Below are 44188 nucleotides of genomic sequence, written 5' to 3'. Positions count from 1 at the left end.
GCCCGACCCCCCTGCTCACCCGCATCCCGCCGCCGGAGCCGATCCAGGACGCCGTACCGAATCCCCCACTCACCGAAGCCGAAGCCAAAGCCAAAGCCGAGGCCGAAACAACCACCCCCCTCATCGGCAGCGGCGCCGGCCACAGTCACGGCACCGACATCGGGAACACGTCCTCCGAAGCCCCGCACGAGGGCACCCCCGAACTCCCCTCCGAGGGCGCGACCCCCGGGCACGCCTTCGGCCCCCCGGCCGCCCGACCGGAGCAGCACCCACAGACGGAGCCGTCCCACACACCCGCACCGCACACCCGCAAACCGCCGAAGGCACCCGCATCGCGCGGCCGCAAAACCCTCCTGGCCGCCGTCGGCGTCGTCGTCGCCGGGGCGCTCACCGGCCTGCTCGTCCCGCTGCTCGGCGCCTCGTCCGGCGACGGGGACAAGGGCTCCCCGTCCTCCTCCTCGTCCCCGACCGTCGCGGGCACCGCACGCCCGCCGAGCCTCCCGGCGGGCTCCCGCACGGAGGCCGGCCTGTACGCCTGGGTGCCGCCCGACGGCTGGAACCGGGTCGTGCAGAGCGGCGCCGAGGTGCACTACACCTCGCCCGACCGCAAGCAGGAGGTCCTGGCCAATGCGTCCCCGGCCCGCGGCGACCTGATGGGGCAGTGGCGGAAGACGGAGAGGAGCGCCAGGAAGGGCCTGGACTACCGGCTGATCCGGCTGGAGGAGACCACGTTCCGCAACAGGCCCGCGGTCGTCTGGGAGTACACGGTCACCATCAAGGGCCTGCCCTGGCACGCCCGCCTGCTCGGCTTCGACGAGCGCGGCACGTCCTACGAGGTCACGACGTGGTACCGCCCGGAGGTGGAGGACCGGGCGGTACGCGTCTACAAGAACATCCGGGAGACCTTCACTCCGCTGTGACGGAGGCCCGCCCGCGGCGGTTGCGGCGCACCTTCTCCAGCACCAGCGAGAGGCCCACCACCACGGCGGCCACCAGCAGCGACAGCAGGACGGTCTCGCGGCCGTCGTGCTCGGTGTCGGTGAGCATGTAGCCGAGGACGAAGACGATCAGCGCGATCGTCGCGTACGTCAGGTACGGGTACAGCCACATCCGCACGACCAGCTTCTCCGGCGACTCCCGCTCGATGATCTTCCGCATCCGCAGCTGGGAGCAGCAGATGACGAGCCAGACGAACAGGGCGACCGCGCCGGAGGAGTTGACCAGGAAGAGGAAGACCGAGTCGGGGAACTCGTAGTTGAAGAACACCGCGACGAAGCCGAAGGCGACCGACGCGAGGATCGCGGTCATCGGCACTCCGCGGCGCGTGGTGCGGGCGAAGGCCTTGGGCGCGTCACCGCGCCGGCCCAGCGAGAAGGCCATGCGGGAGGCGGTGTAGAGACCGGAGTTCAGGCAGGACAGGACGGACGTCAGCACGATGAACTTCATGATCTCGCCGGCGTTCGCGATGCCGAGCGAGTCGAGGGCGGCGACGTACGAGCCGTCCTTCTGGATGGACTCGGAGTCCCAGGGCAGCAGCGTGACGACGACGAAGATCGAGCCGAGGTAGAAGACGCCGATGCGCCAGATGACGCTGTTGGTGGACTTGGTGACGGCGCGCTGGGGGTCCTCCGACTCGCCCGCGGCGAGGGTGGCGATCTCGCTGCCCATGAAGGAGAAGACGACGAGCAGGATGCCGGTGAGGATCGCGCCGGGCCCGTTCGGCAGGAAACCGCCGTGGTCGGTGAGGTTGCCCAGGCCCGCGGTGTCGCTGTCGACACCCGGCAGCACGCCGAAGACCGCGAGCCCGCCGATGACGATGAAGGCGCCGATCGCGACGACCTTGATGCCGGCGAACCAGAACTCGAACTCGCCGTACGAGCCGACGGAGCCGAGGTTCGTCGCGGTCAGCACCAGCATGACGATCAGGGCCCAGCCCCACTGCGGCACGGCCGGGACCCAGCTCTCCAGGATCACGGCGCCGGCGGTGGCCTCGATGGCCAGCACGACGACCCAGAAGAACCAGTACAGCCAGCCGATCGAGAAGCCCGCCCACCGGCCGAGCGCCCGGTCGGCGTGCGCGGAGAAGGAGCCGGAGGTCGGGTTGGCGGCGGACATTTCGCCGAGCATCCGCATCACGAGGACGACCATCGTCCCGACGAGGGCGTACGACACGAGGATGCCGGGGCCCGCGGTGGCGATGCCGGAGCTGGAGCCGACGAAGAGGCCGGCGCCGATGACGCCGCCGATCGCGATCATCGACAGGTGGCGGTTCTTGAGTCCGGCCTGGAGGCCGCCGTCGGGTTCTCCGGGGCCCTCGGGGCCGTGACCGGCCTCGGTGAGGGTCGGCTGCGAGGTCATGGGGATTCCTTTGCGCCGGGGACGGTGGGGGTGGGCTGCGACAAGCCGGTCCAGTGAATCCCAGGTGAATGGATTCTTGAACCTTTGAATCCAGATCGTTATTTGAGGTTTCTCTGAGGTTCCACAGTTTTACTCAATCTTTTCCCGTGTTTGCTTTTGAATGTCCCTGCGCGTGCCCCGGCGGGTCCGATACGAAACAGCCGTGTCACACTCGGACCATGCGCGTGTACCTCGGTTCCGACCATGCCGGTTTCGAACTCAAGAACCACCTCGTCGAGTGGCTCACGTCCGCGGGGCACGAGCCCGTCGACTGCGGGCCGCTCATCTACGACGCCCAGGACGACTACCCGCCGTTCTGCCTGCGTGCCGCGGAGCGTGCCGCGGCCGACCCCGAGGCGCTGGGCGTCGTGATCGGGGGGTCCGGGAACGGGGAGCAGATCGCCGCGAACAAGGTCGCGGGGGTACGGGCGGCCCTGGCGTGGAGCGTGGAGACCGCCGCGCTGGGACGGCAGCACAACGACGCGAACGTCGTGGCCGTCGGGGCGCGGATGCACTCCGAGGAGGAGGCGACGAAGTTCGTCGAGACCTTCCTGAACACGCCGTTCTCCGGCGACGAGCGGCACGTGCGCCGGATCGACATGCTGTCGTCGTACGAGACGACCCGGGAACTCCCCCCGATCCCCCCGCACCACCCGCAGGGCTGAGACCTTTCCTCGCCCCCCGAACCCGTAGATCCGCGCCGCCCCCAGCCCCGCCAGCACGTTCATCACCAGCGTCACGGCCACCGCGGCCAGCACCGGCCACAGCACCGTCGGCAGGTCGCCGGGGTCGATGGACAGGCCGAAGGCGAAGAAGAACATCGCCCCGAAGGCGTCCCGCAGCGGATGCACCAGCTTGAGGATGCGCGGGCCCGACGCCGTGCTGCCGAGCATCAGGCCGACCATGAACGCCCCGATCGCGTCCGCGACCCCGAACCACTCCGAGACCCCGGCCATGAACACGGCCGCACCGAGGAAGGAGATGACCAGCAGCTCGTCGTCCCGGGTGTCGAAGAGCCGCCCCACGATCCGCGTGCCGAACCGCGCGGCGAGCGCCAGCAGCAGCAGGAAGGCGAAGGCCTTGCCGCCGTCGAGCACCGCCGAGCCGAGCGAGTCGGCGCCGGACAGGATCGGCTGGAGGGCCGCCAGGTAGAGGGCGAGGAAGATGTCCTCGACGACGATGATGCCGAGGATGGGCTTGGTCTCGGGGTTGCCGAGCCGCCCCGTGTCGACGAGGACCTTCGTCACGATCGCCGACGAGGAGATGCCGAGCACCCCGGCGAGGACCAGCGCTTCGGAGGTGCCCCAGCCGAGGGCGAATCCGAAGCCCAGGCCGGCGCCGACGTTCAGGGCGAGGTAGGTCCCCCCGGCGAGTGCCATCCGGCGCCCGCCCGCCTTGAGGTCGTCCATATGGAATTCGAGGCCGAGGTAGAAGAGCAGCAGGACCAGGCCGAGCGCGGAGAGCATCTCCATCTCGTGCGGGTCCGAGACGAGGACGAAGCCGGGGGTGTGGGGGCCGAGGAGTATTCCGGCCAGGATGAAGAGGGGGATGGTGGGGAGCCCGATGCGGGCGCCCACGCGGGCGAGGACGGCGGCGGCCAGAAAGGCGCCGCCCATGGCGATCAGGAGCTCTGCGTGTCCGATGGGCCCGTTCCTTCTCGGTCGAGTGCGGCGGTTGGGTCAAGGGAGTGTCAAGAAACCGTCAGTAATTAGTTTACCAAACGACCTGGAGGGGTCGATGTGGTGCGCGAACGGACAGGCGGTACGGGCACACTCGACCCATGAACGACGACGAGAGCGGCCCGCGGCTGACCCTGACGCAGGTGGAGTCCCTGGCGCGCGAGGCGCACGCCGCACAGACCGACAAGGCCGGCCGTCCTTACGCGGAACACCTGCGGGCGGTGGCCGACGGGGTGCGGGACCGCGGCGGCGACGAGGAGCAGATCGCCGCCGCCTGGCTGCACGACGCGGTGGAGGACGACGCGCTCCCGGAGGACTGGCTGCGCGGGGCCGCGCTGTCACCCCGTACGAAGGCCATCGTGCTGGCCGTGACCAAGCGCCCGGGCGAGCCGGTGGAGGCGTACGCGCGGCGCATCCTGTCGACACCGGGGGCCCTCCTGGTCAAGGAGGCGGACCTGGCGCACAACGCGGACCCGGCCCGGCTGTCGGTCCTGGATCCCGCCACGGAAAAGCGACTGGCCCAGAAGTACGCGACGATGCGCGAACTCCTGGGCCTGGGAACCGAGTAGGGGCGGAGCGCCCGTCAGGACCTGGCCCGCTCCCGGGCCAGCTCGGTCGCGTCCCTCTTGAACGCCCACTCCATCTTCGGCTCCATCGCGAAGCGGAACATCCGCTGCACGGGCGGCGTGCACAGCACGGTGATGAGCGCCGCCGCGAAGACGGACACGAACACCTCGCCCGCCGGGTGGTGGAGCCAGGTGTACTCCTCGTACCAGCCCCAGAAGCGGGACCCCTTGGCCAGGAACCCGTGCAGCAGGTAGCCGTACAGCGTGCCCGCGCCGAGCACCGTGAACCACATCTTGCGGCGCGGCACCCAGGCGAAGAAGCAGGACGTGAGCACCATCGAGATGCCGAACAGCGCGAGCGTCGCGACGATGCCGACCCACCAGGGCGCCCCCAACTCCTGGGCGCTGTCACGGTGGTAGAACCAGGCCGAGTTCACCTGCGGCCCGGTCCAGTACGCGAGGGCGAGGGCGGCCGCGAGGACCGGCACCGACAGGATCCGCACCTCGCGGCGCCGCATCAGCTGGAAGTGCTCGGGCTTCATGAACAGGCCCACGACGAAGAACGGCAGGAACTGCAGGACGCGCTGGAGGTCGAGGTCGTCGCCGATGTCGGGGGAGACGGAGGCGAGGACGGCGATGGCGAGCGCCAGTACGACGGGCCGGCGCACGACCTTCCACAGCGGGACGGTCATCCGCCATACGAACAGGGCGACCAGGAACCACGTGAGGTACCAGGGGTCCAGCAGGCTGATCGGGTGGCCGGGGTCGTCGTCGGCCCACTTCTTGAAGAGGGAGTACGCCACCTCGAAGAGGACGTACGGCACGGCGACGCCGGTGATCAGCCGCCGCAGCCGGTCGGGGCGCATGTCGAAACTGCGGGAGAAGTAGCCGGAGATGATGATGAACGCCGGCATGTGGAAGGTGTAGACGACCATGTAGAGCGCCTCGGCGGCGCGGCTGTGGTCGGTCAGCGGTTCCCAGGCGTGGCCCATCGCGACGAACACGATCGCGAGGTACTTGGCGTTGTCGAAGAACGCGTCACGCTGCTTGGCGGGTGCGGCGCCCGCTCCGGCGCCTGCGGTGGCCGCCTGCGGTGGCCCCGGTGGTCGCGGGCTCGGCACTCCGGACGCCGGTGACTCAGCCGGCGGCAGGGGAGCCCTGTGTTGGCCGTACGGACGGAGCGAGTGCGTCACGGACCCTCCCACGGACTGGGGGAGTCGATCCGCGACCTCGCTGCACATGCGGGGGACGAGGCAGCGTAGGACATCTGAGGCACCCTAGCGTTGTCTGTGGGATTCGGTAAAACCCCTGGGGCGATACCTGCTCATGGTCCTGCGGGTACCCAGAATTCGGGGAAGTTGACATCACAAACACTATGGCGGCCACCACACTTGATCCGAGCGGTACGCCCAAGTATGTCCGGACTAAAGGCCGCATAACGCCCGCGGGCGACTCTGGTGAAATGTCCGATCGAGTCGGCTTTAGTGGGTCGTTGGTGACCCACTCGCGGGGGCCGCGGGTGTGTCCGTGCCGACAATTCGAATTACCTGCGAACAGGCCGTGCGGGCCGATGTGTGGACATGGAAACGATCATTCTTATTTCTCGTGCGCACGATGCTTCGAATTGCCGTACGGGGCGCAGGTGTTCGCTGCTGTGACCAACGGGTGCCCCACCTGCCGCATACGGCGGCCCTGTTGGTGGCACGATGGTCCTGGCGGGGGTGTGCGGGGCTGCACCTCCGGGCCGGGAGAGCGGACCGACCGTAGGGTGTGATCAGTTGTGGCCATTTCGCTGTCAGTGGTGCTGCTGTTGGCGATCGTCCTGGTGGTGTTGATCCGGGGAGGATCGATCAAACCGGGGCCGGCGATCGTCGCCGTGCTCTTCGGCTTCTTCCTTGCCTCCACGGGCATGGCGGACGACATCCAGCGCTTCCTGGACTCGATAGCGGAGACCATCAACTCGATCCAGTTCTGATCGGGCACGGCCCCGCGCTGCCCGCTCCCGCGGGCGCGCGGCGCGGGAGCGCACAGATGTTCGAAGACCCGGACACGGTCCGGACACGGGTAGGGCTCGGACACGAACAAGGGCCGGACGGAGAATCGTCTCCGGTCCGGCCCTGTGTCCTGTGGAGCGGGCGACGGGAATCGAACCCGCGTAGCTAGTTTGGAAGACTAGGGCTCTACCATTGAGCTACGCCCGCACGGTGCGCGCCGCAGGTCAGTGACGCGCGGCACTGGAGCATCGTAGCGGGTCGCACCCGCTCGTCGCACACCCGGTTCCGGCGGGCGCCCGCGCCACGGGAAATACGGGCGTCGCCCGGTCCGCGGGCATGTACCCTACGTGTCGCACCAGACGGGGTGTGGCGCAGCTTGGTAGCGCGTCCGCTTTGGGAGCGGAAGGCCGTGGGTTCAAATCCCGCCACCCCGACCACCGTGCCGGACCACCACGCCGGACACCGGGAAGATCACCTTTTGGGGCGTGTACCGCCTGCGGCTAGTATGCAAACTGCGCGCCCGTGTGTCTGCGTTTTCACGTCCCTCAAGGGCCGCCAGATCCGCTGGGGCTCCGCCGTACCGGTGGAGACCGTCAGCAGAACCCGAAGAAGTCAGCCCCCAAGGAGACCGAACCGTGAAGAGCGCCGTGGAGACCCTGAACCCGACCCGGGTTCGGCTCAGCATCGAGGTGCCCTTCGAGGAGCTCAAGGACAGCCTCGACGCGGCGTACAAGAAGATCAACCAGCAGGTCACGGTGAAGGGGTTCCGGAAGGGCAAGATTCCGGCGCGCGTCATCGACCAGCGGTTCGGCCGCGGTGCGGTGCTGGAGGAGGCCGTCAACGACGCGCTCCCGAAGTTCTACACCGACGCGGTCAACGAGGCCGAGCTGAACGTCCTCGGCCAGCCCGAGGTCGACATCACGGAGCTGAAGGACGGCGAGACGCTGAACTTCACCGCCGAGGTCGACGTCCGCCCGACCCTTGAGATCCCGGACTACTCCGGCATCGAGGTCGAGGTCGACGCCGTCGAGGTCACCGACGAGGACGTCGACAAGGCCGTCGAGGAGCTGCGCGAGCGCTTCGCGTCGACCGCCCCCGTCGAGCGTGCCGCCGAGGAGGGTGACGTCGTCACCCTCGACCTGGAGGCCAAGGTCGACGGAGAGGTGCTGGAGGACGGCGTCGCGAGCGGCGTCTCCTACACCATCGGCTCCGGTGAGCTGCTGGACGGCATCGACGACGCCGTGAAGGGCCTGGAGGCCGGTGGCGAGGCCACCTTCACCTCCGAGCTCAAGGGCGGCTCGGCGGCCGGCAAGGAGGCCGAGGTGACCGTCAAGGTCAGCCAGGTCGCCAAGCGCGAGCTGCCCGAGCTGGACGACGACTTCGCGCAGCTCGCGTCGGAGTTCGACACCCTCGAAGAGCTCCGCGCCGACAGCCGCAAGCGCCTGGAGAACATGAAGCAGTACGACCAGGCCACGCAGGCCCAGGAGCGTGTCCTGGAGAAGCTGCTGGAGCTCGTCGAGGTGCCCGTCCCCGAGAAGCTGCTCGAGGACGAGATCAACACCCGCAAGCACAACCTGGAGCACCACCAGCTCGGCCAGATGGGTCTCGACCTGGAGAAGTACCTCGAAATCCAGGGCAAGACGGCCGAGGAGTTCGACACCGAGACCAAGGAAGCCGCGGTCAAGGGCATCAAGACGCAGTTCGTCCTGGACGAGCTCGTCAACAAGGAGAAGCTGAACGTCAACCAGGAGGAGCTCACCGAGCACCTCATGCGGCGCGCGGCCTCCTCCAACATGTCCCCCGACCAGTTCGCCCAGGCGGTCGTCGAGGGCGGCCAGGTCCCGATGCTGGTCGGCGAGGTCGCCCGCGGCAAGGCCCTTGCCGTGGTCGTCGAGGCCGCCACCGTCAAGGACACGAACGGCGAGGTCGTCGACCTCGACGACGAGGACGAGGACGAGACCTCCACCGAGGCCTCTGCCGAGGGCTCGACGGAGGAGGCCCCGGAGGCCCCCGCCGCCGAGGAGAAGACCGAGGCCTGACCGCCTCGCGAGCAGTACGTACTGCGGGCCCCCGGGACACACGTCCTGGGGGCCCGCAGGGCCTTCCAGGGSCGGACCAGCGGAGCGCATGCGCTCACAGCGAACAGTTCCTTCTGCGGGATTCCCCGGAGGGACCCGCGCGTTAGGGTCCATGAGTACGAGGGCAGGGGAGTCCCCGGAGCCGTCCGACACGGCAGCACACGGGGTCCCACGCCCCCAGCAGAAGACGTGTAGACGGCCCGGCGCCGTCGTAAGACGAGCAGGTGGATACGTGACGAATCTGATGCCCACAGCCGCCGGCGACCCCATCGGTGGTGGCCTCGGCGACCAGGTCTACAACCGGCTGCTCGGCGAGCGGATCATCTTCCTCGGCCAGGCGGTCGACGACGACATCGCCAACAAGATCACCGCACAGTTGCTGCTCCTTGCCTCCGACCCGGACAAGGACATCTACCTCTACATCAACAGCCCCGGCGGCTCGATCACCGCCGGCATGGCGATCTACGACACCATGCAGTACATCAAGAACGACGTGGTGACGATCGCGATGGGCATGGCGGCCTCCATGGGCCAGTTCCTGCTGAGCGCCGGCACCCCCGGCAAGCGCTTCGCGCTGCCGAACGCCGAGATCCTGATCCACCAGCCCTCGGCCGGCCTCGCCGGCTCCGCGTCGGACATCAAGATCCACGCCGAGCGGCTGCTGCACACCAAGAAGCGGATGGCGGAGCTGACCGCCTTCCACACCGGTCAGACGGTCGAGCAGGTCACCCGTGACTCGGACCGCGACCGCTGGTTCGACCCGATCGAGGCCAAGGAGTACGGCCTCATCGACGACATCATGCCCACCGCTGCCGGAATGCCGGGCGGCGGCGGTACCGGGGCGGCCTAGGGCGGCCCAGCGCCACCCGGGTGTCGGCGGCAGCCGGCACCAGCCGCTCCGAGCCCCCAGCCGACCGCCTCAGCCCTTATCAGGCTCTTCAGGAGACACAGTGAACGACTTCCCCGGCAGCGGACTGCACGACCGCGCGCAGGCCGAGTACACGGGTCCTCGCGCGGAGTCCCGCTACGTCATCCCGCGCTTCGTCGAGCGCACCTCGCAGGGCGTGCGCGAGTACGACCCGTACGCGAAGCTGTTCGAGGAGCGCGTGATCTTCCTCGGCGTGCAGATCGACGACGCCTCCGCCAACGACGTCATGGCGCAGCTGCTGTGCCTGGAGTCGATGGACCCCGACCGTGACATCTCGGTCTACATCAACAGCCCCGGCGGCTCCTTCACGGCCCTCACGGCCATCTACGACACGATGCAGTTCGTGAAGCCGGACATCCAGACCGTCTGCATGGGCCAGGCCGCCTCGGCCGCCGCGATCCTCCTCGCGGCCGGGACGCCGGGCAAGCGCATGGCGCTCCCGAACGCCCGCGTGCTGATCCACCAGCCCTACAGCGAGACCGGCCGCGGCCAGGTCTCGGACCTTGAGATCGCCGCCAACGAGATCCTGCGGATGCGCGGTCAGCTGGAAGACATGCTGGCCAAGCACTCGACGACGCCGATCGAGAAGATCCGCGAGGACATCGAGCGCGACAAGATCCTCACGGCCGAGGACGCCCTCGCGTACGGTCTGGTCGACCAGATCATCTCGACCCGGAAGATGAACAACGCCGCGGTCGCGTGACGCATCGCTGTATCGTCTGCCGCTCCTTGGCGCGGTTCACGACAAAGTGAACCGCGCCAAGGGGGGCCCGAACGGGGGGCTCGGCAAGGTACCGTCGGACATAAGGCAGCACCAGGAGCCGCTGTACCCAGGCGACTCCCAGGCGAAGGGGAAGCACACCGTGGCACGCATCGGTGACGGCGGCGATCTGCTCAAGTGCTCGTTCTGTGGCAAGAGCCAGAAGCAGGTCAAGAAGCTCATCGCAGGCCCTGGTGTGTACATCTGCGACGAGTGCATCGATCTCTGCAACGAGATCATCGAGGAGGAACTCGCGGAGACGAGCGAGGTGCGCTGGGAGGAACTGCCCAAGCCCCGCGAGATCTACGAGTTCCTCGAGGGGTACGTCGTGGGCCAGGAGTCGGCCAAGAAGGCCCTCTCGGTCGCGGTGTACAACCACTACAAGCGGGTCCAGGCCGGCGAGAACAGCACGGGGCAGAACCGCGAGGACGCCATCGAGCTGGCGAAGTCCAACATCCTGCTGCTCGGCCCCACGGGCTCCGGCAAGACGCTGCTGGCGCAGACCCTGGCCCGCATGCTGAACGTCCCGTTCGCCATCGCCGACGCGACGGCGCTCACGGAGGCCGGGTACGTCGGCGAGGACGTCGAGAACATCCTGCTGAAGCTGATCCAGGCGGCGGACTACGACGTCAAGAAGGCCGAGACCGGCATCATCTACATCGACGAGATCGACAAGGTCGCCCGTAAGAGCGAGAACCCGTCGATCACGCGCGACGTGTCGGGCGAGGGCGTCCAGCAGGCCCTGCTCAAGATCCTGGAGGGCACCACGGCCTCCGTACCGCCGCAGGGCGGACGCAAGCACCCCCACCAGGAGTTCATCCAGATCGACACGACGAACGTGCTGTTCATCGTGGGCGGCGCCTTCGCGGGCCTGGAGAAGCTGGTCGAGTCCCGCGCGGGGGCCAAGGGCATCGGCTTCGGCGCGACGATCCGCTCCAAGAAGGAGCTGGAGGCGAAGGACCGCTTCGAGGACGTCATGCCCGAGGACCTGGTGAAGTTCGGCATGATCCCCGAGTTCATCGGCCGCCTCCCGGTCATCACCTCGGTCCACAACCTCGACCGCGAGGCCCTCCTCCAGATCCTGGTGGAGCCGCGCAACGCCCTGGTGAAGCAGTACCAGCGCCTGTTCGAACTGGACGGCGTGGAGCTGGACTTCGAGCGCGAGGCCCTGGAGGCCATCGCCGACCAGGCCATCCTCCGCCAGACCGGCGCGCGCGGCCTGCGCGCCATCATGGAGGAGGTCCTCCAGGCGGTGATGTACGAGGTCCCGTCCCGCAAGGACGTGGCCCGTGTCGTCATCACCTCGGAGGTCGTCCGCTCGAACGTCAACCCGACGCTGATCCCGCGCGACGCGCGGGGCCGCGGCCCGGGGGAGCAGAAGACCGCGTAGGCGGCGCATCCGGAAGCGAGTCACGGCGAAGGGCCCCGGTCGACCGACCAGGGCCCTTCGCCGTACGCGTGGTGTACGTGCCGCGTCCGTCAGATCTTGACGCGGACCTCCTTGCGGACCTTGGCGGTGGTCTCGGCGACCTCCGCCGGGTCCGAGCTCTTGCCCGCCGCGGCGTCGGAGAACTCGATGGGCATCACGAAGCCGAGCGTGCTGTGGTCGGCCCAGGCGCAGTACGTCACGTTCATCGCCTTCGGCTCGCCCGTGCCGCCACCGGAGTTGTCGATCTTCGCCTGCTGGCACTTCATGACGGCGCCGTCCAGCGAGCTGGGCTCGTACGCCTTCGGGCTGCCGACGAAGGTGACGTCCTCGCCCTTGGCCTCCTTCTCCATCATCCCGAAGAACCCGTCCACCGTCTTCTCCGGGTCCGCGATGTCGCCGTAGACACCGCCGAAGGAGAGCAGCTTCCCGGCCAGCGGGTTGTCCTTGTCGCCCGACTGGTAGGAGGCGCTGACGTCCTTGGGGTCCTTCACACCCCAGGACTCCGCGTCCTTCAGGTCGGACTTGGACATGCCGCCCGCGTCGCTGTCGCTCTTCTTGTACTCCGTGAGCAGCGTCGCCGGGGTCGTCAGCTTGTGGGGGCCGTCGTCCTCGACCGCCGCGGATCCGCTGCCGCCGCTGCCGAGGACGAAGTATGCGCCGACCGCGATCGCGGCCACGACCGCCACCGCGCCCACGATCAGGCCCGTCTTCTTCTTGCCCCCGCCGGGCGCCGGCGGCATCGGGGCGCCGTAGGGGGCGCCGGGCGGCTGCTGACCGTACGGCGGCTGCTGGCCGTAACCGGGCTGCTGCGGCGGGACTCCCGGAGGGGTCTGCTGGGGGTACCCGTAGCCGGGCTGCTGCCCGGGAGCCTGCTGCGGGTAACCGTAACCGGGCTGGGGAGCCTGCGGCTGCTGGCCGTAAGGACCCGGCTGGCCGTACGGCCCGGGCTGCTGGGGCTGCCCGCCGTACGGGCCCGGCTGGTTGTAGCTCATTCCTGGGTTCCCCTCCAGATGCTTATGTGTTCCGAACATCCTGGCCCACCGGGTGCGCGACCGGAGCGCCGGGGGCCGCACCGTTACCAAGTAATCGAGTTTCGGAGCGGGCCCGTGACACCTCTAAACTGGTTCCGTGACCGACAACGCTCAGCAGCAGCCATCAGCCAACGCCCCCGAACTGCCGACCCAGTACGCGCCGGCCGAGGTAGAGGGGAAGCTGTACGAGCGCTGGGTCGAGCGGGGTTACTTCGCCGCGGACGAGAACAGCGACAAGCCTCCGTACACCATCGTCATCCCGCCGCCGAACGTCACCGGCAGCCTCCACCTGGGGCACGCCTTCCAGCACACGCTGATGGACGCCCTGACCCGCCGCAAGCGCATGCAGGGGTACGAGGCGCTGTGGCTGCCCGGCATGGACCACGCCGGCATCGCCACGCAGAACAAGGTCGAACAGCAGCTCGCCGAGGAAGGCAAGTCGCGGCACGACCTGGGACGCGAGGCGTTCGTCGAGCGTGTGTGGCGGTGGAAGGAGGAGTACGGCGGCAAGATCCTCGGCCAGATGCGCCGGCTCGGGGACGGCGTCGACTGGGACCGCGAGCGGTTCACCATGGACGAGGGCCTGTCCAAGGCCGTCCAGACCATCTTCAAGAAGCTGTACGACGACGAGCTGATCTACCGCGCCGAGCGCATCATCAACTGGTGTCCGCGCTGTCTGACGGCCATCTCGGACATCGAGGTGAACTACCAGGAGGACGACGGCGAGCTCGTCTCCATCAAGTACGGCGAGGGCGAGGACACCCTCGTCGTCGCCACCACGCGCGCCGAGACGATGCTCGGTGACACCGCCGTCGCCGTCCACCCCGACGACGAGCGCTACCGGCACCTCGTCGGCAAGCGCATCAAGCTGCCGCTGACCGACCGCACCATCCCGGTCGTCGCGGACACCCACGTCGACCCCGAGTTCGGCACGGGTGCTGTCAAGGTCACCCCCGCCCACGACCCGAACGACTTCGCCATCGGCCAGCGCCACGGCCTGGAGTCGATCACGATCATGGACGAGCGGGCGGTCATCACCGTCCACGGCCCCTTCGAGGGACTCGACCGCTACGAGGCCCGTTCCGCCGTCGTCGGCGCCCTGCGCTCGCAGGGCCGGATCGTCGCCGAGAAGCGGCCGTACGTCCACAGCGTCGGGCACTGCTCGCGTTGCAGCACCACCATCGAGCCGCGGCAGTCCCTGCAGTGGTGGGTCAAGGTCGGTCCGCTCGCGCGGGCGGCCGGTGACGCGGTCCGCGACGGCCGGGTGAAGATCCACCCCGAGGACATGTCGAAGCGGTACTTCGACTGGGTCGACAACCTCAACGACTGGAACATCTCGCGCCAGCTGTGGTGGGGCCACCGCATCCCGATCTGGTACGGCCCGAACGGCGAGACGGTCTGCGTCGGCCCCGACGAGCAGCCGCCGGGCACCGAGGCCGAGGGGTGGCGCCAGGACACCGACGTCCTCGACACCTGGTTCTCGTCCGGCCTGTGGCCGTTCTCCACGCTCGGCTGGCCCGAACAGACCGCGAGCCTGCGGAAGTTCTACCCGACCGACGTCCTGCTCACCGGCCACGACATCATCTTCTTCTGGGTCGCCCGGATGATGATGTTCGGCCTGTACGCGATGGACGGCGAGGTCCCCTTCAGGACCATCGCGCTGACCGGCCTGGTCCGCGACGAGCGCGGCAAGAAGATGTCGAAGTCGTTCGGCAACGTCGTCGACCCGCTCGACTGGATGGACAAGTACGGCTCCGACGCCGTCCGCTTCACCCTGGCCAAGGGCGCCAACCCCGGTACCGACGTGCCGATCGGCGAGGACTGGGTCCAGGCGTCCCGCAACTTCGCCAACAAGCTGTGGAACGCGACGCGGTTCGCGCTGATGAACGGCGCGACGGTCGAGGGACCGCTGCCGGACGCGTCCGAGATGTCGGCGACGGACCGGTGGATCCTGTCCCGCCTCAACGAGACGGTCGCGGAGGCCGACGCGTACTACGAGGACTTCCAGTTCGCGAAGCTCTCCGACGCGCTGTACCACTTCGCGTGGGACGAGGTCTTCGACTGGTACGTCGAGCTGTCGAAGACGACGTTCATGGCGGGCGGCCCGGCCGCCGACGTCAGCAAGCGGGTCCTCGGCGAGGTCCTGGACGTCACGCTGCGGCTGCTGCACCCGATCGTGCCGTTCGTCACGGAGACGCTCTGGACGACCCTCACCGGGGGCGAGTCGGTCGTGATCGCCGACTGGCCCGCGGACAGCGGGTTCCGTGACGCCGGCGCCGAGCGGGAGATCGAGGCGCTGCAGCAGGTGATCACGGAGGTCCGCCGCTTCCGTGCCGACCAGGGGCTGCAGCCCGGGCAGCGGGTGCCGGCGCGGCTGTCCCTGGAGGGCACCGCGTTCGCCCCGCACGAGGCGGCCATCCGGCAGCTGCTGCGGCTGCAGCCGGAGGGTGACGCGTTCGAGGCGACGGCGACGCTGCCGGTGGCCGGGGCGTCGGTCGCGCTCGACCTGTCCGGCACGATCGACGTGGCCGCGGAGCGGAAGCGGCTCGCGAAGGATCTCGCGGCCGCGGAGAAGGAGAAGGCGCAGGCCGAGGCCAAGCTCGGGAACGAGGCGTTTCTCGCCAAGGCGCCGGATCAGGTCGTGGACAAGATCCGGGGGCGGCTGGCCAAGGCCGAGGAGGACATCGCGCGGCTTTCGGCTCAGCTGGAGGCTTTGCCGCAGGCGTAGGTGTTGGTGAGGGCCCCGGGACCTTTGATGGTTCCGGGGTCCTTTTGCATGCCTGCGTGGGTTTGTTCGTCGGGTGCGGGACGGTGGGGGCTGGTCGCGCAGTTCCCCGCGCCCCTGAGGGGCTGCGCCCCCCCAAGAGGGCTGCGCCCTCACACGGTGGCAGTCGGGTGGCTCCGTAGACTGGGGGTGTGAGTGAGCTTCCGCAGGACAGTCGTGGGTCCGATCCGTTCGACGAGATCGTCGAGGCCGAGACCGAGCGCGATCCCGATCTCGCCGTGATCGAGGCCGGCAGCCGTACCCTGCGCACACAGGGCGCGGCGCCGCAGTCCGACGTCCCCGGGCGCCCGGCCGACCCGGAGACCGACAAGGCGCTGCGCGAGGTCGAGACCGAGCTCGCCTCGCGGTGGGGCGAGACCAAGCTGGAGCCCTCCGTGGCCCGCATCGCCGCGCTCATGGACGTGCTGGGCGAGCCGCAGCGCGCGTACCCCTCGATCCACATCACCGGCACCAACGGCAAGACGTCGACGGCCCGCATGATCGAGGCCCTGCTCGGCGCCTTCGACCTGCGCACCGGCCGCTACACCTCGCCCCACGTCCAGTCGATCACCGAGCGGATCAGCCTGGACGGCGCGGCGATCCCCGCGGAGCGGTTCGTGGAGACGTACCGGGACGTCCAGCCGTACGTCGAGATGGTCGACGCGCAGCAGGAGTACCGCCTCTCCTTCTTCGAGGTGCTCACCGGCATGGCGTACGCGGCCTTCGCGGACACCCCCGTCGACGTGGCCGTCGTGGAGGTCGGGATGGGCGGCAGCTGGGACGCCACGAACGTGATCGACGGCGACGTCGCCGTGGTGACCCCCATCGACCTGGACCACACGGACCGCCTCGGGGGGACCACGGGGGAGATCGCCGGGGAGAAGGCCGGGATCATCAAGCCCGGCGCCACGGTGGTCCTGGCCCAGCAGCCCGTGGACGCCGCCCAGGTGCTGCTCAGGAAGGCCGGCGAGGCCGACGCCACCGTCGCCCGCGAGGGGCTGGAGTTCGGCGTGGTGAGCCGCCAGGTCGCCGTCGGCGGGCAGCTGCTGACGCTGCGCGGCCTCGGCGGGGAGTACGAGGAGGTGTACCTCCCGCTGCACGGGGCGTACCAGGCGCACAACGCCGCGGTGGCGCTCGCCGCCGTGGAGGCGTTCTTCGGCGTCGGGGCGCAGCGGCCCGAGCCGCTCGACGCCGAGACGGTCCGCAAGGCCTTCGCGTCGGTCGCCTCGCCGGGACGTCTGGAGATCGTGCGCCGGTCGCCGACCGTCGTGCTGGACGCCGCGCACAACCCGGCGGGTGCCCGCGCGACCGCGGAGGCGGTGCAGGAGGTCTTCGACTTCAGCCGGCTGATCGGCGTCGTCGGGGCGAGCGGGGACAAGAACGTACGGGGGCTGCTGGAGGCCTTCGAGCCGATCTTCACCGAGGTCGTCGTGACGCAGAACTCCAGCCACCGCGCGATGGACGCGGACGAGCTGGCCGCGATCGCCGTCGAGGTGTTCGGGGACGACCGCGTGCAGGTCGAGCCCCGGCTGGACGACGCGCTGGAGGCCGCGATCACGCTGGCCGAGGAAGAGGGCGAGTACGCGGGCGGCGGCGTCCTGGTGACCGGTTCCGTCATCACGGTCGGCGAGGCCCGGATGCTGCTGGGAGGGAGCTGAGCCGTGCGGACGCTCTGTGCTTCGACGCTGATCGGTGAGTTCTTCGTCATCGGGTTCGCCGGACTCGTGGCGATGAAGGACCCCGACCTGTCCATGGCCACGGTCTGGACGGTCTGCGGGGTCGCGATGGTGCTGTGCCTGCTCCTGTGCGGGATGATCACGCGGCCGGGAGGCGTCCAGCTCGGCTGGGCGCTGCAGATCGCGCTGATCGCGAGCGGGTTCGTGGTGCCGGTGATGTTCTTCCTCGGCGCCGTGTTCGCCGCGCTGTGGTGGGCCTCGGTGCACTACGGGCGGAAGGTGGAGGAGGCGAAGGCGCGGTTCGCTGCGCAGGCGTAGCCGGAGGCTTCGCCTGCGCAGCTTCGCTTGCGCGGCTTCGCCCGGATGTCGGGTGCGGGCCGGTGGGGGCTGGTCGCGCAGTTCCCCGCGCCCCTGAGGGGGCGGGGCTGCGCCCCTGCCCCCTCAAGACGAGAAGCTCGCTGTACCACCTGACACTGCGTGACGTGGGTCCGGACACGCCCTGTAGCCTCGTCATCCGCACATCTGTGACCTGAAGGAGCCACCACCGTGAGCCAGCGCACCCTCGTCCTTCTCAAGCCCGACGCGGTCCGTCGTGGCCTGACCGGCGAGATCATCAGCCGTATCGAGCGCAAGGCCGGCTGGCAGATCGTCGCGCTGGAGCTGCGCACGCTGGACCAGGAGACGCTGGAGCAGCACTACGGCGAGCACAAGGGCAAGCCCTTCTACGAGCCGCTGATGGGCTTCATGGCCTCCGGCCCGGTCGTGGCGCTGGTCGTCGAGGGCGAGCGCGTCATCGAGGGCGTACGGGCGCTCGCGGGCCCGACGGACCCGATCGCCGCCGCACCCGGCTCCATCCGCGGTGACTTCGGTGTGATCGTCCGCGAGAACCTGATCCACGCCTCGGACTCCGAGGAGTCCTCCGCACGCGAACTGAAGATCTTCTTCCCCGGTCTGGCGTAGGGCCCGCGGGACCCGCGGGGGCCGTGCGGAGCGTGGGGGTCGTGAAAATCTTCTGACACCCCGTCAGACCGGTAGGCGTCCGACCTGCGGTCTGCGCACAATGGTGGATCTCACCGGCATGCACGTGGCGATCGGGGGAACGGGTTCCCCCGATCGCCCGTCTCCAGGAGCGGGGCGCCACGTCATCTGGTGACAATGGCGAAGACCCTCGCGCAGTGTTCGTGCAGGCGAGACTACGATGGAAGTCTTCACGTCACAGCGCTCACCCTCGCCGTCCTAAAAAGCCATCAAAAGCTCCACTTGGGAAGGCCAGACGAATCCTGATGGGGAACTCAATGTCGTTCATCGGCCGTGACATGGCTGTCGACCTCGGGACCGCCAACACGCTGGTGTACGTCAGGGGTCGCGGGATCGTACTCAACGAGCCGTCCGTGGTCGCGATCAACACCAACACCGGTGGCATCCTCGCGGTCGGCGCGGAGGCGAAGAAGATGATCGGGCGCACGCCCGGCAACATCGTCGCCGTGCGGCCGCTGAAGGACGGCGTCATCGCCGACTTCGAGATCACCGAGCGCATGCTCCGCTACTTCATCCTGAAGATCCACAAGCGGCGCTACCTCGCCCGTCCCCGCGTCGTCGTCTGCGTGCCCTCCGGCATCACGGGCGTCGAGCGCCGCGCCGTCATCGAGGCGTCGTCCCAGGCCGGCGCCCGCCAGGTGCACATCATCGAGGAGCCCATGGCCGCGGCCATCGGCTCCGGCCTGCCGGTCCACGAGGCCACGGGCAACATGGTGGTGGACATCGGCGGCGGCACCACCGAGGTCGCGGTCATCTCGCTCGGCGGAATCGTCACGGCACAGTCCATCCGCGTGGCCGGCGACGAGCTGGACAACGCGATCATCCAGCACATCAAGAAGGAGTACTCGCTCCTCCTCGGTGAGCGGACGGCCGAGCAGATCAAGATCACGATCGGTTCCGCGTACGACCTGGACAACGACGAACACACCGAGATCCGCGGCCGGGACCTGGTCTCCGGCCTCCCGAAGACCGTCGTCATCTCGGCGGCCGAGGTCCGCAAGGCGATCGAGGAACCGGTCAACGCGATCGTCGACGCCGTCAAGACGACCCTCGACAAGTGCCCGCCCGAGCTGTCCGGCGACGTCATGGACCGCGGCATCGTGCTGACCGGCGGCGGCGCCCTGCTGCGCGGCCTGGACGAGCGGCTGCGCCGCGAGACGGGCATGCCGATCCACATCGCCGAGGACCCGCTGGACAGCGTGGCGCTGGGCTCCGGCAAGTGCGTCGAGGAGTTCGAGGCGCTCCAGCAGGTGCTGGACGCCCAGCCCCGCAGATGAGGTAACTCTTCGATTCCGCCGTACGAGACGATCTCCTCTCGTGCGGCGGATCGTTGATATCGAGGCATAAGCTCCCCCCAGGCCGTCCGCGGGGTTCGTCCGATCGGGCGATCCGGGGCCCTCAGGGGTCCCCCGGAGTTCTCCAGAACCCTCGGGACCCTGTTGGGTGAGCCATACACGAATTCCGACGAGGAAGGCACGGCCGTCGCACGTGAGGGACACACGAGAGAGCCGGCTGCTCCTGGTGCTGCTGATCGCCATCGCGTTCGCCTTGATCACGGTGGACATCCGCGGGGGTGAGGACTCCCCGGTCGACGGTGCCCGCCGTGGCGCCGCCACGGTCTTCGGCCCGATCGAGGACGGGATGTCGACCGCGGTCGACCCCGTGGGCAACGCGATCCAGGCCGTGCGCGACTCCGGTGAACGCCACGACCGCGTCACGCGACTCGAACGCGAGAACGCCGAGCTGAAGGCGAAACTCGGCAGCGACGACCGCAACCGCAGCCGCGGTGCGCAGCTCGACAAGATGCTCAAGACGGCGGGCGCCGGCCAGTACGGCATCAAGGGCGCCGAGGTCATCGCGATAGGAGCGGCCCAGGGCTTCTCCTGGACCGTCACCATCGACGCCGGCGCCGACGACGGCATCAAGCGCGACATGACCGTCCTCAACGGGGACGGACTGGTCGGACGCGTCACCACCGTCGGCCCCTCCACCGCCACGGTGCTGCTCGCCAACGACCCCGACTTCACGGTCGGCACGCGCATGGAGTCCAGCGACGAGCTCGGCTTCGCCTCCGGACAGGGCGACCGCCCGCTGCGCGTGGAGCTGCTCAACGGCAAGGCCAAGATCAAGAAGGGCGACCGGCTGGTCACCTTCGGCTCCCAGGCCGACAAGCCCTTCGTGCCCGGCGTCCCCGTCGGCCTGGTCTCCCGCGTCGACCCCTCCGGCGGCGACCTGACCCGCACGCTCTACGTCACGCCGTTCGTGTCCTTCTCCAAGCTCGACGTCGTCGGCGTCGTCGTCCAGGCGCCCCGCAAGGACCCGCGCGACGAGGTGCTGCCGCCCAAACCCAAGCCCACGCCCAGGCCGACCGTGACCGTCACCGTCACGCCCTCGGCCGACGCGCCCGCCGACGGCCTGCAGCAAGAGCAGTAGGAGCTGACGTCCCATGCGCTTCAACCGAATGCTGCTCTCCACGGCCCTGGTGGTCGTCGCCCTGGTGCTCCAGGTCAGCGTCCTCGCCCGGCTGCACCTGCCGGGCGCCGTGCCGGACCTCCTGCTCCTCACGGTCCTCGGCCTCGCCCTGGTCTACGGCCACGTCGGCGGCGCCCTCGTCGGCTTCGGCGCGGGCCTGCTCGCCGACCTGGCCCCGCCCGCCGACCACGCCGCCGGGCGCTACGCCCTCGTGCTGTGCGTCATCGGCTACCTCGCCGGACTCGCAAAGCCGGACAACGGCCAGCTCCGGTCCGCGACCGGCCCCATGGCCGTGGTCGTGGCCGCCGCGGTCGGCTCCACCCTCCTGTACGCCGGGGTCGGCGCCCTCGTCGGCGACACCGCCGCCCGCCACGTCGGCCTCACCAACCTGCTGTTCACCGCCGCCCTGTACGACCTGCTGCTCGCCCCGTTCGTGGTCCCCGGGATCATGGCCCTGGCCCGGCGCGCCGAGAACGACCCGCTCGCCGAGACCGGCGGCGCCGGCAAGTCCGCCGACGTCGCCGCCGGCTGGATCAGCTCCGGCACGGGCCTGCGCATCGGCAGCCAGCGCGGCGGACTGAGGGTGAAGGCCGCGAAGGCCCGGGTGGCCCGCGCGGGACGCATCAAGGGGGTCAAGCGGCTGTGACGACGGCACACCGTACGCAACGCATGACGGCGGCGCACCGCAGGAACCGCATGACGACGGCACACCGTAGGAACCGCACGGCACCAGCGGGGGAGCAGTGACCAACATTCCCGAGACCGGCCGGACCCCACGGGTCCAGATCCGGCTCGTCGTCATCCAGATCCTCGTCCTGTCCCTCCTCGGCACGCTCGGCGGCCGGCTCTGGTACCTCCAGATCCGCAACGGCGACGAGTACGCCAAGGAGGCCTCCGGCAACCACGTCCAGCAGGTCGTCAGCCCCGCCGTGCGCGGCTCGATCCTGGACGCCCGCGGGGTGCCGATCGCCGACAACGAGACCCGGCTCGTGGTCTCCGCGTCCCGCACCGACCTGCTGAAGATGAAGGACGACGGGGACGCCGTCCTCACCAAGCTCGCGGACGTCCTCGGCATGAAGGCCTCCGAGGTGCTCGACAAGGTCCGCCTCTGCGACGCGAAGACCCCGCAGCCCTGCTGGAACGGCTCGCCCTACCAGCCCATCCCCATCACCGACGAGGCCACGCCCAAGCAGGCCCTGCAGATCCGCGAGCGCGCCGAGGACTTCCCCGGCATCTCCGCCGAACCGCAGGCCGTGCGCCGCTACGCCGCCCCCGGCGGGGCCAACACCGCCCAGGTCCTCGGCTACCTCTCGCCCGTCACCGACGAGGAGATCACCAAGGCCGAGGACACCGACTCGCCGTACCTGCGCTCCGACCAGGTGGGCCGCTCGGGCCTGGAGCGTCAGTACGACAAGCAGCTGCGCGGCAAGGCGGGCGTCACCCGCTACGAGGTCGACAACCTCGGCCGCGTCATCGGCCAGGCCGAGAGCGACGAGGCCCAGCCCGGCGCGAACGTCGTCACCAGCATCGACTCCCGCGTCCAGCGCGTCGCCGAGTACGAGCTGAACGAGGCGATGAAGGACGCCCGTGACGTCTTCGACAAGAACACCGGCGAAAAGTACAAGGCCGACTCCGGCGCCGTGGTCGTCATGGAGAACAAGACCGGCCGCGTCGTGTCGATGGCGTCCAACCCGTCGTACGACCCGAACGCCTGGGTCGGCGGCATCTCCGGCAAGGACTACACCCGGCTCACCGGCAAGGAGTCCAACTACCCGCTGCTGAACCGCGCCATCCAGGGCCAGTCGGCCCCCGGCTCGGTCTTCAAGGTCATCTCGACGGCCGCCGCCATACAGGCCGGCTACTCCTTCAACGGCCCCTACCAGTGCGGCGCCTCGTACTCCATCGGCGGCCAGGTCTTCAAGAACTTCGAGTCCAAGGGGTACGGCCCGATCAGCCTCGGCCGCGCCCTGGAGGTCTCCTGCGACACCGTCTTCTACAGCCTCTCCCACGAGCAGTGGAAGAAGGACGGCGGCATCAAGCCGAAGAAGAACGCCAAGGACTGGTTCTACCGGACCGCCCACCAGTTCGGCCTCGGCAAGGAGACCGGCATCGACCTGCCCAACGAGGTCACCGGCCGCGTCCCCGACCGCAAGTGGAAGCAGGACTACTGGAAGGCCAACAAGGACGCCTGGTGCAAGTACGGCAAGAAGGGCGGCTCGTACGCCCAGCAGATCGCGTACGAGAACTGCCTCGAAGGCAACAGGATGCGCGCCGGTGACTCCGTCAACTACTCCATCGGCCAGGGCGACACCCTCGTCACCCCGATCCAGATGGCGACGATCTACGGGGCCATCGCCAACGGCGGCACGCTCTACGACCCGACCGTCGGCAAGGCGATCATCAGCGCGGACGGCAAGAGCGTCCAGGAGATCGAGCCGAAGTCGCACGGCAAGCTGCCGATGACGAAGACGACCCGCGACGCCATAGACGGTGCCCTCGAAGGGGTCGCGACCCGCGGATCGGCCGCCTGGCGGTTCGGCGGCTGGCCACAGGACGAGATCCCGATGCACGCCAAGACGGGCACGGCCGAGGTCTACGGCAAGCAGACCACCTCGTGGTTCACCACGTACACCAAGGAGTACACGGTCGTCATGACCATCTCCCAGGGTGGTACCGGCTCCGGCGCCTCGGCCCCCGCCGTGCGCAAGATCTACAACGCGCTGTACGGGGTCTCCGAGGACGGCAAGATCGACAAGAAGAAGGCACTGCTCCCCACCCCGCAGAAGAGCCTGCCGAAGATCGAGAAGGACGGATCGATCGACGCCCCCAAGGCCGAGGTCTACCCGCCCAAGAAGCAGGAGCAGGCCACCGAGGAAGGGCAGCAGCAGGTGGCGTACGACGGCCCCGCCGCCACCGCGGTCAACCGCGGCGCCGGCGGCAACCGGGACGCCCGAAGGCGCTCGGCGCGCCCGGGGAAGCGACGGAGGTCGCTCGCATGACCGGCGCGAACGGCTTCTCCGTCTCCGGGTACGGACCCGAACGCGCGGGCTGGACGCGGGTGTTCGCCCGCGACTCGCTGGCCCGCAGGCTCGACTGGCCGATACTGTTCTCGGCCCTCGCGCTCTCCTTCATCGGCGCGGCCCTCGTCTACTCGGCGACCCGCAACCGCACCGAGCTCAACCAGGGCGACCCGTACTACTTCCTGTTCCGGCACCTGCTCAACACCGGCATCGGCTTCGCCCTGATGATCGGCACGGTCTGGCTCGGCCACCGCACCCTGCGCACGGCCGTACCGATCCTCTACGGGCTCAGCGTCTTCCTGGTCCTGCTGGTGCTGACCCCGCTCGGCGCGACCATCAACGGCGCCCACGCGTGGATCGTCATCGGCGGCGGCTTCTCGCTCCAGCCCTCCGAGTTCGTGAAGATCACGATCATCCTGGGCATGGCGATGCTGCTCGCGGCCCGGGTCGACGCGGGCGACAAGCCGCACCCCGACCACCGCACGGTCGTCCAGGCGCTGGGCCTGGCCGTCGTACCGATACTGGTCGTCCTGCTCATGCCCGACCTCGGCTCGGTCATGGTCATGGTCATCATCGTGCTCGGCGTGCTGCTCGCCTCCGGCGCCTCCAACCGCTGGATCTTCGGTCTGATCGGGGCCGGCGCGCTCGGCGCGGTCGCGGTCTGGCAGCTCAAGGTCCTCGACGAGTACCAGATCGCCCGCTTCGCCGCGTTCGCCAACCCCGCGCTGGACCCGGCGGGCGTCGGCTACAACACCAACCAGGCGCGCATCGCGATCGGCTCCGGCGGACTGTTCGGCACCGGCCTCGGCAAGGGCTCGCAGACCACCGGCCAGTTCGTGCCCGAGCAGCAGACCGACTTCGTCTTCACGGTCGCGGGCGAGGAGCTCGGCTTCGTCGGCGCCGGGCTCATCCTGGTCCTGCTCGGCGTCGTCCTGTGGCGCGCCTGCCGGATCGCCCGCGAGACGACCGAGCTGTACGGCACGATCGTCGCCGCCGGGATCATCGCCTGGTTCGCCTTCCAGTCCTTCGAGAACGTCGGCATGACCCTCGGCATCATGCCGGTCGCGGGACTCCCGCTGCCCTTCGTCTCGTACGGGGGGTCGTCGATGTTCGCGGTGTGGGTGGCGGTGGGACTGCTGCAGTCGATCAGGGTGCAGCGGCCCATGTCGGCGTAGCCGTTCCACTGGGGTTCGGCAGGATCCGGAGGGGTGCGGCCGGTTTTCGGGTGCCGGTTCGTCGTGGCTGAGCGCGCAGTTCCCCGCGCCCCTTACGGGGCACGAGTCCGTGCCCTTACGGGGGGCGGGGTGCTGCCTCTAAATTCAGGGCATGGCGGACATCAAGCGGGAGATCGAGCGTAAGTACGAAGTCGAAGTCGATGCGGATGCCGATGCGGAGGGCGGGCCGGAGGGGTTGTCCGGTCTGCCCGACCTGACCCGGGTGCCGGGGGTCGCGGCCGTCGTCGACAAGGGCGTCGCCGAACTGGACGCGGTCTACTACGACACGGCCGACCAGCGCCTGGCCGCCGCGTCCCTCACCCTGCGCCGCCGCACCGGCGGCGACGACGCCGGCTGGCACCTCAAACTCCCCGTCTCCGACGGCGTACGGGACGAGATCCGCGCCCCGCTGTCCGACACCGTGCCCCGCTCCCTCACCGGCCTGGTCCGCTCCCGGGTGCGCGACGCCGACCTCGTGCCCGTCGTGCGGCTGCTCTCCGCCCGGGACGTACGCCACCTCGTCGACGCGTCCGGGGGACTGCTCGCCGAGGTCAGCGTCGACCGCGTACGGGCCGAACGCCTCAGCGGCGGCGACGGCACCGCGCGGTGGACCGAGATCGAGGTCGAGCTGGCGGACGACGGCGACCCCGCCTTCCTCGACAAGGTCGAGAAGAAGCTGCGCAAGGCCGGTGTCCGCCGGTCCGGGTCGGCGTCCAAGCTCGCCAGGGCGCTGAGCGAGACCGGCCGCAGGCCGCGCAAGGAGGCCGTCGTGGCCGCGGCGCCCGTCACCGCGGGCGACCACGTCCTCGCGTACGTCCGCGCCCAGCGCGACGCGATCGTCGAACTCGACCCCGCCGTCCGCCGCGACGTCCACGACGCCGTGCACAGCATGCGCGTCGCCACCCGCCGGCTGCGCAGCACCTTCCGTTCGTACGGCAACGTCCTGGACCGGGCCGTCACCGACCCGATCCGCGACGAACTGAAGTGGCTGGCGGGGGAGCTGGGCGTCGACCGCGACCAGGAGGTCCTCACCGAACGGCTCACGGCGGCCCTCGGCGCCCTGCCGCGCCCCCTGCTCGCCGGACCCGTCCGGGGCAGGCTGCGCACCTGGGCGCACGCCCGCCGCTCGGGTTCCCGGCGCCGGCTGGTCGCGGTCCTGGACGGCGGACGCTACCTGGACCTCCTCGTCTCCCTCGACGCGCTGCTCGCCACCCCGCCCCTGCGCAGGGCCGCCGCCGACACCACGGAGCGGACGATCGCGAAGGCGGTGCGCAAGGACGTCGACAAGCTGTCGGGGCTGGTCGGACAGGCCGTCGCGCTGCCGCCCGGGGAGGGCCGCGACCTCGCGATCCACGAGGCCCGCAAGAAGACCAAGCGCACGCGGTACGCGGCCGAACTCGCCGCGCCCCTGCTCGGCAAGGCCGCGAAGGGCCTGGTGGGCGACATGAAGTCCCTGCAGGGCCTGCTCGGCGAGCACCAGGACAGCGTGATGGCCAGGCTGGCCCTGCGCGACCTGGCGACCCAGGCCCACGCGGCGGGCGAGAACGCCTTCACGTACGGAGTCCTGTACGGCCGGGAGGAACGCAACGCGGCCGAGGTGGAGGCCGCCCTGCCGGAGGCATGGGGTGCGATCAAGGCCGCCCCCTAGGAGCGCCCCTTCAGGGGCGCGGGGAACTGCGCGACAAGCCACGACGGACCCGCAGGCACATGACGACAGGGTGCGGCACGTCCGGCGGGCCGTCCGCCCGGACGGCCCGCCCCCGCGGGCACGTTACGCTTGACAGTCACCCCCTGTCGCCCACGAAGGTTCGCGAGATGCCTGCCGAAGCCGCTGCGTCGGTGTTCCCACAGCTCGAAGCTCTGCTCCCGCACGTGCAGAAGCCGATCCAGTACGTCGGCGGAGAGCTCAACTCCACGGTCAAGCCCTGGGAGGACTGCGACGTCCGCTGGGCGCTCATGTACCCGGACGCGTACGAGGTCGGACTGCCCAACCAGGGCGTCATGATCCTCTACGAGGTCCTCAACGAGCGCGAGGGGGTGCTGGCCGAGCGCACGTACAGCGTCTGGCCGGACCTGGAGGCGCTGATGCGCGAGCACGGCGTCCCGCAGTTCACGGTGGACGCCCACCGCCCGGTGAAGGCCTTCGACGTGTTCGGCCTGTCCTTCTCCACGGAGCTGGGCTACACGAACATGCTGACCGCCCTCGACCTGGCCGGCATCCCGCTGGAGTCGAAGGACCGCGGCCTCGACGACCCGATCGTGCTGGCCGGCGGCCACGCCGCCTTCAACCCCGAGCCGATCGCCGACTTCATCGACGCGGCGATCATCGGCGACGGCGAGCAGGCCGTGCTCGACATGACCGAGATCATCCGCGCCTGGAAGGCGGAGGGGCGGCCGGGCGGCCGCGAGGAGGTCCTCCTCCGCCTCGCGAAGACCGGCTCGGTCTACATCCCGGCGTTCTACGACGTGGAGTACCTCGCCGACGGCCGCATCGCCCGCGTGGTCCCCAACAGGTCCGGGGTGCCGTGGCGCGTGTCCAAGCACACGGTCATGGACCTCGACGAGTGGCCCTACCCGAAGCAGCCCCTCGTGCCGCTCGCGGAGACCGTCCACGAGCGCATGTCGGTGGAGATCTTCCGCGGCTGCACCCGCGGCTGCCGCTTCTGCCAGGCGGGCATGATCACCCGCCCGGTCCGCGAGCGCTCCATCACGGGCATCGGCGACATGGTCGAGAAGGGCCTCAAGGCCACCGGCTTCGAGGAGGTGGGCCTGCTCTCCCTGTCCTCGGCGGACCACTCGGAGATCGCCGACATCGCCAAGGGCCTGGCGGACCGGTACGAGGAGGACAAGGTCGGCCTGTCGCTGCCCTCCACCCGCGTCGACGCCTTCAACGTGGACCTGGCGAACGAGCTGACCCGCAACGGCCGCCGCTCCGGGCTCACCTTCGCCCCCGAGGGCGGCTCCGAGCGCATGCGCAAGGTCATCAACAAGATGGTCTCGGAGGAGGACCTGATCCGGACCGTCTCCACGGCGTACGGCAACGGCTGGCGCCAGGTGAAGCTGTACTTCATGTGCGGCCTGCCGACCGAGACGGACGAGGACGTCCTGCAGATCGCCGACATGGCGATGAACGTGATCGCCGAGGGCCGCAAGGTCTCCGGCCAGAACGACATCCGCTGCACGGTGTCCATCGGCGGCTTCGTCCCCAAGCCCCACACGCCGTTCCAGTGGGCCCCGCAGCTCTCCGCCGAGGAGACGGACGCGCGCCTCACCAAGCTGCGCGACAAGATCCGCGGCGACAAGAAGTACGGCCGCTCCATCGGCTTCCGCTACCACGACGGCAAGCCCGGCATCGTCGAGGGCCTCCTCTCCCGCGGCGACCGCCGCATCGGCTCCGTCATCCGCGCCGTCTACGAGGACGGCGGCCGCTTCGACGGCTGGCGCGAGTACTTCTCGTACGACCGCTGGATGCGCTGCGCCGACAAGACGCTCCCCGCCTTCGGCCTGGACGTCGACTGGTACACCACCCGCGAGCGCACCTACGAGGAGGTCCTGCCCTGGGACCACCTGGACTCGGGCCTGGACAAGGACTGGCTCTGGGAGGACTGGCAGGACGCGCTCGACGAGACGGAGGTCGACGACTGCCGCTGGACCCCGTGCTTCGACTGCGGCGTGTGCCCGCAGTTCGACACATGGCCACAAACGGGCCCGACCGGCAAGAAGCTCCTCCCGCTGACGGTCAAGAAGGACGCGGCTGCCTCCACCGGCGGCCACACCCACTGAGGTGGGTGAGGCGGCGCTGCGGCGCGTGGTGGAGGCGCTGGGGGACGGCAGCGAGGAAGAGCTTGCTGCCGTCCTAGGGGCGCTAAGTGCTAGAGACGGACGACAGGAGATCGCGGGGGAGGCGCAGAGAACGCCCCTGCCGCCTCCTGGAGGCTCTACGGCTATCCACTCTGAGGTGGAGTGGGTCTGAAGCGATGATGGCTCAGGAGACGGGCACACACAGTGGCTGTTGCCCGATCAACTGTCCTTGGCTCGTAGAGCGTCTTCTGGCAGCGAGATTGATCTCGTTCAGGTGGGCCACCCCAGAGCAAGCGTCAGCCGTCCTGAGCTCATTTTCGGTCATACCATCCGCACACGGCATGATTGGTCTTACTGATCGCCACGATTACAAGCATGGCGACTTCGGGGGCGAAAAGTAGTCTGCTGGGCGGTCTGGGGCACTGGTGGGGTGTCCTGGCCGGCGCCCTTCTCATCGCTGCGTGGATCAATAAAGCAGCAGGTCCAGCGGTGATCATAGTTTTGTCCGTCGCGGTGCTCCTCTGGTCCTTCTTCCAGGCCCCGGTGACCTGTGGGGCTCCGACTAGGGGACGGACCGATGGTTGCCGCAACAACGCGACTGGCCTCCTCATGGGTTGCCACATCCGTCAACACCGCTGGCAGAAGCTCAAGATGCTGTTCCTCCGACGGCAAGTGCGCGCGTTCTGCTCGGGACTGTTCTCCGACGGCAAGGCCGTTCTTGTGACACTTGCAGCAGCAGGCAGCTTCGTTTCCGGGTTGGTAGCACTTATTCCCGGTGTTGTTATCTCGTGAAATGAAAAGCAATGCAGTGACCGTACGCTCCATGTAGCAATCATGAATAAGATCCCCTGCGCTTACCGTTCAGAACGGCCCCCTCGCCGGTTGCTCAGGGCAACTCCTCGGCTTTCGTGAAGTTTAATTCAAGTACCTAGATCGAGCTCTCATCAAATGCACTTTGACTGCGCTCTGTCTCTATCTTGCCAATCTTCGCCGAATTGAAATTGCCTCTTCTGAGACAGCCAAAGCTTCTTGTTTAAGTCCCATCTCCTTGAGTTGGTAGACGTGGCTTTCGAGGTAGTCGGCCAGTCCTTCGAGGTGTGTGTCGGGGTCTCGGTTAGCTAGGTTCCGATGGATTTCTAGAGCTTCTTGGGCGGTGGCCATAGCAGCGTCTCTTTGACTTGCATCAGCAAGGTTTCGAGAATGGAAGTCCAGGGATCTGGCCAAAGATTCGAGATGCTTTTCCGGATTGATCTTAGCTAGGCGGCGGCGAATTTCTAGAGCTTCTTGTGATGCTGCGATGGCGGCTTTTCGTTGCTTGAAATCCTGAAGTTGGTAGACGTGGCTTTCGAGGTAGTCGGCCAGTCCTTCGAGGTGTGTGTCGGGGTCTCGGTTAGCTAGGTTCCGATGGATTTCTAGAGCTTCTTGGGCGGTGGCCATAGCTTGTTGCTGCTGATTAGCTTCAGCGAGATCGCGTGAGCGTGCATGTAGGGACCAAGCCAAGGACTTGAGCTTTTCGTCATCATGGACCTTTCCTGTGTCTTCATTAATCGCATGAGGAAAGTTGGAATCCGCAAGTAATTGATCAACGGAACTAAACGTCCCCGAAGACCTGGCAAGGCCATAGCTCACTTCAAACGCTGAGCCATTCATTAGATCTTCGCGGGCCGGATTAGTTGGAGTCGACTGAAGTGCTTGGTTTTGTTCGCTGACCCTTCCCGGGGATGGCAATCCGTCCCTATGGGCTATATTGCGAAATATGGAAATGAATCCCGAGTTATTTCGATTGCGCTGTTGTGGCTCAGGAAGAGATCTCGAAGTAAGTCGAGTGTATGTTTCGTCGTAAAGGGAGGCCATCGAAATTAATTCGGATGCACCAATAATTCCCTCTTCGATCACCGAGATGAGCTCTCCAGTGAAGGCCGTATAGCGCTCTCCTGGAGGGGCTAGTGCCTGCTTTGTTTCCGCAGTAGCGGTAAGGATATAGGTTCCAGCAATATTAGTGAGCTGACCTGCACGATCGCCAGCCGACATGCCACCGTCAAGCGCTAGGCCGCTCCAACAGCAATCAAGAATGACTACCTTTTTTCGCGCCTTAATTCTTGGCCCGGATCCCTCGCCTAGAATTAAGTCTCGCACATCACCGTAGCGCAGCGCCTTGAAAAGTAAACCCGGGGCTGCCTCTGCGACGCCGAGATAAAGCTCTCCAGTGGTTGGGTGAATGAGGCCGTGGCCAGCGAAATAGAATATCAGCGTATCAACAGCTTTAACTGTGGCCTTATGGACCGAATCTAGTATGTCATCCCGGGATGCTTGAGCCACTTTTGTGCAGTTTTTGGATGGCAGTCCCCAATATTTTGAGTCGCAAAGAAGCTCTGCAAGTCTTTCTACATTATTGCTAACGGCAGGGAGATCCTCCATTTGAGTGTAAGAATAATTTCCGATAAGTACGGCTTCTGACGTGGCGGGATCAGACAGCTGCATTTACAGTACCTTCATTCCTGGGGCTGTTGACCGGAGGAATCTGTGTTGCCCTCTAATGCTAGCAGGGAAGTCACCCGGGCAATCTCTTCGTGGCTGCTTCCGGTGAGGGTGATGGAGCGATCTCCTACGTTAATTATTACGTCGGGATTTGCGGGTCGCGAACTCTTCCAGCTGGCAATTGCTACTATTAAAGATGCAAGATTCAATACGCCCGAAAAGATGGCCTCTACTGCTTGCGCGTCGATCCCCATAGTCCCCGGATCTGAGTCCTTCGGTATGGGACGGAGATCGCAGTGTGGATAGACATCGGGATCATTATTGAGCCAACGGAAAAGAGAGGTCGAGTCATTGGCGTCTTGGGATTTAATATTTAGTAAGATTCGCAATTTTAACCTCTTCGAGCTGGTGGAAATTCAAATTTTTTGGATCATATCATTCCTCCGTTAGCCTTGTTGTGGTTACTTGAAGACTCGTGGAGATGGGGCGCTCTCGCCTTGAGTCGCGTTCGTACTCTCAGATCGGCGGATGAAGTGGCTTACGGGGCTCTCGCCCTCGTCTTGAGTGTGGGGGATCTGTACGGTCGGAGCCGTGTCCGGTGCGCGCTGGGTTGGTCACCCATGGGCGTGCGTTGGTTGATCGCGCGCGATTAAAGGAGCTGGTACGGGCATGGCGGTTGACGCTGCTCGGTCGGAAGAGGGGTTCACCTCAGCGGGAGCTACGAGGGTGATGACTGCTGCGTGTCAGGCTGCGGGGCTCGACGACAGAGACGCGGAGTTGATCCGCCTCGGGGAGAACGCGTTGTTTCGGTTGGCTTCGGCACCGGTGATCGTGCGCGTGGCTCGCGGGGAGGAGTGGTTGCCGAAAGCGCGTGTCGAGGTGGCTGTCTCGCGGTGGCTGACCGGGGAGGGGTTCCCTGCCGTTCGTATCGTTGAGGATCTTGAGCAGCCGCTCCTGATCGACGGGCACCCGGTGACGTTCTGGCATCTGATCGTTGAGGGTGATCGGAAGGCGACGTATGGGGAGCTGGGTGGCATCCTGCGGGATCTGCACTCGTTGACGGTGCCGGCCGGGTTGGAGCTGCCCTCGTTCGCACCCTTCGACAAGCAAGAGCTGCGGATGAACCGGGCTGTCGTACCGGAGGATGACAAGGTCTTCCTGCGGAAGCGGTGGCGGGAGTTGCAGGGCAAGTACGCGGAGCTACGGTTCGAGACGCCCAAGGGGCCCGTCCACGGGGACGCTCACGTGCAGAACCTCATGGTGGACGATCAGGGGAAGGTGATCCTGATCGACTTCGAGGCCTTCTGCTTCGATCACCCTGAGTGGGATCTGATGGTCACGGCCGTGGAGCATCACAGTCTTGGCTGGCAGACCGACGAGGAGTACGGCGACTTCGTGGCTGCGTACGGGCGGGACCTGTACGACTGGCCTGGGTACGAGACGCTGCGTGGCCTTCAAGAGTTCGGCATGACGACGTGGCTGATGCAGAACGTGCAGGAAGACGAGAAGACGGCCGCTGAGTACCGCCGGCGCATTGCGGGTCTGCGCAACGACGATGAGCCGCGGGACTGGCGGCCCTGGTAGTCCCTACTCGTCGTCCTCCAGGCGGGCGAGTGCGTTGTGCACCTGGTCGTTGAAGGCGGCCACGGTCGGGTTGCTCGCGTGGGTGCTCACCTCCGCCTGGAAGTCGGTCACGTAGCGCAGGAAGCGGGAGGACTGGAGGCTGTCGCCACCGTCCACGGCCAGACTGGCAGTGGTCACGGCGGCCTCTAGTTCACCGTTCAGCAAGTGGCTTTGGGCGAGCACCATGCGGCAGAAGCCCAGAGTGCGGGCGTACTTCGGGTCGGTCGCGTCGACTGCTCGCTGTGCGGCCTCGACCGACTCCCGGCGCATCTTGAGGTCACGGAAGCAGTGGCAGATTTCGCCCGTGAGTTCCGCGGAGTCGAAGTATCCAAGCCACTCGGGGTCTTCGCCCGTGCCCGCGCGCTCGAAGTGGCGTTCCGCCTCGTTCATGGCGCGGCCTGCCCCGATCGGGTCGCCGGCATTGGACAGTGCGCGAGCCTCCATAGCTGAGTTCAAGGCCATGGCGCGTGGTGTGGCTCGGCCCTTGGCCCCCTCGACGGCAGCGCGCGAGAGCTGGATGGCTTGGGCGTGGTTACCGAGGTAGTTGGCCTGGTGGCTGAGGTTGCCGAGGATGCGGGCGCCGAACATGCGGTCGTCGATGACCTGCGACAGGCGCAGTGTGGAGGTCAGGTAGCGGTGGGCGAGCCGGTGGTTTCCGGTGTCGTAGGCGGTCCACGCGAGTAACTGGGAGACCTCGGCGGCGGCACCGAACAGTGCATTGCCGACCTTTTCGCTGTAGCTGGCGTCCAGTAGCGGCAGGACTTCGTGGCGGAAGTAGTGGCGCAGTGCCTTGTGGCCGTGGCCTCCGCCGTACTTGAAGTCCAGCTGCATGAACATGCTGCTTGCGTCCCGGATCGCGCGCACGTCGCGCATGCCGACGCGTTGGTGAACTGGTCTGTCGGCCTGGACGCCATCGGGGCGGGCGATCATCCATGACAGGACTGCGGAGTTGAGGTCGGCGTCCGCGATGGTCAATGGGTCAGGGGACGGAGTCTCAGAGCGTTCTTCGGCGAGTCCGTCCAACAGAGTGAGTACGTCGGGGACGGTGCTGGGGTAGCCGATCGGCTGCGGGGTTGTCGGCTGGGCGTGGTCGAAGAATCCGAGATCTCCGGGTGTGAGTCGGCGGCCCAGCTTGCTGCCGAGTACCTCGGCCATGATCGCCGCTGCCTGCGGGGTGATGCCGCCGCCGTTGCGCCATCGCTGGACGGAAACGTGCGTTGTTCCCAATCCTGTGCCGCGTTGCGCGGCAGCATCCCGCATCCGCCTGGCGAGGCCCTTGTTCGAGACCTTCGCTTCGTCCATGACGGCGGCCAACTGCGCGTTCGGCTCTCGGCTCATGCTCCCCTGCCCAGCCCGAGAATGACGGCGAGTGTCCATCCTGTCACAGCAGTCTTGTTCTGAGGGGGTTCATCCGTGAACCCCCATTGCCTATAGCGGTGTTCACGTGAACCCCCTGATGGACACTCCCGGCTGCGCCCTTCGCGTCGTGTACTGGCTTGCCAACAGCAAGAGGTGCCGCAGGGCCTTCGAGGCCTTCGGAAGGGGACCGGATGGATACCAGAAAAGCTGAGCGCCTGGCACGTGAGGTGGACGCCTTCGCTCACTGGTACGTGATGCCGGATCCGTCCTCCACCGGCCGCTTTCTGGCACTGACGCTCTTTGCCGAGTTTCCCGACACAGTGCGGGTGGCGCGCCACATGACGGCAGCGTTCTTGCACGGTGCCGGCGTGGATGACGTCGTGGACGATGTTCGGCTGGCCGTCTCGGAGCTGGTCGGGAACGTAATCAATCATGCGGTCCCGGATCGTCATCTGGCGGAGCCCGGTCGCGCGCGACGTGTCGATGTGACCTTCAAGCTGTGGCCGAAGTGGCTGTTCGTCGGTGTGGCCGACGAGGACTCGACGCCTCCTGTGCTCCCTGTGGGTGAGGCGTTCTCTCCGGGGCTGATGGGGGAGCTCTCCGAAGCGGTGTTGCCTGACAGGGGGCGTGGGCTGCTGATCGTTCAGCGTCTCGCGGTGGCGGTGTGGTGGACGCCGGAGGATCGAGGCGGCAAGACGGTCTGGTGCCGCTTCGACCTTGCTGGCGGAGACACGGACAGACCGGATCGATGATCTCCGGGCCGTCACCACTTGTTTCACTCCCTCGCGATCGGGAGTGGGTGGCGGTTCGGACACCGGCCGGAGTCTGACCTCTCTGGCCAAAGGGGCGCGGTTCCCTGCTCTCCGATCCGCCGGGTTCCCCGCCCGGCTCAGGGGACCGCGCTTCACAACCTCATACCGAGACCGGACCACCCCCGCGCCTGCCAGCAACCGGGGTGGTCCGGGAGGGGACGCAGCGGTCCCCGGTGCCTGATGGTACCGGGGCCGTTGCTCTGCGTTCTGCCCTGGGCCAAAGGAAGTTGACGATCCATTACCTAGATCAGGGCAGGGGTGGGCAAGGTGACCGGCGCGGGTGAGGACTGGCTGAGTGATGGGCTCGACGTTGAGGGAGCGGACTGCGGTTCATGGGTGCCGGGTGTCGATTACCTGGCAGGCTGGCGTGACGCGCGGGAGGCTGCCGACCGGCTGAATCGAGCGCTCTTGGGCTCTGGTTTCGAGATGTCGGACGTCCGGGCCGTGGCCTCGACGAACGGCGACGGTCGGGGGGTCGTACGGGTCGCCGGCCGACCGGATGCCGCGGAGAGACTCGCCGGTCTCCTAGAGACGCTCGGCGGCGGCGACGGTGGTGCAGCATGAGGCGCATCGTCCCGGATGAACGGCGCGCGTGGGCACGTCGTCGGCCGCAGAGACTTTGGGCGGTAGCTGCCATGGGGCGAGTGACCAGGGGGCCTTACGCTCGCCCGGCGGATCGGGCAGGTACTGGACCTGCCCGCTGGTGTGCCCGATCGGCCCCCTGGTCTTCGAGGCTCGCCCCATGGGAGCTGCCTAAAGTCTCGGAGGCCGGCGACCCCCAGCCACACGGGCTCCGGCCCAGCTCGGCGAGTCGATGCTTCACGGCCTCTGGCGTACTGCGGTGTGGGCAGTCGGGCGACCGGACGGGACCGGCGGACACGCCGCATGCCCGGCCGGGGCGGCCGGGCTGCCCGGCGCGCCGCAGGCGCGCCCTTGAGGAAGTGAAGAAGGTTTCGACCGATGGCCGCTGCCGATCACGCCGGGCGCCGTCGGGTGGTCTGCTTGTCGGCGGTGATCCGGTAAGCGACTTCGGCACGGTCCGCACCGACGCGGAGCTCTTCGAGGATCAGCGGACGGTCGTCGGCGCCGTGCGTGACACGGGACAGATGCAGGATCGGCGTCGCGTCCGGGAGTTGGAGCGTGGTCCGCTCGTCGGGCAGTGGCATGCGGGCGCGAACGGTCTCCGACCACCACAGTTTGTGCCCGTCCTGGGTGAGTGTGCGGTAGACCTCGGTCGGCGCCTTGCCAGGCTCCTGCGCGAGCGACGGGATGCCTTCGGCGACCTCGAAGGGGATCAGTGTGCGGTGCATCGCGCGGGTGCCGGTCTCGGGATCGGTGAGCAGGCGGTCGCATGCGAACAGCGCTTCCTCCTCGTCCAGTGCGAGGAAGTGGCCCGTGATCTTGCTCGTGCGCGTGCGGTAAGTGCTCGGCTGCTCGGCTTCGGTCCAGACGTCGCCGCTGGGCATGACGAACTGGCCGTCGGACGTGCGGCTGATGCGGCGCTCGATGGTGAGCACGGGTTGGCCGTCGGAACGTACGAAGCTGCCTTTGCCGTGACGTACGTCGATGAGTCCTTCGGCGCGCAGGGCCGCAACGGCGTTGCGGACGGTGGGACGCGAGACCTGGTAGCGGGCCATGAGCTGAGCCTCGGACGGCAACAGGGAGTCGGGGGCGAACTCGCCTGACAGGATCGCCTCCCTGATGGCGGCGGCAACCTGCTGGTACAGGGCGCCGGGGCGTTGGATCTCCGTCATCTCAGCACCTTCGGGTTGAGGTCGTAGGCACGTCGCACGCGCGACATCACTCGTCAGCATAAGTAGTTGCACCCTCGCCGTACAGCACTCCATAGTCATCACTCGTAAGGACAAGTGACGTCTGAATATGTCAGGCGTCCTGACTGGCCAGGGAGGCCATGCAATGCAGTCCATTCCCGTGGACACGGCGCGACTTGGCGTACTGCGGTGCGCCATTGCGCCCGAAGCGAAGATCAGCAACCCCGAGACACAGGAGGTGAAGAAGGACCGCGACGGTCAGACGATCTACACCGTGGCCGTCACGGTGCGCCAGGACCGGCGACGTATTTCCGTGATCGAGATCGCGGTGAGCGGTGAACCGAAAGGCATCGAGGAGGGACAGATCCTCAGGGTCACCGGACTGGTGGCGTTCGCCTGGGCTATGGGCGACCGGCACGGGATCAGCTTCCGTGCGGACGCCATCACGCCCGTACAGGGCACGGCGTTAAAGACCGGTGGTGCGTGATGAGCGCTTTGATCACGCTTGCTCTCGGGCTCATCGTGCTGGCCTGGGTGCTCGGCGGCGGTGACCTGCTGCGCCGGCATTGTCCGGCCTGGCACTGGTACCTCACCGGCTACCCGGCCACCACGTGCCGGGTGCTGTTCACCTGGCGCAAGGTCGCCATGCTCAACGACCTCTCCGTCTCCCGTCGTCCGCCGCGCGGGCTGCTCGGGGACCTGGTGGTCAAGGGTGATCCGCTGCGGCCGGTGGCTCCGCGGATCTCCTTCCCGCGCCCTACCCGCCTGGGTCTGACCGTGGTGGCGCGCCTGCACGCGGGCCAGACCCCGGCGACGTACCTGAAGGCGGCGGACGCCTTCGTCCACGCGTGGAAGGTGCACGCCGTGCGCGTCACCTCGCCGGAACGCGGGCTCGTACTGCTGACGGCAACGGCCACCGATCCGCTCCTGCGGCCCGGCCTGGCAACGGCTCCCGCCGCGCTGCTGTCCGCGCTCATCGGCGCACTGGAGAGCGGCGGCGCGTGGGTGATGGATCTACGGCTCATCCCGCACTGGCTCATCGCGGGCGCCACTCGCTCCGGCAAGTCCACCCTGCTGGCCCGGCTCATCACCCAGCTCGCCCCGCAACCCGTCGCCCTGGTCGGTATCGACTGCAAGGGCGGCATGGAACTGGGTCTGTTCGCCAACCGGCTGAGTGCACTGGCGACGTGCCGACGCGAAGCGGTCGCGATCCTGACCGCGCTCGTCGTCGACATGCAGGACCGTATGAACGAGTGCCGTATAGCGGCAGCACGCTCCATCTGGGAGCTCCCCGACAAGCTGCGGCCGGTACCGGTCGTCGTGATCGTCGACGAGATCGCGGAACTGTACCTGTCGGACGGCACCCGCGAGAGCAGAGCAGAAGCCGAACAGTGCTCCGTCCTCCTCCTGCGCCTGGCCCAGCTCGGCGCCGCGCTCGGCCTGCACCTGGTCGTCGCCGGCCAACGGGTCGGCTCCGACCTCGGACCCGGCGTCACCGCACTGCGTGCCCAGCTCGGCGGCCGGATCTGCCACCGGGTCAACGACCCCGGTACGGCAGAGATGACCTTGGGCGACCTCAACAAGGACGCGGTGACCGTCGCTCAGTCGATCACCGCCCAGGAACGGGGCGTGGCCGTGTGCACCGGGCCGGACGGCGGTTGGAGCCGTGCCCGCTCGCACCTGACGACCACCGAAGAGGCCATCGCGGCGGCACAGCGGCACTCCGCGCTCGCCCCGGACATGCCCGCCATCCGCCGCGCCCTCGTGGCCCTGGAAGGAGACGACAAGTGATCAGCGAAGGAACAGCGTTCACGTTCGCGGTGATCTTCGGGATCATCACCGTTCTCCTCGTCCGCTCCCGTGACGTCCGCGCCTGGGAAGCGGTCTGCGTCGGCCTCTTCGGCGTCTATCTCGGCCAGACCCCCGTGGTCTTCACCGTCCACGGCCTCGTCACCTGGGTCATCAGCGGCTTCTCCCACACCTGAGCAGAAAGGACCCACCGCCATGCCTATGCCTCGCGTGAGGTGCCCCCACTGCAAGGGGGACGGGGCCCGCAGGACCTGGACCGGACGACTGCGCCGTTGCCGCGTCTGCCGGGGCACCGGGACCATCCGCTGAATCCCTGCTTCCCACCCGACCACCCATAGGAGTGATCCACATGAGCGACTGCGCGCCACCCACCACTACCCGTGCCGCTTCGGCGGCCCACCCCGGAAGGTCACCACCATCACACCCGAGAACGCCTCGGCTGACAGGCGCGCCGCCCTCGACCGCGCGGCGCGCCTGTGTCAGCTACCTGAAGTCGACCGCGACGCAATCCGCATCGCCCAAGATCCCCAGTTCGCGCGCTGGATGGAACAGATCACGGCCACGGGCGGCTGCGCCCACCCCGTCCATCTCTCCGGCTCGACCACCACCCTGAACGGCGCGACCGGCGAGATCCTGCGCCACTACGACACCCGCGACGAGCCGGGGGAGCGGCTCTCCGTCCGCTGCCGCAACAGACGCGCCACCGTCTGCGCCCCGTGCTCCCGCCTCCACGCGGGCGACACCTTCCACCTCGTCCGCGCGGGTCTGATCGGCGGCAAGAACGTTCCCGACGCGGTTCGCCATCGACCCCGACTCTTCGTCACGCTGACAGCACCGTCCTTCGGTCCCGTCCACCGTGCCGGAGACGATCGCTGCCACCCTCGGCGGGACCGCGGTAGCTGCGAGCACGGTCGTCCGCTCGGCTGTGGCGCAGTCCATGGCGCGGACGCTTCCCTCGTCGGCCGACCTCTCTGCCCCGACTGCTACGACTACACAGCTCACGTGCTCTGGCATGCGCACGTGGGCATGCTGTGGGACCGCTTCGTCATCGGCGTACGCCGACACCTCGCGTCTTCTGCGGGCCTCGTGCAGTCCCGCTTCGCCGAGCACGCCTGGCTGTCCTTCGCTCGCGTCGCCGAGTACCAGAAGCGTGGAGCCGTCCACGTACATGCCGTCGTCCGCCTCGACGGCCCGGACGGACCGACCGACGAACCTCCGGTCTGGGGCACAGTCGCCCGACTGACCGATGCGGTGCGCGTCTCCGCGAGTCGGGTCGTGGTCCGCACTCGCTACAGCCCGGCCGTCGGGGAACTCGCACTGCGTTGGGGTGCCCAGGTCGACGCTCGACCGCTACGCGCCGACGGTCCCGGACCGGATGACGACGCAGTGGCTGCCTACGTCGCCAAATACGTCACCAAGGGAGCGAGCGAGACAGGCGCCGGCACGGACTACCGGCTCACAAGTCGGGACGACGTCAGGGCCGCTCGCGTATCCAGTCACGTTCGGCGGCTCATGCATACGTGCTGGCATCTCGGCGGCCTGCCCGAGTTCGAGCCTCTCCATTTACGGACCTGGGCACACACCCTCGGCTACCGCGGTCACATCTTGACCAAGTCCCGCGCCTACTCGACGACCTACCGGGCCCTACGCGCCGATCGAGCCGAACACATAGGTCATGAAGCCTTGCCCGGCACGGTCACTGCTGCCTACTGGCGCTACGTCGGCTCCGGCCACACCCTCGGGGCCGCTCTGATCGCGGCCGGGGTGGCCGACGACCTGGCAGTGTCCCGGCAGTTCGGCACAGAAGCGAGGCGTGAAGGGGGCGGAGTCGATGACTCCTCTGCCCGAGCGTGAGACGAAGGACGACGATGCCCCGAGCTTGATCGAAAGTGAGATCGTGATCGTGGATGAAGACGGTACGGAGGAGCCGTTCGACGCTGCGGCGTGGTTCGGATGACATACGCAGCCGCCTCCGTCTACTCGTCATGGAGGCAGCTGCGTTCACGCGCGGCCGGCGTCAGAGCGCTTGCGCGAAATCGTCCTCTCGGATCACGAGCCGCTCGCGTACGTCCTTCGGGATCAGCAGCCGCAGGCGTACCTTCGGGGCTCGTACTCCCGGCACCTTCGTGCGGGTGACCTCGCATCGGATGCCGACTCGGTACAGGTCCGCGGCCATGGCTTCCATCCCACCCTCGTGCCAGTGCTCGCGGAAGGTCTTCCCGCCGTGGACGTTGACCCATCGGTCCTGGGCGGTGTCGGGATCGATGGCTTCCAGCTCCTCGATGAGCTTGTCGAGCGTCGCCTCCGCCTGCTCCTTCGTGAACCTGGTCTTGGTGTACCGGCCTCCGGGTTCCAGCTCCTTCATGTAGAGGGCGATGGACTCCTGAAGACGCTTGATCTCCCGTCGTACCTCGGCACCCTCCGCGTACTGGCGCACCTGTACGGGGAAGTCCCCGAGGACCCTGAGCGCATCCTCGACGAGCCGCTCGTAGACCTGCTGGGGGTTCGGGGCGCCGAGTCCGCCGCTCTTGCAACTGCGGCACCGTAGGTACTGGTAGTTCCCGAACTTGTTGTTCGTGATCTGCACGGTCATGTTCGTCTTGCAGTCGGCGCACAGAAGGACGCCGAGGAACTGAGTCGCTCCGCCGACTCGACGCGGGGGCTGGTTCTTCTTGCGCCGGTCGAGAGCGGCGCCGAGCGTCTCGAACTCCTCCTCGGTGAAGATCGGGGGAGCGACCATGATCGGCCTGCCGTCCTTGCCGAGGATCGTCTTCGAACGCCGTTGCCCTCCCTGCTTGTCCTCTTCCACTCGGTAGCCGAGGAGCGCGGGGTTCCTGAGCCTACGGAGGAGTGTCGAGACGGTGAGCCCCTGACTCATGAGGCCGGACCGTTTCAGGCAGCGCACCATGAACCGGGCGGAGTGTCCTCGGATCGCCATGCGTCGGGCCCAGTGCAGTGCCTTGTGCGCTTCGGGATCGATGACGAGGACGAGCTTCCCCGTGTCGTCCTCATCCGTGACGTAGCCGAATGCAGGTTTGCCGATGATCCAATCTTCTTGAGACTTCGCGTAGTCCCAGAGACTCATGACCCGGGTGGAGGTGTTGGCCGCCTCGATCTCGGCGATGCCGCCGATGATCGTGACCATGATCTTCCCCGCCGTGGTCGTGAGATCAAGGCTGTCGTTCTTCGAGACGAGGTTCTTACCGCGCTTCAGGCTCCACTCGATCATCGTCGAGAGGTCGGAGAGCCTGCGCACGAAGCGGTCGAGCTTCCAGAACAGGAGCTCGTCGAACTCGGGGGAGCGGTTGTTCAGCCAGTCCCCGAGCTCCTTCCTCTTCCATGGCGGAACCTTCGTTGCTGAGACGTTCAGGTCCGACGCGACGCCGACGACTCGGCACCCTCGTTCCCTCGCCAGGATGCGGAGGTCCAACTCCTGCCGTGCCGGCGATGTGGTGTCGTCCGTCAGTACTGACAGGCGGACCGATAAGAGAGCCCGCGGGGCGTCTTCGGGCAGTAGCGCTTCCGCCCGCTTCAGCTCTTTCAAGAGTGCGAGATCCGCCTTGGTCCACTCGGCCTCGACGGAGTACTGCTTCTGCTCGGCTGCGGTGCGCCTGCGCGTACGTGTCCTCATGCCTACGACGGTAGAGCTGGTTTTCGGAGTGTGTCCATACGCCCGGCCATGCAGACCGAGATCCAGGTCGGTCCGACCGGCAAGAAGCTGCTGCCGCTGACCGTGAAGACACCGGTGGCGGGCGGGCACGTCCACTGACCTCGGCGGACGGACGATCCGGTGGGACGGCAGTGCTTAGGAAGCGCTGCCGTCCCGCGGCTTTTGCGGGCTCCTCGGGCTCGTGGGGCGATGGGTACCCGGCGGTACCCGACGGCTCCCTAGGGTCGAAGACATCCAGCGCCCACCGGGACGCGCGTACGCGCGGCTGACCGCCCCGGTCGGCAGACCCCTCGCACCCTCCCGGGATGAGCCATGCCCTCTCGCACCCAGCACACCTATGTCCTCGTCCACGGCGCCTGGCACGACGGACGGGTCTGGAGCCGCGTCGCCGCGCTGCTCACCGCCGCCGGTCACCGGGTCCTCGCCCCGTCCCTCAGCGGCCACGGGGACAAGGCCCACCTGCTCGGCCCCCGGATCGGCCTCACCACTCACATCGACGACGTCGTGGACCTCGTCCTCGACCAGGACCTGGACGACGTCGTGCTCGTCGGGCACAGCTACGCGGGGATGGTCGTCTCCGGCGTGGCGAACCGCATCCCGAAGCGCGTCGCGCGCCTGGTGTACGTCGACGCGATGGTGCCGGTGCACGGGGAGAGCGCCGTCGACGTCATGCCCCTCACCCGGGCCCTGATCGACGGTGCCGCCGCCACCGCCGAGCCCTGGCGCATTCCGCCGCTGCCGGAACTCCCGGCGCCGTACGGCCTGTTCGGCGTCACCGATCCCGACGACGTCGCCTGGCTCAGGACCATGCTCACGGACGAGTCGGTGCTCTGCTTCCAGCAGCCGGTCGAACTCGACGACCCCGCGCAGGCCCTGATCCCCAGGACGCACGTCCTCTGCGTCGGCGACGAGCCGCCGGGCGTCACCCGGCGCCCCGTCCCGCCGACCCAGCCCAACGGCGAACCGTCCCGAGTCCACGAACTGCGCAGCGGCCACGACTGCATGATCACCCACCCCGGCGAACTCGCCGACCTCCTGCTGCTGCATCCGTAAGGGCCGCTCACGCGTCCTGGTGTGTATGGACCTTGAGAAGGCACCGCAGCCCGCGCCGCCCGGGACGACCCCCGCGGTTCCCGCGCGGCAGCGGGACGCCGCACCGGAGGGGTGCCTCGTCGTCGCCCTCCGCATCCCGGTGCGGATCGTGGTGTTCGTGCTGGTCGTGCCGGTGCGGATGGCCTGGGACGCGCTGGTCGTCGGGGGCCGGTTCCTCACGGACACGCTGCTGCGGCCGCTGGGCCGCGCCCTGCAGTGGGTGTTCGTGCCCGTCGGTCGGGCCCTCGCGTGGCTGGTGCGGGGCGCCGCGACGGTCATCGGGCAGACCCTGACCTGGCTCGCCAAGCTGGTGTTTGTCTGGCCGTGGGTCGGGCTGTGGCGGTACATGGTCCTGCCGGTGGGGTGGCTGCTGGGCCGGCTCGGGTACGTGCTGTTCGTCGTCCCCGCGGTGTGGCTGTACGCGCGGGTGCTGACGCCCCTCGGACACGGCATCGTGTGGACGCTGCGGGGGATCGGCGCGGGCTGCGCCTGGACGCTGCGGGGCATCGGGGCCGGCTGCGCCTGGCTGTGGCGGATCTCGGTGCTGGCCCCGGCCGGCTGGCTCCACCGCACCCTGCTCGCACCGGCCGGAGGGGCCGTCGCCTGGCTGGCCCGGACGCTGTGGGCCGGCGCCGCGTGGGCCGCCCGCGGGACATGGGCCGGCGTCACCTGGGTCGCGCGGGGCGTGTGGACCGCCGTGGCGTGGGTGGGAGGGGGAATCTGGAC

Annotated in this window: 35 protein-coding genes, 2 tRNA genes and 3 pseudogenes; 30 read left to right on the top strand and 10 right to left on the bottom strand. The window is 68.0% G+C overall.

Annotation, left to right across the window (positions count from 1 at the left end; genetic code table 11):
* Window positions 1–920, top strand: a pseudogene (locus FGF04_RS40230) (serine/threonine protein kinase); the annotation flags it as partial.
* Here the strand turns inward: FGF04_RS40230 and FGF04_RS26075 are convergent.
* Window positions 907–2358 (bottom strand): amino acid permease, encoded by a 1452-nt coding sequence (locus tag FGF04_RS26075; protein WP_149513665.1) that lies wholly within the window; start codon window positions 2356–2358, stop codon window positions 907–909. The pseudogene FGF04_RS40230 and the gene FGF04_RS26075 overlap by 14 nt on opposite strands.
* A gap of 218 nt (window positions 2359–2576) precedes the next feature.
* Between FGF04_RS26075 and FGF04_RS26070 the strand changes: the two genes are divergently transcribed.
* Window positions 2577–3062: a ribose-5-phosphate isomerase gene (locus FGF04_RS26070; RefSeq protein ID WP_149513864.1), complete on the top strand. Its 486-nt coding sequence runs from the start codon at window positions 2577–2579 to the stop codon at window positions 3060–3062.
* Between the two features lie 11 nt (window positions 3063–3073).
* On the opposite strand, the pseudogene FGF04_RS26065 reads toward FGF04_RS26070, so the two are convergent.
* Window positions 3074–4013, bottom strand: a pseudogene (locus FGF04_RS26065) (cation:proton antiporter); the annotation flags it as partial.
* Window positions 4014–4177: 164 nt separating this feature from the next.
* Between FGF04_RS26065 and FGF04_RS26060 the strand changes: the two are divergent.
* Window positions 4178–4645 carry an HD domain-containing protein gene (locus FGF04_RS26060; protein WP_149513664.1) on the top strand — a complete coding sequence of 156 codons (468 nt, stop codon included), beginning with the start codon at window positions 4178–4180 and terminating at the stop codon, window positions 4643–4645.
* A 14-nt stretch (window positions 4646–4659) separates the two neighbouring features.
* Here FGF04_RS26060 and FGF04_RS26055 read toward each other — a convergent pair whose 3' ends face one another.
* A complete protein-coding gene (locus tag FGF04_RS26055) occupies window positions 4660–5835 on the bottom strand; it encodes an acyltransferase family protein (RefSeq protein ID WP_149513663.1) in 1176 nt (391 codons plus the stop codon).
* Window positions 5836–6422: 587 nt separating this feature from the next.
* On the opposite strand from FGF04_RS26055, the gene FGF04_RS26050 reads away from it, so the two are divergent.
* A complete protein-coding gene (locus FGF04_RS26050; protein WP_149513662.1) occupies window positions 6423–6617 on the top strand; it encodes a hypothetical protein in 195 nt (64 codons plus the stop codon).
* 152 nt (window positions 6618–6769) lie between these two features.
* On the opposite strand, the gene FGF04_RS26045 is transcribed toward FGF04_RS26050, so the two are convergent.
* A tRNA-Gly gene (locus FGF04_RS26045) sits at window positions 6770–6843 on the bottom strand.
* 153 nt (window positions 6844–6996) lie between these two features.
* Between FGF04_RS26045 and FGF04_RS26040 the strand changes: the two genes are divergently transcribed.
* From FGF04_RS26040 to clpX, 5 genes are all read left to right on the top strand, one after another.
* Window positions 6997–7073, top strand: a tRNA-Pro gene (locus tag FGF04_RS26040).
* A 198-nt stretch (window positions 7074–7271) separates the two neighbouring features.
* Entirely contained in the window at window positions 7272–8675 is a 1404-nt protein-coding gene (gene tig / locus FGF04_RS26035; protein ID WP_149513661.1) for a trigger factor, read from the top strand.
* 283 nt (window positions 8676–8958) lie between these two features.
* On the top strand, window positions 8959–9564 hold the full coding sequence (locus FGF04_RS26030) for an ATP-dependent Clp protease proteolytic subunit (protein WP_149513863.1): 606 nt from the start codon (window positions 8959–8961) through the stop codon (window positions 9562–9564).
* Window positions 9565–9664: 100 nt separating this feature from the next.
* Window positions 9665–10345: an ATP-dependent Clp protease proteolytic subunit gene (locus FGF04_RS26025; protein ID WP_149513660.1), complete on the top strand. Its 681-nt coding sequence runs from the start codon at window positions 9665–9667 to the stop codon at window positions 10343–10345.
* 160 nt (window positions 10346–10505) lie between these two features.
* Window positions 10506–11792, top strand: a complete 1287-nt coding sequence (gene clpX, locus FGF04_RS26020) for an ATP-dependent Clp protease ATP-binding subunit ClpX (protein WP_107016457.1) — start codon at window positions 10506–10508, stop codon at window positions 11790–11792.
* Between the two features lie 89 nt (window positions 11793–11881).
* On the opposite strand, the gene FGF04_RS26015 is transcribed toward clpX, so the two are convergent.
* Window positions 11882–12823: a hypothetical protein gene (locus FGF04_RS26015; protein ID WP_149513659.1), complete on the bottom strand. Its 942-nt coding sequence runs from the start codon at window positions 12821–12823 to the stop codon at window positions 11882–11884.
* A 136-nt stretch (window positions 12824–12959) separates the two neighbouring features.
* Between FGF04_RS26015 and FGF04_RS26010 the strand changes: the two genes are divergently transcribed.
* The 12 genes from FGF04_RS26010 (at window position 12960) to FGF04_RS25955 (ending at window position 29639) form a co-directional block, all read left to right on the top strand.
* Window positions 12960–15590, top strand: coding sequence for a valine--tRNA ligase (locus FGF04_RS26010; RefSeq protein ID WP_149513658.1), 2631 nt, complete (start codon window positions 12960–12962; stop codon window positions 15588–15590).
* Between the two features lie 188 nt (window positions 15591–15778).
* Window positions 15779–17284, top strand: coding sequence for a bifunctional tetrahydrofolate synthase/dihydrofolate synthase (folC, locus tag FGF04_RS26005; protein ID WP_149513657.1), 1506 nt, complete (start codon window positions 15779–15781; stop codon window positions 17282–17284).
* A gap of 3 nt (window positions 17285–17287) precedes the next feature.
* Window positions 17288–17620, top strand: a complete 333-nt coding sequence (locus FGF04_RS26000) for a DUF4233 domain-containing protein (RefSeq protein WP_149513656.1) — start codon at window positions 17288–17290, stop codon at window positions 17618–17620.
* A gap of 228 nt (window positions 17621–17848) precedes the next feature.
* A complete protein-coding gene (gene ndk / locus FGF04_RS25995; protein WP_149513655.1) occupies window positions 17849–18262 on the top strand; it encodes a nucleoside-diphosphate kinase in 414 nt (137 codons plus the stop codon).
* Between the two features lie 335 nt (window positions 18263–18597).
* Window positions 18598–19617, top strand: a complete 1020-nt coding sequence (locus FGF04_RS25990; RefSeq protein WP_037747701.1) for a rod shape-determining protein — start codon at window positions 18598–18600, stop codon at window positions 19615–19617.
* Window positions 19618–19828: 211 nt separating this feature from the next.
* Window positions 19829–20773, top strand: a complete 945-nt coding sequence (gene mreC / locus FGF04_RS25985; RefSeq protein ID WP_149513654.1) for a rod shape-determining protein MreC — start codon at window positions 19829–19831, stop codon at window positions 20771–20773.
* Window positions 20774–20786: 13 nt separating this feature from the next.
* Window positions 20787–21458 (top strand): rod shape-determining protein MreD, encoded by a 672-nt coding sequence (gene mreD / locus FGF04_RS25980; RefSeq protein WP_149513653.1) that lies wholly within the window; start codon window positions 20787–20789, stop codon window positions 21456–21458.
* Between the two features lie 97 nt (window positions 21459–21555).
* Entirely contained in the window at window positions 21556–23811 is a 2256-nt protein-coding gene (gene mrdA / locus FGF04_RS25975; RefSeq protein ID WP_149513652.1) for a penicillin-binding protein 2, read from the top strand.
* Entirely contained in the window at window positions 23808–25007 is a 1200-nt protein-coding gene (rodA, locus tag FGF04_RS25970) for a rod shape-determining protein RodA (RefSeq protein WP_149513651.1), read from the top strand. Before mrdA ends, rodA begins: the two co-directional genes overlap by 4 nt.
* Window positions 25008–25158: 151 nt before the next feature.
* Window positions 25159–26694: a CYTH and CHAD domain-containing protein gene (locus FGF04_RS25965; protein WP_149513650.1), complete on the top strand. Its 1536-nt coding sequence runs from the start codon at window positions 25159–25161 to the stop codon at window positions 26692–26694.
* A gap of 167 nt (window positions 26695–26861) precedes the next feature.
* Complete coding sequence (locus FGF04_RS25960; protein ID WP_149513649.1) at window positions 26862–28829, top strand: TIGR03960 family B12-binding radical SAM protein; 1968 nt, start codon at window positions 26862–26864, stop codon at window positions 28827–28829.
* 393 nt (window positions 28830–29222) lie between these two features.
* Window positions 29223–29639, top strand: coding sequence for a hypothetical protein (locus FGF04_RS25955; RefSeq protein WP_149513648.1), 417 nt, complete (start codon window positions 29223–29225; stop codon window positions 29637–29639).
* Between the two features lie 180 nt (window positions 29640–29819).
* On the opposite strand, the gene FGF04_RS25950 is transcribed toward FGF04_RS25955, so the two are convergent.
* Window positions 29820–31328, bottom strand: a complete 1509-nt coding sequence (locus FGF04_RS25950; protein ID WP_149513647.1) for a caspase family protein — start codon at window positions 31326–31328, stop codon at window positions 29820–29822.
* A gap of 11 nt (window positions 31329–31339) precedes the next feature.
* Window positions 31340–31714, bottom strand: coding sequence for an effector-associated constant component EACC1 (locus FGF04_RS42105; protein ID WP_223146402.1), 375 nt, complete (start codon window positions 31712–31714; stop codon window positions 31340–31342).
* Window positions 31715–31994: 280 nt separating this feature from the next.
* Here FGF04_RS42105 and FGF04_RS25945 point away from each other — a divergent pair, with 280 nt between their 5' ends.
* Complete coding sequence (locus FGF04_RS25945) at window positions 31995–32909, top strand: aminoglycoside phosphotransferase family protein (protein ID WP_149513646.1); 915 nt, start codon at window positions 31995–31997, stop codon at window positions 32907–32909.
* A gap of 3 nt (window positions 32910–32912) precedes the next feature.
* On the opposite strand, the gene FGF04_RS25940 is transcribed toward FGF04_RS25945, so the two are convergent.
* Window positions 32913–34286, bottom strand: coding sequence for a sporulation protein (locus FGF04_RS25940; protein ID WP_149513645.1), 1374 nt, complete (start codon window positions 34284–34286; stop codon window positions 32913–32915).
* A gap of 212 nt (window positions 34287–34498) precedes the next feature.
* Here FGF04_RS25940 and FGF04_RS25935 point away from each other — a divergent pair, with 212 nt between their 5' ends.
* Together FGF04_RS25935 and FGF04_RS25930 are read left to right on the top strand one after the other, a co-directional pair.
* Window positions 34499–35059, top strand: a complete 561-nt coding sequence (locus FGF04_RS25935) for an ATP-binding protein (RefSeq protein ID WP_149513644.1) — start codon at window positions 34499–34501, stop codon at window positions 35057–35059.
* 318 nt (window positions 35060–35377) lie between these two features.
* Window positions 35378–35683, top strand: a complete 306-nt coding sequence (locus tag FGF04_RS25930; protein ID WP_188114227.1) for a hypothetical protein — start codon at window positions 35378–35380, stop codon at window positions 35681–35683.
* Between the two features lie 410 nt (window positions 35684–36093).
* On the opposite strand, the gene FGF04_RS25925 is transcribed toward FGF04_RS25930, so the two are convergent.
* Window positions 36094–36873 carry a GntR family transcriptional regulator gene (locus FGF04_RS25925; protein WP_149513861.1) on the bottom strand — a complete coding sequence of 260 codons (780 nt, stop codon included), beginning with the start codon at window positions 36871–36873 and terminating at the stop codon, window positions 36094–36096.
* Window positions 36874–37036: 163 nt separating this feature from the next.
* Between FGF04_RS25925 and FGF04_RS25920 the strand changes: the two genes are divergently transcribed.
* From FGF04_RS25920 to FGF04_RS25905, 4 genes are all read left to right on the top strand, one after another.
* Window positions 37037–37378: an SCO3933 family regulatory protein gene (locus FGF04_RS25920; RefSeq protein WP_149513643.1), complete on the top strand. Its 342-nt coding sequence runs from the start codon at window positions 37037–37039 to the stop codon at window positions 37376–37378.
* Complete coding sequence (locus FGF04_RS25915) at window positions 37378–38682, top strand: FtsK/SpoIIIE domain-containing protein (RefSeq protein WP_149513642.1); 1305 nt, start codon at window positions 37378–37380, stop codon at window positions 38680–38682. The genes FGF04_RS25920 and FGF04_RS25915 overlap by 1 nt, the downstream gene beginning before the upstream one ends.
* Window positions 38679–38876 carry a hypothetical protein gene (locus FGF04_RS25910; RefSeq protein WP_149513641.1) on the top strand — a complete coding sequence of 66 codons (198 nt, stop codon included), beginning with the start codon at window positions 38679–38681 and terminating at the stop codon, window positions 38874–38876. The genes FGF04_RS25915 and FGF04_RS25910 overlap by 4 nt, the downstream gene beginning before the upstream one ends.
* Window positions 38877–39243: 367 nt before the next feature.
* Window positions 39244–40554 carry a replication initiator gene (locus tag FGF04_RS25905; protein WP_235882490.1) on the top strand — a complete coding sequence of 437 codons (1311 nt, stop codon included), beginning with the start codon at window positions 39244–39246 and terminating at the stop codon, window positions 40552–40554.
* Window positions 40555–40717: 163 nt separating this feature from the next.
* Here FGF04_RS25905 and FGF04_RS25900 read toward each other — a convergent pair whose 3' ends face one another.
* Complete coding sequence (locus FGF04_RS25900) at window positions 40718–42331, bottom strand: recombinase family protein (protein ID WP_149513639.1); 1614 nt, start codon at window positions 42329–42331, stop codon at window positions 40718–40720.
* Between the two features lie 351 nt (window positions 42332–42682).
* On the opposite strand from FGF04_RS25900, the gene FGF04_RS25895 reads away from it, so the two are divergent.
* Window positions 42683–43423: an alpha/beta fold hydrolase gene (locus FGF04_RS25895; RefSeq protein WP_149513638.1), complete on the top strand. Its 741-nt coding sequence runs from the start codon at window positions 42683–42685 to the stop codon at window positions 43421–43423.
* A gap of 25 nt (window positions 43424–43448) precedes the next feature.
* A pseudogene (locus tag FGF04_RS25890) lies at window positions 43449–44188 on the top strand (hypothetical protein); the annotation flags it as partial.

Source organism: Streptomyces apricus, assembly GCF_008369065.1.
Lineage (GTDB): Bacteria > Actinomycetota > Actinomycetes > Streptomycetales > Streptomycetaceae > Streptomyces > Streptomyces apricus.
The sequence above is the reverse complement of the archived record's forward strand: the minus strand, read 5'-3'. Positions and strand labels throughout refer to the sequence as shown.

Bases quoted from the DNA above. Each gene is read 5' to 3' on its own strand.
- FGF04_RS26030 (WP_149513863.1), top strand. From the start codon at position 8,959: ATGCCCACAGCCGCCGGCGACCCCATCGGTGGTGGCCTCGGCGACCAG.
- FGF04_RS25945 (WP_149513646.1), top strand. From the start codon at position 31,995: ATGGCGGTTGACGCTGCTCGGTCGGAAGAGGGGTTCACCTCAGCGGGA.
- FGF04_RS26015 (WP_149513659.1), bottom strand. From the start codon at position 12,823: ATGAGCTACAACCAGCCGGGCCCGTACGGCGGGCAGCCCCAGCAGCCC.
- FGF04_RS25955 (WP_149513648.1), top strand. From the start codon at position 29,223: ATGGCGACTTCGGGGGCGAAAAGTAGTCTGCTGGGCGGTCTGGGGCAC.
- FGF04_RS25925 (WP_149513861.1), bottom strand. From the start codon at position 36,873: ATGACGGAGATCCAACGCCCCGGCGCCCTGTACCAGCAGGTTGCCGCC.
- FGF04_RS25960 (WP_149513649.1), top strand. From the start codon at position 26,862: ATGCCTGCCGAAGCCGCTGCGTCGGTGTTCCCACAGCTCGAAGCTCTG.
- FGF04_RS26060 (WP_149513664.1), top strand. From the start codon at position 4,178: ATGAACGACGACGAGAGCGGCCCGCGGCTGACCCTGACGCAGGTGGAG.
- FGF04_RS25920 (WP_149513643.1), top strand. From the start codon at position 37,037: ATGCAGTCCATTCCCGTGGACACGGCGCGACTTGGCGTACTGCGGTGC.
- FGF04_RS25965 (WP_149513650.1), top strand. From the start codon at position 25,159: ATGGCGGACATCAAGCGGGAGATCGAGCGTAAGTACGAAGTCGAAGTC.
- FGF04_RS26070 (WP_149513864.1), top strand. From the start codon at position 2,577: ATGCGCGTGTACCTCGGTTCCGACCATGCCGGTTTCGAACTCAAGAAC.
- rodA (WP_149513651.1), top strand. From the start codon at position 23,808: ATGACCGGCGCGAACGGCTTCTCCGTCTCCGGGTACGGACCCGAACGC.
- FGF04_RS25940 (WP_149513645.1), bottom strand. From the start codon at position 34,286: ATGAGCCGAGAGCCGAACGCGCAGTTGGCCGCCGTCATGGACGAAGCG.
- mreD (WP_149513653.1), top strand. From the start codon at position 20,787: ATGCGCTTCAACCGAATGCTGCTCTCCACGGCCCTGGTGGTCGTCGCC.
- FGF04_RS26075 (WP_149513665.1), bottom strand. From the start codon at position 2,358: ATGACCTCGCAGCCGACCCTCACCGAGGCCGGTCACGGCCCCGAGGGC.
- FGF04_RS25990 (WP_037747701.1), top strand. From the start codon at position 18,598: ATGTCGTTCATCGGCCGTGACATGGCTGTCGACCTCGGGACCGCCAAC.
- FGF04_RS25935 (WP_149513644.1), top strand. From the start codon at position 34,499: ATGGATACCAGAAAAGCTGAGCGCCTGGCACGTGAGGTGGACGCCTTC.
- FGF04_RS25950 (WP_149513647.1), bottom strand. From the start codon at position 31,328: ATGCAGCTGTCTGATCCCGCCACGTCAGAAGCCGTACTTATCGGAAAT.
- FGF04_RS25915 (WP_149513642.1), top strand. From the start codon at position 37,378: ATGAGCGCTTTGATCACGCTTGCTCTCGGGCTCATCGTGCTGGCCTGG.
- FGF04_RS25900 (WP_149513639.1), bottom strand. From the start codon at position 42,331: ATGAGGACACGTACGCGCAGGCGCACCGCAGCCGAGCAGAAGCAGTAC.
- FGF04_RS25895 (WP_149513638.1), top strand. From the start codon at position 42,683: ATGCCCTCTCGCACCCAGCACACCTATGTCCTCGTCCACGGCGCCTGG.
- FGF04_RS25905 (WP_235882490.1), top strand. From the start codon at position 39,244: ATGGAACAGATCACGGCCACGGGCGGCTGCGCCCACCCCGTCCATCTC.